Annotated in this window: 55 protein-coding genes and 3 pseudogenes (2 of these 58 only partly in view); 26 read left to right on the top strand and 32 right to left on the bottom strand. The window is 60.0% G+C overall.

All coding sequences use genetic code 11. The features are described from left to right. The 4 genes from ACM0M4_RS23680 to intI1 form a co-directional block, all read right to left on the bottom strand. Nucleotides 1-58: the beginning of a hypothetical protein gene (locus ACM0M4_RS23680; protein WP_026383932.1), read on the bottom strand. 431 nt of this gene lie to the left of the window's left edge; 58 of the gene's 489 nt are visible here — the first part of the coding sequence; it begins with the start codon at nt 56-58; its stop codon lies off the left edge, out of view. Further along, a complete protein-coding gene (locus ACM0M4_RS23685; RefSeq protein ID WP_033936268.1) occupies nt 55-1,818 on the bottom strand; it encodes a Card1-like endonuclease domain-containing protein in 1,764 nt (587 codons plus the stop codon). The genes ACM0M4_RS23680 and ACM0M4_RS23685 overlap by 4 nt, the downstream gene beginning before the upstream one ends. Next, nucleotides 1,815-4,010 (bottom strand): FtsK/SpoIIIE domain-containing protein, encoded by a 2,196-nt coding sequence (locus tag ACM0M4_RS23690; protein WP_223717143.1) that lies wholly within the window; start codon nt 4,008-4,010, stop codon nt 1,815-1,817. The genes ACM0M4_RS23685 and ACM0M4_RS23690 overlap by 4 nt, the downstream gene beginning before the upstream one ends. Before the next feature lie 258 nt (nt 4,011-4,268). After that, complete coding sequence (gene intI1 / locus ACM0M4_RS23695; RefSeq protein ID WP_000845048.1) at nt 4,269-5,282, bottom strand: class 1 integron integrase IntI1; 1,014 nt, start codon at nt 5,280-5,282, stop codon at nt 4,269-4,271. A 317-nt stretch (nt 5,283-5,599) separates the two neighbouring features. On the opposite strand from intI1, the gene ACM0M4_RS23700 reads away from it, so the two are divergent. The 9 genes and pseudogenes from ACM0M4_RS23700 to ACM0M4_RS23740 all read left to right on the top strand — a co-directional run. Then, nucleotides 5,600-6,400 carry an oxacillin-hydrolyzing class D beta-lactamase OXA-10 gene (locus ACM0M4_RS23700; protein WP_000846390.1) on the top strand — a complete coding sequence of 267 codons (801 nt, stop codon included), beginning with the start codon at nt 5,600-5,602 and terminating at the stop codon, nt 6,398-6,400. Between the two features lie 16 nt (nt 6,401-6,416). Continuing rightward, nucleotides 6,417-7,255 (top strand): annotated as a pseudogene (gene aadA1 / locus ACM0M4_RS23705) (ANT(3'')-Ia family aminoglycoside nucleotidyltransferase AadA1). A gap of 224 nt (nt 7,256-7,479) precedes the next feature. Beyond that, nucleotides 7,480-8,136 (top strand): quinolone resistance pentapeptide repeat protein QnrVC1, encoded by a 657-nt coding sequence (locus ACM0M4_RS23710; RefSeq protein WP_000415714.1) that lies wholly within the window; start codon nt 7,480-7,482, stop codon nt 8,134-8,136. 163 nt (nt 8,137-8,299) lie between these two features. Beyond that, nucleotides 8,300-8,854, top strand: coding sequence for an aminoglycoside N-acetyltransferase AAC(6')-Ib4 (locus ACM0M4_RS23715; RefSeq protein ID WP_003159191.1), 555 nt, complete (start codon nt 8,300-8,302; stop codon nt 8,852-8,854). A gap of 69 nt (nt 8,855-8,923) precedes the next feature. Continuing rightward, the gene (gene aadB / locus ACM0M4_RS23720) at nt 8,924-9,457 is read left to right on the top strand and encodes an aminoglycoside nucleotidyltransferase ANT(2'')-Ia (RefSeq protein ID WP_000381802.1); all 534 of its coding nucleotides are present in this window, start codon (nt 8,924-8,926) and stop codon (nt 9,455-9,457) included. 156 nt (nt 9,458-9,613) lie between these two features. Beyond that, nucleotides 9,614-9,961: a quaternary ammonium compound efflux SMR transporter QacE delta 1 gene (locus tag ACM0M4_RS23725; protein ID WP_000679427.1), complete on the top strand. Its 348-nt coding sequence runs from the start codon at nt 9,614-9,616 to the stop codon at nt 9,959-9,961. Beyond that, nucleotides 9,955-10,794 carry a sulfonamide-resistant dihydropteroate synthase Sul1 gene (sul1, locus tag ACM0M4_RS23730; protein WP_000259031.1) on the top strand — a complete coding sequence of 280 codons (840 nt, stop codon included), beginning with the start codon at nt 9,955-9,957 and terminating at the stop codon, nt 10,792-10,794. Before ACM0M4_RS23725 ends, sul1 begins: the two co-directional genes overlap by 7 nt. A 127-nt stretch (nt 10,795-10,921) precedes the next feature. After that, entirely contained in the window at nt 10,922-11,422 is a 501-nt protein-coding gene (locus ACM0M4_RS23735) for a GNAT family N-acetyltransferase (protein ID WP_026383934.1), read from the top strand. Nucleotides 11,423-11,928: 506 nt separating this feature from the next. Further along, nucleotides 11,929-12,021 (top strand): annotated as a pseudogene (locus ACM0M4_RS23740) (IS6 family transposase); the annotation flags it as partial. 33 nt (nt 12,022-12,054) lie between these two features. On the opposite strand, the gene ACM0M4_RS23745 reads toward ACM0M4_RS23740, so the two are convergent. The 8 genes from ACM0M4_RS23745 to ACM0M4_RS23780 all read right to left on the bottom strand — a co-directional run bounded on the left by ACM0M4_RS23745 (nt 12,055) and on the right by ACM0M4_RS23780 (nt 19,717). Further along, nucleotides 12,055-15,024, bottom strand: coding sequence for a Tn3 family transposase (locus ACM0M4_RS23745; protein WP_026383935.1), 2,970 nt, complete (start codon nt 15,022-15,024; stop codon nt 12,055-12,057). 2 nt (nt 15,025-15,026) lie between these two features. After that, nucleotides 15,027-15,587, bottom strand: a complete 561-nt coding sequence (locus ACM0M4_RS23750) for a recombinase family protein (protein ID WP_003055107.1) — start codon at nt 15,585-15,587, stop codon at nt 15,027-15,029. Nucleotides 15,588-15,716: 129 nt separating this feature from the next. Then, entirely contained in the window at nt 15,717-16,706 is a 990-nt protein-coding gene (locus ACM0M4_RS23755; protein ID WP_010792470.1) for a DUF3330 domain-containing protein, read from the bottom strand. Continuing rightward, a complete protein-coding gene (merE, locus tag ACM0M4_RS23760) occupies nt 16,703-16,939 on the bottom strand; it encodes a broad-spectrum mercury transporter MerE (protein WP_003090697.1) in 237 nt (78 codons plus the stop codon). Before merE ends, ACM0M4_RS23755 begins: the two co-directional genes overlap by 4 nt. Further along, nucleotides 16,936-17,301: a mercury resistance co-regulator MerD gene (gene merD / locus ACM0M4_RS23765; RefSeq protein WP_003090698.1), complete on the bottom strand. Its 366-nt coding sequence runs from the start codon at nt 17,299-17,301 to the stop codon at nt 16,936-16,938. The genes merE and merD overlap by 4 nt, the downstream gene beginning before the upstream one ends. A gap of 17 nt (nt 17,302-17,318) precedes the next feature. Then, on the bottom strand, nt 17,319-19,004 hold the full coding sequence (gene merA, locus ACM0M4_RS23770; protein ID WP_003090700.1) for a mercury(II) reductase: 1,686 nt from the start codon (nt 19,002-19,004) through the stop codon (nt 17,319-17,321). Between the two features lie 71 nt (nt 19,005-19,075). Further along, entirely contained in the window at nt 19,076-19,351 is a 276-nt protein-coding gene (gene merP / locus ACM0M4_RS23775) for a mercury resistance system periplasmic binding protein MerP (RefSeq protein ID WP_000732290.1), read from the bottom strand. A 15-nt stretch (nt 19,352-19,366) separates the two neighbouring features. Then, nucleotides 19,367-19,717: a mercuric transport protein MerT gene (locus ACM0M4_RS23780; RefSeq protein ID WP_001294666.1), complete on the bottom strand. Its 351-nt coding sequence runs from the start codon at nt 19,715-19,717 to the stop codon at nt 19,367-19,369. Between the two features lie 71 nt (nt 19,718-19,788). On the opposite strand from ACM0M4_RS23780, the gene ACM0M4_RS23785 reads away from it, so the two are divergent. Further along, entirely contained in the window at nt 19,789-20,223 is a 435-nt protein-coding gene (locus ACM0M4_RS23785; RefSeq protein WP_000414383.1) for a mercury resistance transcriptional regulator MerR, read from the top strand. 56 nt (nt 20,224-20,279) lie between these two features. After that, nucleotides 20,280-20,954: pseudogene (locus ACM0M4_RS23790) on the top strand (IS6-like element IS6100 family transposase); the annotation flags it as partial. Between the two features lie 164 nt (nt 20,955-21,118). Here the strand turns inward: ACM0M4_RS23790 and ACM0M4_RS23795 are convergent. The 12 genes from ACM0M4_RS23795 to ACM0M4_RS23850 form a co-directional block, all read right to left on the bottom strand. Beyond that, nucleotides 21,119-21,589, bottom strand: a complete 471-nt coding sequence (locus tag ACM0M4_RS23795; RefSeq protein WP_242409102.1) for a hypothetical protein — start codon at nt 21,587-21,589, stop codon at nt 21,119-21,121. After that, on the bottom strand, nt 21,586-21,816 hold the full coding sequence (locus tag ACM0M4_RS23800) for a hypothetical protein (RefSeq protein ID WP_033936272.1): 231 nt from the start codon (nt 21,814-21,816) through the stop codon (nt 21,586-21,588). The genes ACM0M4_RS23795 and ACM0M4_RS23800 overlap by 4 nt, the downstream gene beginning before the upstream one ends. Beyond that, nucleotides 21,809-22,153 carry a hypothetical protein gene (locus ACM0M4_RS23805; protein ID WP_026383939.1) on the bottom strand — a complete coding sequence of 115 codons (345 nt, stop codon included), beginning with the start codon at nt 22,151-22,153 and terminating at the stop codon, nt 21,809-21,811. The genes ACM0M4_RS23800 and ACM0M4_RS23805 overlap by 8 nt, the downstream gene beginning before the upstream one ends. Beyond that, complete coding sequence (locus ACM0M4_RS23810; protein ID WP_198580730.1) at nt 22,150-23,415, bottom strand: hypothetical protein; 1,266 nt, start codon at nt 23,413-23,415, stop codon at nt 22,150-22,152. Before ACM0M4_RS23810 ends, ACM0M4_RS23805 begins: the two co-directional genes overlap by 4 nt. Before the next feature lie 61 nt (nt 23,416-23,476). Beyond that, entirely contained in the window at nt 23,477-23,746 is a 270-nt protein-coding gene (locus tag ACM0M4_RS23815; protein ID WP_026383941.1) for a WXG100 family type VII secretion target, read from the bottom strand. After that, the gene (locus ACM0M4_RS23820; protein WP_026383942.1) at nt 23,746-24,480 is read right to left on the bottom strand and encodes a vWA domain-containing protein; all 735 of its coding nucleotides are present in this window, start codon (nt 24,478-24,480) and stop codon (nt 23,746-23,748) included. Before ACM0M4_RS23820 ends, ACM0M4_RS23815 begins: the two co-directional genes overlap by 1 nt. Nucleotides 24,481-24,691: 211 nt before the next feature. Then, on the bottom strand, nt 24,692-27,748 hold the full coding sequence (locus ACM0M4_RS23825) for a type I restriction endonuclease subunit R (RefSeq protein WP_026383943.1): 3,057 nt from the start codon (nt 27,746-27,748) through the stop codon (nt 24,692-24,694). After that, a complete protein-coding gene (locus ACM0M4_RS23830; RefSeq protein ID WP_051429146.1) occupies nt 27,745-28,818 on the bottom strand; it encodes a PDDEXK nuclease domain-containing protein in 1,074 nt (357 codons plus the stop codon). Before ACM0M4_RS23830 ends, ACM0M4_RS23825 begins: the two co-directional genes overlap by 4 nt. Beyond that, entirely contained in the window at nt 28,802-30,142 is a 1,341-nt protein-coding gene (locus ACM0M4_RS23835) for a restriction endonuclease subunit S (protein ID WP_223724521.1), read from the bottom strand. The genes ACM0M4_RS23830 and ACM0M4_RS23835 overlap by 17 nt, the downstream gene beginning before the upstream one ends. A gap of 77 nt (nt 30,143-30,219) precedes the next feature. Then, nucleotides 30,220-32,613, bottom strand: coding sequence for a type I restriction-modification system subunit M (locus ACM0M4_RS23840; protein WP_026383946.1), 2,394 nt, complete (start codon nt 32,611-32,613; stop codon nt 30,220-30,222). Next, nucleotides 32,613-34,370: a DUF262 domain-containing protein gene (locus ACM0M4_RS23845; protein WP_026383947.1), complete on the bottom strand. Its 1,758-nt coding sequence runs from the start codon at nt 34,368-34,370 to the stop codon at nt 32,613-32,615. Before ACM0M4_RS23845 ends, ACM0M4_RS23840 begins: the two co-directional genes overlap by 1 nt. Before the next feature lie 15 nt (nt 34,371-34,385). Next, on the bottom strand, nt 34,386-35,288 hold the full coding sequence (locus ACM0M4_RS23850; RefSeq protein ID WP_026383948.1) for a WYL domain-containing protein: 903 nt from the start codon (nt 35,286-35,288) through the stop codon (nt 34,386-34,388). 277 nt (nt 35,289-35,565) lie between these two features. On the opposite strand from ACM0M4_RS23850, the gene ACM0M4_RS23855 reads away from it, so the two are divergent. The 4 genes from ACM0M4_RS23855 (at nt 35,566) to ACM0M4_RS23870 (ending at nt 40,389) form a co-directional block, all read left to right on the top strand. Beyond that, a complete protein-coding gene (locus ACM0M4_RS23855) occupies nt 35,566-36,456 on the top strand; it encodes a LysR family transcriptional regulator (RefSeq protein WP_026383949.1) in 891 nt (296 codons plus the stop codon). A gap of 100 nt (nt 36,457-36,556) precedes the next feature. Then, on the top strand, nt 36,557-36,874 hold the full coding sequence (locus tag ACM0M4_RS23860) for a helix-turn-helix domain-containing protein (protein WP_026383950.1): 318 nt from the start codon (nt 36,557-36,559) through the stop codon (nt 36,872-36,874). Then, nucleotides 36,867-37,898: an AAA family ATPase gene (locus tag ACM0M4_RS23865; protein WP_026383951.1), complete on the top strand. Its 1,032-nt coding sequence runs from the start codon at nt 36,867-36,869 to the stop codon at nt 37,896-37,898. Before ACM0M4_RS23860 ends, ACM0M4_RS23865 begins: the two co-directional genes overlap by 8 nt. Further along, nucleotides 37,876-40,389 carry a S8 family peptidase gene (locus tag ACM0M4_RS23870; protein WP_026383952.1) on the top strand — a complete coding sequence of 838 codons (2,514 nt, stop codon included), beginning with the start codon at nt 37,876-37,878 and terminating at the stop codon, nt 40,387-40,389. Before ACM0M4_RS23865 ends, ACM0M4_RS23870 begins: the two co-directional genes overlap by 23 nt. Nucleotides 40,390-40,451: 62 nt before the next feature. On the opposite strand, the gene ACM0M4_RS23875 is transcribed toward ACM0M4_RS23870, so the two are convergent. Continuing rightward, nucleotides 40,452-40,757, bottom strand: coding sequence for a helix-turn-helix domain-containing protein (locus tag ACM0M4_RS23875; RefSeq protein WP_079384800.1), 306 nt, complete (start codon nt 40,755-40,757; stop codon nt 40,452-40,454). Nucleotides 40,758-40,878: 121 nt separating this feature from the next. Here ACM0M4_RS23875 and ACM0M4_RS23880 point away from each other — a divergent pair, with 121 nt between their 5' ends. Then, the gene (locus ACM0M4_RS23880) at nt 40,879-41,520 is read left to right on the top strand and encodes a substrate-binding domain-containing protein (RefSeq protein ID WP_026383953.1); all 642 of its coding nucleotides are present in this window, start codon (nt 40,879-40,881) and stop codon (nt 41,518-41,520) included. Nucleotides 41,521-41,821: 301 nt separating this feature from the next. Here the strand turns inward: ACM0M4_RS23880 and ACM0M4_RS23885 are convergent, their stop codons facing one another. Then, complete coding sequence (locus ACM0M4_RS23885) at nt 41,822-42,298, bottom strand: hypothetical protein (RefSeq protein WP_024100039.1); 477 nt, start codon at nt 42,296-42,298, stop codon at nt 41,822-41,824. Between the two features lie 231 nt (nt 42,299-42,529). Next, complete coding sequence (locus ACM0M4_RS23890; RefSeq protein ID WP_054375976.1) at nt 42,530-42,823, bottom strand: DUF2845 domain-containing protein; 294 nt, start codon at nt 42,821-42,823, stop codon at nt 42,530-42,532. Nucleotides 42,824-43,162: 339 nt separating this feature from the next. Between ACM0M4_RS23890 and ACM0M4_RS23895 the strand changes: the two genes are divergently transcribed. Continuing rightward, a complete protein-coding gene (locus ACM0M4_RS23895; protein WP_009875959.1) occupies nt 43,163-43,420 on the top strand; it encodes a YjhX family toxin in 258 nt (85 codons plus the stop codon). Between the two features lie 58 nt (nt 43,421-43,478). Continuing rightward, entirely contained in the window at nt 43,479-43,985 is a 507-nt protein-coding gene (locus ACM0M4_RS23900) for a GNAT family N-acetyltransferase (protein ID WP_054375973.1), read from the top strand. Between the two features lie 43 nt (nt 43,986-44,028). On the opposite strand, the gene gloA is transcribed toward ACM0M4_RS23900, so the two are convergent. Further along, nucleotides 44,029-44,424 (bottom strand): lactoylglutathione lyase, encoded by a 396-nt coding sequence (gene gloA / locus ACM0M4_RS23905; protein WP_015648144.1) that lies wholly within the window; start codon nt 44,422-44,424, stop codon nt 44,029-44,031. A 44-nt stretch (nt 44,425-44,468) separates the two neighbouring features. Beyond that, the gene (locus tag ACM0M4_RS23910; protein ID WP_003120798.1) at nt 44,469-44,765 is read right to left on the bottom strand and encodes a putative quinol monooxygenase; all 297 of its coding nucleotides are present in this window, start codon (nt 44,763-44,765) and stop codon (nt 44,469-44,471) included. Nucleotides 44,766-44,880: 115 nt separating this feature from the next. Here ACM0M4_RS23910 and ACM0M4_RS23915 point away from each other — a divergent pair, with 115 nt between their 5' ends. The 8 genes from ACM0M4_RS23915 to ACM0M4_RS23950 all read left to right on the top strand — a co-directional run bounded on the left by ACM0M4_RS23915 (nt 44,881) and on the right by ACM0M4_RS23950 (nt 53,234). Next, a complete protein-coding gene (locus tag ACM0M4_RS23915) occupies nt 44,881-45,735 on the top strand; it encodes a LysR family transcriptional regulator (protein WP_003455016.1) in 855 nt (284 codons plus the stop codon). Nucleotides 45,736-46,020: 285 nt separating this feature from the next. Continuing rightward, complete coding sequence (toxR, locus tag ACM0M4_RS23920; protein WP_054375972.1) at nt 46,021-46,800, top strand: toxA transcriptional regulator ToxR; 780 nt, start codon at nt 46,021-46,023, stop codon at nt 46,798-46,800. A 92-nt stretch (nt 46,801-46,892) separates the two neighbouring features. Beyond that, nucleotides 46,893-47,531, top strand: coding sequence for a type B chloramphenicol O-acetyltransferase (gene catB, locus ACM0M4_RS23925; protein WP_054375971.1), 639 nt, complete (start codon nt 46,893-46,895; stop codon nt 47,529-47,531). A gap of 254 nt (nt 47,532-47,785) precedes the next feature. Beyond that, nucleotides 47,786-48,688 (top strand): alpha-1,6-rhamnosyltransferase, encoded by a 903-nt coding sequence (gene migA, locus ACM0M4_RS23930; protein ID WP_023116090.1) that lies wholly within the window; start codon nt 47,786-47,788, stop codon nt 48,686-48,688. Nucleotides 48,689-48,721: 33 nt separating this feature from the next. Further along, nucleotides 48,722-49,342 (top strand): CatB-related O-acetyltransferase, encoded by a 621-nt coding sequence (locus ACM0M4_RS23935; RefSeq protein ID WP_003116522.1) that lies wholly within the window; start codon nt 48,722-48,724, stop codon nt 49,340-49,342. 126 nt (nt 49,343-49,468) lie between these two features. After that, nucleotides 49,469-50,863: an amidase gene (locus ACM0M4_RS23940; protein ID WP_003116523.1), complete on the top strand. Its 1,395-nt coding sequence runs from the start codon at nt 49,469-49,471 to the stop codon at nt 50,861-50,863. Nucleotides 50,864-50,933: 70 nt separating this feature from the next. Then, a complete protein-coding gene (locus ACM0M4_RS23945; protein ID WP_054379892.1) occupies nt 50,934-52,250 on the top strand; it encodes an MFS transporter in 1,317 nt (438 codons plus the stop codon). Between the two features lie 78 nt (nt 52,251-52,328). After that, nucleotides 52,329-53,234 (top strand): sterol desaturase family protein, encoded by a 906-nt coding sequence (locus tag ACM0M4_RS23950; RefSeq protein ID WP_003085391.1) that lies wholly within the window; start codon nt 52,329-52,331, stop codon nt 53,232-53,234. Here the strand turns inward: ACM0M4_RS23950 and ACM0M4_RS23955 are convergent. The 3 genes from ACM0M4_RS23955 to ACM0M4_RS23965 all read right to left on the bottom strand — a co-directional run. Further along, entirely contained in the window at nt 53,217-53,882 is a 666-nt protein-coding gene (locus ACM0M4_RS23955) for a helix-turn-helix transcriptional regulator (RefSeq protein WP_003116524.1), read from the bottom strand. The two genes, ACM0M4_RS23950 and ACM0M4_RS23955, sit on opposite strands and share 18 nt — an antisense overlap. 71 nt (nt 53,883-53,953) lie before the next feature. Then, nucleotides 53,954-54,940, bottom strand: coding sequence for a LysR family transcriptional regulator (locus ACM0M4_RS23960; RefSeq protein WP_221345440.1), 987 nt, complete (start codon nt 54,938-54,940; stop codon nt 53,954-53,956). A 9-nt stretch (nt 54,941-54,949) separates the two neighbouring features. Further along, nucleotides 54,950-55,094, bottom strand: partial view of a hypothetical protein gene (locus tag ACM0M4_RS23965; RefSeq protein WP_003110838.1) — the 3' end only. Its footprint extends 281 nt past the window's final position; only the last 145 of its 426 coding nucleotides appear in the window; its start codon lies off the right edge, out of view; the stop codon is at nt 54,950-54,952.

Here is a 55,094-nt window from a genome sequence, read left to right on the forward strand (position 1 = left end):
AGGGCTTGCCTCCTTCACTCATGCTGCCGGAGATGTCGCAAACCAAATGGAGCATCATGGCGTTGCCTCACTCGCTTCAGCCCGCTCAGTGATGCTGTTCATCATTGCCGTTATCTGCTCAGAAAGTGATGCACCACTCCAAAGCATCAGCCTGGCATCTTTTATTTTTTTCTTGACCGACTCAGTATTTGGGAGAACACAGCAGGCAACGATACCGCGACCTTCAATTCCTCCGTAGAAGCGCACAAGGTTCTGCAGCTTCATAATCTGCTCTTGCGTTACATTGCCCGCCTTGCATTCCACGATATAAAGCGAATAACCGTCGGTGAATGTGATGTCCAGCTCGTTGTATTCAACACCGAAGCTCGAATAGCCTTTTGACTCTTCTAAATTCAAGTTCAGCTTGACATTGATGCGCAAGTCTTGAATGACTCCAGCATCCTCGTAGGGTTTGCACTGCAAATAAATAAACTCCTCGAACCAGCCGCCAGATAGGTATTTGGCGAAATCAGGCCATTTCTCAAATCTCAGATCTAATCCGTAGCCCTGGACGGATACTGCCTCCATGTCATCCAGCTTGAAATTGAAGCCGTCACGACAAATCTCGAATGGCCTGAATGCATTGTTATAGTCGGTCAGTTCTCTATAAAATCTACGCACCTTGTCACGATGCAGCCAAAGGGTCTCGGTCAGAAGTTGGCGATTTGGCGATATATCCTTCATGAAGGAACTGCCTGCAATCTCCAAACCATCGCTATTCAGGTGCAAAAATGTCTCGATTGAATCAATCTGCCTGATTTTTTCGCGCCGAACACTGTCAATGAATGTGACGCGACGATTCTTGCTGTCAAAATAAAACGGAACAGCGCCCAGTTCACGTGCAGCAGAGAGCGCGCCAGCAAACATCAATTTTGTGCCGCCAGTTAAATTGATTCCAATTCGTGTTTTTTCTGGAAATTGCTTTGCCAGCTCGGTGATTTGTTCGTGAACAGCGCTATCATCCCAGGGGTCAACGGTAAGTTCATGCAGGTCCCGAGAGCCAATAAAGGTTCGCATACATGCAGCAGGGAAGTCTTTTGAGTTGACAAAAATGTGATGCGCCGACTCAAATTGCCGGATGCTCAACAAGGCAGGCATCCGTTGCTCACCAAAAAGATGGAATGTCACATCGAACCCGTTGGAGATGCCTCGGATCGCAGCCTGTTTTGAGCTGTGTCGCTCAAGCCACTCGGCAGGCAACGCTATGACTTCGGGTGCTTTGCCAATGATGGACGATGCTATGAGTCTTTTTTTGAGTTCAGGGTAGCTCAGCGCCGCGAGCGCCCAGACAAAGGCCATCACCGGAGTTCCTGGGCTGAGATAGAGCGTGACGAGCTTTTCACCTGGCTCCTGTTCAACCCCATCCAGCGCCCGCATTGCGCTAGCGTAAATACCTTCGGTGTCGTTGAGCTGGTAAAGTTTCTCGCTATTTAAACGGATCCTTGCGTTGCAGCCCAGGGCGGCGGCTTTCTTTTTCAGCCAGGCTTCAAAATGTTCATGTGCGACAGAGGTATTAGCGAACCTGGAGACAAACTGATTAGTAAGCTTCCAGTCTTTCTCTTGCCCCATGCTTCGTATTGACGCCAATTCAAGCGTGAACGTCTTCTGCGCCTCGATCAATTCGCAGGCATCATTATCCGTCCGGGTGTAACCCAGGATAATGATGTCCGAGTAGGACGCACCCGCAAGGGCGCTCGCAATAGGGCCGTCGGTATTCTCAAACCCCAGAGACGCGCGAAAATCGGTGATTCCATACCACGTGAGCAGAAACCTCTTCATTGAGTGCTTTCCTGAACATATGGCCGGAACCATGTGATGTCATTCGTCATTTTGTTTACGAATACAGCTCGGCTCGGTTTTTCAATACCTTTGAACTTACCAACACCGCCACTCACAAGCGATCCGGCATCGTCTTCGTTCATGCAGTACGCCACGCGCAATTCGAAAAAGGAGAAAAGGTCTTTGCTGGCACTGGCACAGCGCTGCCAACGGTCAACAAAAATAAATACAAACGTCCCCTTTCTTGGGCCGTCCTCGGCGAGACGCTTTAACAAGTCAGCCGGGGTAGGTGGTTCGCCAGGCTTGAGCGATCTAAACGCTGGGGCTGGCTGTAGTGCTTTCTCGGAATCCAGGCCATCGATAATCAATGCTACGCGGCGATTCCCAATATCGTCTGATATCGCTTGAAGTGGTAGCTCGGATATATCGTCGAATATCTTGAGGCGTGCACCGAGCATCTGCGCTGCGGCTGAGAATCCTCCTCCTGGGGGGACCCCGCGCGCGTTGAAGTACACGATTTCATCAAAGCCATCGACGAAAGTCAGACTAAAAAGCGTAGCGGACAGGAGTCCATCGTGAATGTGGTCGTTGTAGCCGCTGAATAGAACATTGAACGCGGATCGACGAGTAAGTGATACCGTCAACGGTTTTGAATCGAATGCGAGATTTTCGCCCAAAAGAAGAGCTTCTTCATGCGCACAAGCTGTCTGATATTCAAAGGGAGACGGCATCTGCGGAAGGAATGCTCCGCTGAAGATTTTGGTTTTTGCAGCCTCCCCAGAAAAAGATGTACGCACTATCAAATTCGTCAACAAATCACGGCGATGCTCGCTTTCTCCGGCGAATGGAATCATGAACTTCACATTGCCGGATTTGGCACCGTTAGCATTGTTGATGATGCCTTCAGGTGGGCTGCGCAGCTCTGCGGCTGCCCAGTTCCCGCCCCCGAGGATCATTGCGGAGTCTTCCTGCCCACAAGCCAGTGCGATACGGCATCCCAACTGGGTGATGATGCTTCCGATTGACTGCGCGTTGATGCCTTTCAAAGTCTGAGTAGCCAGGAGGATGTGAATACCGAACGAGCGCCCCTGTTTCAAGAGCTTCGACAGCAGCTGCTCAGCAGCTTCTGCCACCTGGCGACTTTCTGAGAACAGAATTTGGAACTCATCTATGACTAGCAGAACGCGGGGCAACCGTACCCCGCTTGATTTACGGTATTCGCTGAAATCGTTGACATTTTTTGACTTGAATATGCGTGCACGCGTTTCCAGTTCATCCACAAGATGCCTTAATACAGTGACGCCATATTCAGGGTCACTTTCCGTAGCGACAAGGCGGGCCTGTGGGACTGGGGGCGTTGCGTAAATATTGAACTCAGTCGATTCCTTGTAATCCAGTAGATAAAGATCAAGCTCCTCGGTCGGATATTTCTCGCATAACGTGTGAATCAAAACATGGAGCAGATTGGATTTTCCCGAGCCTGTCTTCCCCGCAAGCAGTACATGATGCTCGGAGTCCGTCGCGCCCAGTCTCAGGGTCGCGAAGTCGCCTGCGGTCGTCCAGCCAATGGGAATATCAAAGCCACCAAGAGTCGTCTCCCCCTTGCCGAAGCTCGTCCAGAGATCAGGCATCGTTTTCTTGAAGCGCGTCTTGGCAGCACAATCTTCAACGAGCTTTGCGAGAAAGCCATCCAGCACATCCTGTCGCGGCCATTGCTCCGGCTGGTATGTGAATGACAGCTCGCCAGCCCCAGCGCGTTGCAACAGATCATTCAGTTGCGTGGTTGAGTTTTTCAGCGTGGCGTTGAGCTTTTCATATCGCCGGTCTTCCATGCGCTGCTCATCAATTGCAATGATGGGCAGCACACCGCAGCGTGGACCGTTTTCGCAAATGCGTCCAAGGAACCAAAGAGATTTTTCCGATATTTGCTCTGGCACATCAAAGAGCAGTACTACCTTGTAAGGCAACGGGGCATCGGGTTGAACTGCGTTGTATTGTGACCAGTTGGATGCCTTGTCATTGAACCGCTGCTGGATCAACTCCTCGATTTCGTCCGTCAGCTTGCCGAGCGCGGCTTCGATTTCGTCCGAACGAGTAAGAACATGACCTTGCGGCACCAATTGCTCAACCTTCAGCAATGGCAGGAATGGCTCGACCGATTGCCCCTGCTGCAGGGGGTCAATCAGTGTCAACTCTATTTGACCTACTGGCAAAGCCTGCAGCAACCGTAACAAGAGACAATGCACGATGTCGTTTTCAGAAGACGGCTGCACTGAACGTCAGAAGCCGACTGCACTATAGCAGCGGAGGGGTTGGATCCATCAGGCAACGACGGGCTGCTGCCGGCCATCAGCGGACGCAGGGAGGACTTTCCGCAACCGGCCGTTCGATGCGGCACCGATGGCCTTCGCGCAGGGGTAGTGAATCCGCCAGGATTGACTTGCGCTGCCCTACCTCTCACTAGTGAGGGGCGGCAGCGCATCAAGCGGTGAGCGCACTCCGGCACCGCCAACTTTCAGCACATGCGTGTAAATCATCGTCGTAGAGACGTCGGAATGGCCGAGCAGATCCTGCACGGTTCGAATGTCGTAACCGCTGCGGAGCAAGGCCGTCGCGAACGAGTGGCGGAGGGTGTGCGGTGTGGCGGGCTTCGTGATGCCTGCTTGTTCTACGGCACGTTTGAAGGCGCGCTGAAAGGTCTGGTCATACATGTGATGGCGACGCACGACACCGCTCCGTGGATCGGTCGAATGCGTGTGCTGCGCAAAAACCCAGAACCACGGCCAGGAATGCCCGGCGCGCGGATACTTCCGCTCAAGGGCGTCGGGAAGCGCAACGCCGCTGCGGCCCTCGGCCTGGTCCTTCAGCCACCATGCCCGTGCACGCGACAGCTGCTCGCGCAGGCTGGGTGCCAAGCTCTCGGGTAACATCAAGGCCCGATCCTTGGAGCCCTTGCCCTCCCGCACGATGATCGTGCCGTGATCGAAATCCAGATCCTTGACCCGCAGTTGCAAACCCTCACTGATCCGCATGCCCGTTCCATACAGAAGCTGGGCGAACAAACGATGCTCGCCTTCCAGAAAACCGAGGATGCGAACCACTTCATCCGGGGTCAGCACCACCGGCAAGCGCCGCGACGGCCGAGGTCTTCCGATCTCCTGAAGCCAGGGCAGATCCGTGCACAGCACCTTGCCGTAGAAGAACAGCAAGGCCGCCAATGCCTGACGATGCGTGGAGACCGAAACCTTGCGCTCGTTCGCCAGCCAGGACAGAAATGCCTCGACTTCGCTGCTGCCCAAGGTTGCCGGGTGACGCACACCGTGGAAACGGATGAAGGCACGAACCCAGTGGACATAAGCCTGTTCGGTTCGTAAACTGTAATGCAAGTAGCGTATGCGCTCACGCAACTGGTCCAGAACCTTGACCGAACGCAGCGGTGGTAACGGCGCAGTGGCGGTTTTCATGGCTTGTTATGACTGTTTTTTTGTACAGTCTATGCCTCGGGCATCCAAGCAGCAAGCGCGTTACGCCGTGGGTCGATGTTTGATGTTATGGAGCAGCAACGATGTTACGCAGCAGGGCAGTCGCCCTAAAACAAAGTTAGGCCTCGCCGAAGCGAAAGATCGCTACTTGAAGTGTTGACGCCTTTGTTTTAAAGTTTCGCGTCTATCTTTCTGATTTTGTTAAAAAATCAGACTTTGATTAATCATGTTAGACGTCAGAGGTATTTTGACTTAAACGCCTCTGAGGTCGAATTAACGTTAGCCACCAAGAAGGTGCCATGAAAACATTTGCCGCATATGTAATTATCGCGTGTCTTTCGAGTACGGCATTAGCTGGTTCAATTACAGAAAATACGTCTTGGAACAAAGAGTTCTCTGCCGAAGCCGTCAATGGTGTCTTCGTGCTTTGTAAAAGTAGCAGTAAATCCTGCGCTACCAATGACTTAGCTCGTGCATCAAAGGAATATCTTCCAGCATCAACATTTAAGATCCCCAACGCAATTATCGGCCTAGAAACTGGTGTCATAAAGAATGAGCATCAGGTTTTCAAATGGGACGGAAAGCCAAGAGCCATGAAGCAATGGGAAAGAGACTTGACCTTAAGAGGGGCAATACAAGTTTCAGCTGTTCCCGTATTTCAACAAATCGCCAGAGAAGTTGGCGAAGTAAGAATGCAGAAATACCTTAAAAAATTTTCCTATGGCAACCAGAATATCAGTGGTGGCATTGACAAATTCTGGTTGGAAGGCCAGCTTAGAATTTCCGCAGTTAATCAAGTGGAGTTTCTAGAGTCTCTATATTTAAATAAATTGTCAGCATCTAAAGAAAACCAGCTAATAGTAAAAGAGGCTTTGGTAACGGAGGCGGCACCTGAATATCTAGTGCATTCAAAAACTGGTTTTTCTGGTGTGGGAACTGAGTCAAATCCTGGTGTCGCATGGTGGGTTGGGTGGGTTGAGAAGGAGACAGAGGTTTACTTTTTCGCCTTTAACATGGATATAGACAACGAAAGTAAGTTGCCGCTAAGAAAATCCATTCCCACCAAAATCATGGAAAGTGAGGGCATCATTGGTGGCTAAAACAAAGTTAAACATCATGAGGGAAGTGGTGATCGCCGAAGTATCGACTCAACTATCAGAGGTAGTTGGCGTCATCGAGCGCCATCTCGAACCGACGTTGCTGGCCGTACATTTGTACGGCTCCGCAGTGGATGGCGGCCTGAAGCCACACAGTGATATTGATTTGCTGGTTACGGTGACCGTAAGGCTTGATGAAACAACGCGGCGAGCTTTGATCAACGACCTTTTGGAAACTTCGGCTTCCCCTGGAGAGAGCGAGATTCTCCGCGCTGTAGAAGTCACCATTGTTGTGCACGACGACATCATTCCGTGGCGTTATCCAGCTAAGCGCGAACTGCAATTTGGAGAATGGCAGCGCAATGACATTCTTGCAGGTATCTTCGAGCCAGCCACGATCGACATTGATCTGGCTATCTTGCTGACAAAAGCAAGAGAACATAGCGTTGCCTTGGTAGGTCCAGCGGCGGAGGAACTCTTTGATCCGGTTCCTGAACAGGATCTATTTGAGGCGCTAAATGAAACCTTAACGCTATGGAACTCGCCGCCCGACTGGGCTGGCGATGAGCGAAATGTAGTGCTTACGTTGTCCCGCATTTGGTACAGCGCAGTAACCGGCAAAATCGCGCCGAAGGATGTCGCTGCCGACTGGGCAATGGAGCGCCTGCCGGCCCAGTATCAGCCCGTCATACTTGAAGCTAGACAGGCTTATCTTGGACAAGAAGAAGATCGCTTGGCCTCGCGCGCAGATCAGTTGGAAGAATTTGTTCACTACGTGAAAGGCGAGATCACCAAGGTAGTCGGCAAATAATGTCTAACAATTCGTTCAAGCCGACGCCGCTTCGCGGCGCGGCTTAACTCAAGCGTTATGTGCTTTCTCTAAAACAAGCCAGATTCACTGAAACTTTCTTCTGGCTGGCCGCATCGGTCGTTTCGAATTAGCCACCTTTAAAATGCCGTTTTGATGCCTTATTTTGGCTAAAACGGGGTGTTTTAAGTTTCTGTTTTTATTGGTTTTGTTTTTGTTGAGAACTTTCAGGTAAATGATAGTCTTCAAATCAAATGTTTTTTGGAGCCACAGCATGGAAAAATCAAAGCAATTATATAATCAAGTGAACTTCTCACATCAGGACTTGCAAGAACATATCTTTAGCAATTGTACTTTTATACATTGTAATTTTAAGCGCTCAAACCTCCGAGATACACAGTTCATTAACTGTACTTTCATAGAGCAGGGGGCATTGGAAGGGTGCGATTTTTCTTATGCTGATCTTCGAGATGCTTCATTTAAAAACTGTCAGCTTTCAATGTCCCATTTTAAGGGGGCAAATTGCTTTGGTATTGAACTGAGAGATTGTGATCTTAAAGGAGCGAATTTTAGTCAAGTTAGTTTTGTAAATCAGGTTTCGAATAAAATGTACTTTTGTTCTGCATACATAACAGGTTGTAACTTATCCTATGCCAATTTTGAGCAGCAGCTTATTGAAAAATGTGACCTGTTCGAAAATAGATGGATTGGTGCAAATCTTCGAGGCGCTTCATTTAAAGAATCAGATTTAAGCCGTGGTGTTTTTTCGGAAGACTGCTGGGAACAGTTTAGAGTACAAGGCTGTGATTTAAGCCATTCAGAGCTTTATGGTTTAGATCCTCGAAAGATTGATCTTACGGGTGTAAAAATATGCTCGTGGCAACAGGAACAGTTACTGGAGCAATTAGGGGTAATCATTGTTCCTGACTAAGCGCAAGATTCGGCTACGCACATAACAAACGCTTTAAGACGGATTCGCAACGTTTGGCGGTTTTAGTTTGAATTGGCTTTTGTATTTACGGTGTAATAATTGAGTGTTGTGGTAGCGTTGCTCACCACTTAAGCGGGCGTTAGGCATCACAAAGTACAGCATCGTGACCAACAGCAACGATTCCGTCACACTGCGCCTCATGACTGAGCATGACCTTGCGATGCTCTATGAGTGGCTAAATCGATCTCATATCGTCGAGTGGTGGGGCGGAGAAGAAGCACGCCCGACACTTGCTGACGTACAGGAACAGTACTTGCCAAGCGTTTTAGCGCAAGAGTCCGTCACTCCATACATTGCAATGCTGAATGGAGAGCCGATTGGGTATGCCCAGTCGTACGTTGCTCTTGGAAGCGGGGACGGATGGTGGGAAGAAGAAACCGATCCAGGAGTACGCGGAATAGACCAGTCACTGGCGAATGCATCACAACTGGGCAAAGGCTTGGGAACCAAGCTGGTTCGAGCTCTGGTTGAGTTGCTGTTCAATGATCCCGAGGTCACCAAGATCCAAACGGACCCGTCGCCGAGCAACTTGCGAGCGATCCGATGCTACGAGAAAGCGGGGTTTGAGAGGCAAGGTACCGTAACCACCCCAGATGGTCCAGCCGTGTACATGGTTCAAACACGCCAGGCATTCGAGCGAACACGCAGTGATGCCTAACCCTTCCATCGAGGGGGACGTCCAAGGGCTGGCGCCCTTGGCCGCCCCTCATGTCAAACGTTAGGCCGCATGGACACAACGCAGGTCACATTGATACACAAAATTCTAGCTGCGGCAGATGAGCGAAATCTGCCGCTCTGGATCGGTGGGGGCTGGGCGATCGATGCACGGCTAGGGCGTGTAACACGCAAGCACGATGATATTGATCTGACGTTTCCCGGCGAGAGGCGCGGCGAGCTCGAGGCAATAGTTGAAATGCTCGGCGGGCGCGTCATGGAGGAGTTGGACTATGGATTCTTAGCGGAGATCGGGGATGAGTTACTTGACTGCGAACCTGCTTGGTGGGCAGACGAAGCGTATGAAATCGCGGAGGCTCCGCAGGGCTCGTGCCCAGAGGCGGCTGAGGGCGTCATCGCCGGGCGGCCAGTCCGTTGTAACAGCTGGGAGGCGATCATCTGGGATTACTTTTACTATGCCGATGAAGTACCACCAGTGGACTGGCCTACAAAGCACATAGAGTCCTACAGGCTCGCATGCACCTCACTCGGGGCGGAAAAGGTTGAGGTCTTGCGTGCCGCTTTCAGGTCGCGATATGCGGCCTAACAATTCGTCCAAGCCGACGCCGCTTCGCGGCGCGGCTTAACTCAGGTGTTAGATGCACTAAGCACATAATTACTCACAGTCAAACTATCAGGTCAAGTCTGCTTTTATTATTTTTAAGCGTGCATAATAAGCCCTACACAAATTGGGAGATATATCATGAAAGGCTGGCTTTTTCTTGTTATCGCAATAGTTGGCGAAGTAATCGCAACATCCGCATTAAAATCTAGCGAGGGCTTTACTAAGCTTGCCCCTTCCGCCGTTGTCATAATCGGTTATGGCATCGCATTTTATTTTCTTTCTCTGGTTCTGAAATCCATCCCTGTCGGTGTTGCTTATGCAGTCTGGTCGGGACTCGGCGTCGTCATAATTACAGCCATTGCCTGGTTGCTTCATGGGCAAAAGCTTGATGCGTGGGGCTTTGTAGGTATGGGGCTCATAATTGCTGCCTTTTTGCTCGCCCGATCCCCATCGTGGAAGTCGCTGCGGAGGCCGACGCCATGGTGACGGTGTTCGGCATTCTGAATCTCACCGAGGACTCCTTCTTCGATGAGAGCCGGCGGCTAGACCCCGCCGGCGCTGTCACCGCGGCGATCGAAATGCTGCGAGTCGGATCAGACGTCGTGGATGTCGGACCGGCCGCCAGCCATCCGGACGCGAGGCCTGTATCGCCGGCCGATGAGATCAGACGTATTGCGCCGCTCTTAGACGCCCTGTCCGATCAGATGCACCGTGTTTCAATCGACAGCTTCCAACCGGAAACCCAGCGCTATGCGCTCAAGCGCGGCGTGGGCTACCTGAACGATATCCAAGGATTTCCTGACCCTGCGCTCTATCCCGATATTGCTGAGGCGGACTGCAGGCTGGTGGTTATGCACTCAGCGCAGCGGGATGGCATCGCCACCCGCACCGGTCACCTTCGACCCGAAGACGCGCTCGACGAGATTGTGCGGTTCTTCGAGGCGCGGGTTTCCGCCTTGCGACGGAGCGGGGTCGCTGCCGACCGGCTCATCCTCGATCCGGGGATGGGATTTTTCTTGAGCCCCGCACCGGAAACATCGCTGCACGTGCTGTCGAACCTTCAAAAGCTGAAGTCGGCGTTGGGGCTTCCGCTATTGGTCTCGGTGTCGCGGAAATCCTTCTTGGGCGCCACCGTTGGCCTTCCTGTAAAGGATCTGGGTCCAGCGAGCCTTGCGGCGGAACTTCACGCGATCGGCAATGGCGCTGACTACGTCCGCACCCACGCGCCTGGAGATCTGCGAAGCGCAATCACCTTCTCGGAAACCCTCGCGAAATTTCGCAGTCGCGACGCCAGAGACCGAGGGTTAGATCATGCCTAGCATTCACCTTCCGGCCGCCCGCTAGCGGACCCTGGTCAGGTTCCGCGAAGGTGGGCGCAGACATGCTGGGCTCGTCAGGATCAAACTGCACTATGAGGCGGCGGTTCATACCGCGCCAGGGGAGCGAATGGACAGCGAGGAGCCTCCGAACGTTCGGATCGCCTGCTCGGGTGATATCGACGAGGTTGTGCGGCTGATGCACGACGCTGCGGCGTGGATGTCCGCCAAGGGAACGCCCGCCTGGGACGTCGCGCGGATCGACCGGACATTCGCGGAGACCTTCGTCCTGAGATCCGAGCTCCTAGTCGCGAGTTGCAGCGACGGCATCGTCGGCTGTTGCACCTTGTCGGCCGAGGATCCCGAGTTCTGGCCCGACGCCCTCAAGGGGGAGGCCGCATATCTGCACAAGCTCGCGGTGCGACGGACACATGCGGGCCGGGGTGTCAGCTCCGCGCTGATCGAGGCTTGCCGCCATGCCGCGCGAACGCAGGGGTGCGCCAAGCTGCGGCTCGACTGCCACCCGAACCTGCGTGGCCTATACGAGCGGCTCGGATTCACCCACGTCGACACTTTCAATCCCGGCTGGGATCCAACCTTCATCGCAGAACGCCTAGAACTCGAAATCTAACGTCCGTTCGGGCATCGAGGTCCATGTCGGGGTGGGACGGGCCCGTGGCTTCAAGATCACTTGCAGTCCGACCGCGATGTCTTGGTTGCGCGAGAGGTTGTCGATATCCTCCACTTCCATCATCAACCCTGGATAATGCCGCCGCCGTCATCGCCGCCGACGCCCGTGCCGGGCTTTTCGGGCCTGTCAGGCTTGCTCGGCCTTCAGCCTGCCTGGGCGAGATCTCCGGCGGACGGATTAACGGCGGAGCTTCGCCGCCTTTCGTGCGTGTGAAGGCCGAAGATAGTTCTCTCAAAAACATCCGTTTATGAGAGATACCAAATGTCATTTTCAGAAGACGACTGCACCAGTTGATTGGGCGTAATGGCTGTTGTGCAGCCAGCTCCTGACAGTTCAATATCAGAAGTGATCTGCACCAATCTCGACTATGCTCAATACTCGTGTGGGCTCTGTTGCAAAAATCGTGAAGCTTGAGCATGCTTGGCGGAGATTGGACGGACGGAACGATGACGGATTTCAAGTGGCGCCATTTCCAGGGTGATGTGATCCTGTGGGCGGTGCGCTGGTATTGTCGCTATCCGATCAGCTATCGCGACCTTGGGGTCGCCTCAGAAAACGGAAAATAAAGCACGCTAAGCCGGTTGCAACGGTCGTAGCGGCCTGAACTTGCCCGCGCCGATCTTGGCGCTGCTGCGCCAGAGGTAATCGCCGGTCAGGTTGATGTGTTCCCAGCCGAGCGGCGACAGGTATTGCAATAGCGCGTCATCGACAGCATGCCCGTTGCCACGCAACGCATGTGCTGCGCGCTCCAGATAGACCGTGTTCCACAACACGACGGCCGCCGTCACCAGGTTGAGGCCGCTGGCCCGGTAGCGCTGCTGCTCGAAGCTGCGGTCGCGGATTTCGCCCAGACGGTTGAAGAATACGGCGCGGGCCAGCGCGTTGCGCGCTTCGCCCTTGTTCAGTCCAGCGTGGACGCGGCGGCGCAGCTCCACGCTTTGCAACCAGTCCAGGATGAACAGCGTGCGTTCGATGCGCCCCAGCTCGCGCAGGGCGATGGCTAAGCCGTTCTGGCGCGGATAGCTGCCGAGTTTCCGAAGCATCAGCGAGGCTGTCACCGTGCCCTGCTTGATCGAGGTCGCCAGCCGCAGAATTTCATCCCAGTGGGCACGAATAGCCTTGATGTTCAGCCTGTCGCTGCTAATCATCGGTTTGAGCGCGTCATAGGCGGTATCCCCCTTGGGGATGAACAGCTTGGTGTCGCCCAGGTCACGGATGCGCGGCGCAAAGCGGAAGCCCAGGAGATGCATCAGGGCAAAGACGTGATCGGTGAAGCCTGCCGTGTCGGTGTAGTGTTCCTCGATGCGCAGGTCGGACTCGTGGTACAGCAGGCCGTCAAGTACATAGGTCGAGTCGCGCACGCCGACATTGACCACCTTGGTGTGGAACGGCGCGTACTGGTCGGATATATGGGTGTAGAAGGTTCGCCCAGGGCTGCTGCCATATTTCGGGTTGATGTGACCGGTACTCTCGGCCTTGCTCCCGGTTCGGAAGTTCTGGCCGTCCGACGATGACGTGGTGCCGTCGCCCCAGTGTTCGGCGAAGGGATGCCGGAATTGGGCGTTCACCAACTCGGCCAGCGCTGTCGAATAGGTTTCGTCGCGGGTATGCCAGGCTTGTAGCCAGGCGAGCTTGGCGTAGGTCGTGCCGGGGCAGGACTCGGCCATCTTGGTCAGGCCCAGGTTGATCGCGTCGGCCAGGATGGTGGTCAACAGCAGATTTTTGTCCTTGGCCAGATCGCCCGATTTCAGGTGCGTGAAGTGGCGGGTGAAGCCCGTCCACTCATCGACTTCGAGCAGCAGTTCGGTGATCTTGACGTGTGGCAGGATCATGGCTGTCTGGTCGATCAGCGCCTGCGCGGTGTCGGGTACCGCCGCATCCAGCGGCGTGATCTTCAGGCCCGACTCGGTGATGATCGCATTCGGCAGGTCGTTGGCCGCTGCCATGCGGTTGACCGTGGCAAGCTGCGCTTCAAGCAGCGTCAGGCGGTCGTGCAGGTACTGGTCGCAGTCGGTGGCCACGGCCAGCGGCAATGCGCTGGACTGCTTGAGGCTGGCGAACTTCGCGGGCGGCACCAGGTAGTCCTCGAAGTCCTTGAACTGGCGCGATCCCTGCACCCAGATGTCGCCCGAGCGCAGCGAGTTCTTCAGCTCGGACAGCGCGCACAGCTCGTAGTAGCGCCGGTCGATACCCGCGTCAGTCATCACCAGCTTCTGCCAGCGCGGCTTGATGAAGTCGGTCGGGGCATCGGCAGGCACTTTGCGGGCGTTGTCGGTGTTCATGCCACGCAGTACCTCGATGGCATCGAGCACGTTCTTGGCGGCGGGTGCGGCCCGCAGCTTGAGCACGGCAAGGAATTCCGGCGCGTAGCGGCGCAAGGTGGCGTAACTTTCGCCGATGCGGTGCAGGAAATCGAAGTCATCGGGCTGAGCGAGCTTCTGCGCCTCGGTGACGCTTTCGGCGAAGGCATCCCAGGACATGACGGCCTCGATGGCGGCGAACGGATCGCGGCCAGCTTGCTTGGCCTCGATCAGCGCCTGGCCGATGCGCCCGAACAGCCGCACCTTGGCGTTGATCGCCTTGCCGGATGCCTGAAACTGCTGCTGATGCTTGTTTTTGGCGGCGTTGAACAGCTTGCCCAGGATGCGGTCGTGCAAGTCGATGATTTCGTCGGTGACCGTGGCCATGCCCTCGATGGCCAGCGCCACGAGGGTGGCGTAGCGCCGTTGCGGCTCGAACTTGGCTAAGTCGGCGGGCGTCATCTGGCCACCCTCACGGGCGATCTTGAGCAGGCGGTTCTGGTGCACCGACCGCTCGATACCGGAAGGCAGATCGAGCGCCTGCCACGCCTTGAGGCGTTCGATGTGTTCCAGCATGTGCCGCGAGTTCGGTTTAACCGGCGACTGGCGCAGCCAGGCCAGCCAGGTCGTCTTGCCGTTGTCCCGGCGCCTGAGCAGATCGTCGAGGCGGCGGCGATGCGTGTCCGACAGTGGTTCGGCCAAGGCGTCATAGATGCGCCGGTTGGCGCGAGTGATGGCCTCGGCGCTAGCGCGCTCGATGGCGTTGAGCGCGGGCAGGATGATCGACTGTCGCCGCAGATGCTCAACCAAGGTGCTAGCCAGCACGATGCCTTTGTCGGTTTGCATGGCCAGGTCGGTCAGCGTGTGCACGGCCTGCCGGTAGTGGCTCATGGTGAACGGCTGGAAGCCAAACACCGTTTGCAGCTCGACCAGGTGCTCGCGCCGGGTCTGCTCCCGCTGCCCGTAGTCGTCCCAGCTTTCGACGCCGACCTTGAGCTGGTCGGCGACCAGTTTCAGTAGGGGCAAAGACGGCGCCTGATCGACACCAAGGAAGATTCCGGGAAAGCGCAGGTAGCAGAGCTGCACGGCAAAGCCCAAGCGATTCGCAGGCCCGCGCCGCTGGCGGATGATGGAGAGATCGGTATCGCTGAACGTGTAATGTCGAATTAGGTCGTCCTTGGTGTCCGGCAACGCCAACAGGCTTTCCCGCTCGGCGGCGGACAGTATGGAACGACGAGGCATATTTATTGATCCAATTTCAAGTATTGATACAGGGTCTCCCGGCTGACACCAAATTCACGGGCCAGCTTCGCTTTTTGCTCGCCCGCCGTGACGCGCCGTTTCAGTTCAGCAATCTGTTCACCGCTCAGAGACTTCTTTCGGCCTCGGTAGGCTCCGCGTTGCTTAGCGAGCGCGATGCCTTCGCGCTGCCGCTCACGGATCAAGGCCCGCTCGAATTCGGCGAATGCCCCCATGACCGACAGCATCAGGTTCGCCATCGGTGAATCCTCGCCGGTGAAGGTCAGGCTTTCCTTGACGAACTCGATGCGCACGCCGCGCTTGGTCAGCTTTTGTACGAGGCGGCGCAAGTCATCGAGGTTGCGCGCCAAGCGATCCATGCTGTGAACCACCACGGTGTCGCCTTCGCGCACGAAGGCCAGCAGCGAATCAAGCTCGGGCCGCTGGGTGTCCTTGCCCGACGCCTTGTCGGTGAACACCCTGCCGACTTCGACATGCTCCAGTTGCCGCTCCGGGTTCTGGTCGAAGCTGCTGACCCGGACGTAGCCGATGCGTTGACCCTGCAAGATACCTCCAAATACGAAAGTGTCAGGAAGAAATCTATGACCTTTCGCCGCAGGTGTCAAGAAACACAAAAGTTAACTCTATTCTGACGTTGCTGGGTGGCTTCTCCTGACATCAGGATAGGGTATGCCTCAGTCTGACAGTGATGAGTCGCAGGCGTTCGGATCGGCATCGGTTTCGCTCCCGGTCTTGGCGCGCGCCTGGAAGCGCTGATAGCACTCCAGCCCGCAGAAGTGCTCGACGTATTCCGCGCCTTCCGGGGTGAAGGCGGCATCGAGCGGGATTTCCTTGCAGCACACGCAGCAACTGGTGGCAGTCGGATCATTTGCATTCATGGTGGCACCCCTCCATTGACTGACGAAGACGGCGAATGCCGCCGCCGGCATCGGCTTGGCGAACAGGAAGCCTTGTCCTGTGTCGCAGTCCGCTTGTCGCAACAAATCAAGACTCGCCGATGTTTCCACGCCTTCGGCCACTACTTCCATGCCAAGCCCATGCGCAAGCTGAATCACGGTGCGCACGATGGTCTGGTCGCGGTGGTCGTTGGCGAGTCCGGCGACAAACGATTGGTCGATCTTGAGCGTGCTGATGGGGCAGCATTTCAGGTGTTGCAGGCAGGAATAGCCGGTGCCGAAGTCGTCGGCGGCGAAGCGCACACCGATCTGTCGCAAAGCTTCCAGGGCGGGGAAGATCGCCGGATCACCGAACGCAACCGATTCGGTCAGCTCAATTTCAAGATACGCGGCGGGCAACCCGGCATCGGCCAGCACGCCCTTTACCCACTTGTCGAAATCTGGCCCCACTTGGCTCGCCGCAACATTGACGGCCAGCCGGAACGGTTGCCATGCCAGCACCCGCCAGTCGCGCATTTGACGGCAGGCTGCGCCCAGCACCCATGCGCCGATTTCCGGCATCAGGCCGGACGATTCGATCACGGGCAGGAACTGGCCCGGCGGCAACAGTCCGAGCGTCGGATGACGCCAGCGCAACAGGGCTTCCGCGCCGACAATCTGCTCACTGCGCAAATCGACAATCGGCTGGTAGTGCAGCTCAAGCTGCCCGCGCTCGACCGCCTGCGCCAGTTGCGCCACTGTCCATTCAATTGGCTGGGAAGCGCTCATGATCGACCTCTGAAGGCCCGCAGCAGCCGCGTCACAGACAGGACAAACAAGCCGGTCAGCGTGAGGGCTGCAATACCCCAGTGCTCGCCGATGAACGCGCCGGCCGTCGTGCCGGCCAGCACAATGGCGAGAATCGGCAAATGACAGGGACAGGTGAGCACCGCCAGCGCACCCCACAGGTAGCCGGTGAACGGCTTGTGTGTCTCGGTCGGCAAGCGCTCGGGGCTGTTCATGGCAGACTCTCCGCTTGCTGGGCCGGCGCGGTCGGCATCGCGGCCAACTGCACTTCCAGATCGGCCAACGCTTCGCGTCGGCGTTCGACGAACTGACTCAGCACGGCAAGCTGTGCGGCTGTTTCATCGCAGTCCGCCGCATCCAGCGCCCGGCACAACCGCGCCAATGCGTCCAGGCCGATGCCCGCCTCAAAAGCGGCCCGCACAAAGCACAGCCGCTGCAAGGCGGCGTCATCGAACAAGCCGTAGCCGCCCGTGGTGCAGGCGACTGGCCGCAGCAATCCGCGCAGCAGGTAGTCGCGCACGATATGCACGCTCACCCCGGCCTCAAGGGCCAGTCGGGACACTGTGTAGGCGTTCATCGAACACCTCCTTTTCCTTATCCGGCGCAGCAGGACAGTTGCTTCACGTCCTTGCTGAAGGTCTGCGCCGCGAGCTTCAAGCCCTCGACCATCGTTAGGTAGGGGAACAACTGGTCGGCTAGTTCCTGCACCGTCATGCGGTTGCGAATGGCGAGAACAGCCGTCTGGATCAGTTCGCCCGCTTCCGGGGCCACCACCTGTACGCCAATCAGCCGTCCGCTGCCTTCCTCGATGACCAGCTTGATGAAGCCGCGGGTATCGAAGTTGGCGAGCGCACGCGGCACGTTGTCGAGCGTCAGCGTGCGGCTGTCGGTTTCGATGCCATCGTGGTGCGCTTCCGCCTCGCTGTAGCCCACGGTCGCCACTTGCGGGTCGGTGAACACCACGGCCGGCATCGCGGTCAGATTGATGGCGGCGTCGCCGCCGGTCATGTTAATGGCCGCACGAGTGCCGGCCGCTGCCGCCACATAGACGAACTGCGGCTGGTCGGTGCAGTCGCCGGCCGCGTAGATGTTCGGGCTACTGGTGCGCATGCCCTTGTCGATGACGATGGCCCCCTGCGCATTGACGGCTACCCCCGCCGCTTCCAATGCCAGGCTGCGCGTGTTCGGTGTCCGGCCGGTGGCGACCAGCAGCTTGTCGGCGCGCACTTCGCCCTGTCCAGTGGTCAGCACGAATTCGCCGTCCACATGGGCGACTTGGCTGGCTTGCGTATGTTCCAGTACCTTGATTCCTTCGGCACGGAAGGCGGCTGTGACGGCCTCGCCGATGGCAGGGTCTTCGCGGAAGAACAGCGTGCTGCGCGCAAGGATCGTGACCTGGCTACCCAGCCGGGCGAAGGCTTGCGCCAGTTCCAGCGCCACCACCGACGAGCCGATGACGGCCAGGCGTTCGGGAATGGTGTCGCTGACCAAGGCCTCGGTCGAAGTCCAGTAGGGTGACTCTTTCAGGCCCGGAATCGGCGGCATGGCCGGACTGGCACCCGTGGCGACCAGGCAGCGGTCGAACATCACGACGCGCTCACCACCCTCGTTCAAACTAACGATAAGGCTCTGGTCGTCCTTGAAACGCGCTTCACCGTGCAGAACGGTGATGGCTGAATTGCCGTCCAGGATGCCTTCGTACTTGGCATGACGGAGTTCTTCGACACGGGCCTGCTGCTGGGCCAGCAGCCGCTCGCGCAAGATCGTCGGCGGTGTGGGTGGCATGCCGCCGTCGAATGGGCTTTCCCGGCGCAGATGGGCGATGTGGGCGGCGCGGATCATGATCTTGGACGGCACACAACCGACGTTGACGCAGGTGCCGCCGATGGTGCCGCGCTCAATCAGCGTGACCTGCGCGCCTTGCTCGACGGCCTTCAGTGCTGCCGCCATCGCGGCTCCACCGCTGCCGATCACGGCGACTTGCAACGGGCGCTCGCCGCCGCTGCCCTTGTCGGCGGCACCCATCCAGCCGCGCACCTTGTCGAACAGCCCAGTGCGGTTGTCGGTCGGCGGGGCATCGGCGAGCATCGCTTTGTAGCCCAGGCCAGCCACGGCGGCGGTCAGTGCGTCCGGCGCTGTGCCTGGATCAAGGGCGAGCTGGGCCGCGCCCTTGGCATAGGACACTATGGCAGATTGGACGCCGGGTACTTTTTCCAGCGCTTCCTTGACGTGCGCCGCGCACGAGTCGCAGGTCATGCCGGTGATTTTTAGATGGGTCATGCGACAGATCCTTTTTCGTTTGTGGTAGCAGACAAGGGCGTCAGATGTGCTGCGCTGCCGTTTTCAGTGCCTCACTTCTTGACGCTGGACGGATAGCCTGCGTCTTCGGTGGCCTTGGTCAGCTTCTGCACGCTGGTCTTGGCATCATCGAAGGTGACAACCGCTTCGCGTGTCTCGAAGGTCACGTTAACTTTGCTGACGCCTTCGACCTTGGAAATCGCCTTCTTGACGGTGATCGGACAAGCGGAGCAGGTCATGCCCGGTACGGACAGCGTGACGGTCTGGGTGGCGGCCCACACGGGGGCAACAACGGCAGCGATGGCGAGAGAGGCAAACAGTTTTTTCATGATGAACTCCTGTGATTAATAGAAAAATGGCATGACGTAGGGAAATCCGAGCGCGACCAGAACCAGCGCGGCCACGACCCAGAAAATGAGCTTGTAAGTAGCGCGCACTTGGGGAATCGCACACACATCCCCTGGTTTGCAGGCTTGCGCCGGTCGGTAGATGCGCCGCCAGGCGAAAAACAGCGCCACCAACGCCGCGCCGATGAAGATCGGGCGATAAGGTTCCAACACCGTCAAGTTGCCGATCCAAGCGCCGCTGAACCCCAGGGCGATCAGAACCAGCGGCCCCAGGCAGCAAGCCGAGGCGAGGATGGCGGCTAGCCCGCCAGTGAAGAGCGCCCCGCGCCCGTTTTGAGGTTCAGACATACGCTTGTCCTTTCAAATCTGGATTGGATAGCTTAAGCTTACTTCCGTACCAATGTACGGAGTCAAGCGATATGGAAAAAAATTTGGAGAATCTGACTATTGGCGTTTTCGCCAAGGCGGCCGGGGTCAACGTGGAAACAATCCGGTTCTATCAGCGCAAGGGCTTGTTGCCGGAGCCGGACAAGCCCTATGGCAGCATCCGCCGCTATGGCGAGGCGGATGTGACGCGGGTGCGCTTCGTGAAATCAGCCCAGCGGCTCGGATTCAGCCTCGACGAGATCGCAGAGCTGCTGAGGCTGGATGACGGCACCCACTGCGAGGAAGCCAGCAGCCTGGCCGAGCACAAGCTTCAGGACGTGCGCGAAAAAATGACCGACCTGGCGCGCATGGAAACCGTGCTATCCGAACTTGTGTTCGCCTGCCATGCGCGGCAAGGGAACGTTTCTTGCCCGCTGATTGCTTCGCTGCAAGGGGAGAAAGAGCCGCGTGGTGCCGACGCGGTGTAGCCGAGGGTAGTTACGCCTTAGCGTGCTTTATTTTCCGTTTTCTGAGACGACCCCACCTTGAGGAAATGCTGGCGGAACGCGGCATTTCGGTCGACCATACGACGATCTATCGCTGGGTCCAGTGCTACGCCCCGGAGATGGAGAAGCGGCTGCGCTGGTTCTGGCGGCGTGGCTTTGATCCGAGCTGGCGCCTGGATGAAACCTACGTCAAGGTGCGGGGCAAGTGGACCTACCTGTACCGGGCAGTCGACAAGCGGGGCGACACGATCGATTTCTACCTGTCGCCGACCCGCAGCGCCAAGGCAGCGAAGCGGTTCCTGGGCAAGGCCCTGCGAGGCCTGAAGCACTGGGAAAAGCCTGCCACGCTCAATACCGACAAAGCGCCGAGCTATGGTGCAGCGATCACCGAATTGAAGCGCGAAGGAAAGCTGGACCGGGAGACGGCCCACCGGCAGGTGAAGTATCTCAATAACGTGATCGAGGCCGATCACGGAAAGCTCAAGATACTGATCAAGCCGGTGCGCGGTTTCAAATCGATCCCCACGGCCTATGCCACGATCAAGGGATTCGAAGTCATGCGAGCCCTGCGCAAAGGACAGGCTCGCCCCTGGTGCCTGCAGCCCGGCATCAGGGGCGAGGTGCGCCTTGTGGAGAGAGCTTTTGGCATTGGGCCCTCGGCGCTGACGGAGGCCATGGGCATGCTCAACCACCATTTCGCAGCAGCCGCCTGATCGGCGCAGAGCGACAGCCTACCTCTGACTGCCGCCAATCTTTGCAACAGAGCCTCCGTCGCCATGCTCACCTCGCTTTGGTGCACACGAGTATTGAGCATAGTCGAGATTGGTGCAGATCACTTCTGATATTGAACTGTCAGGAGCTGGCTGCACAACAGCCATTACGCCCAATCAACTGGTGCAGTCGTCTTCTGAAAATGACACACGAGGTGTTTCTGCTCTGCATCGCCTTGTGGAAAAATAAGAGCGCTGGAGAAGGGAAATGAGATGACTTTTGAGGCATGACAAGAGAGCTTCTCAAAAGAGACTTGCTCCGAGCCAAGCACAAGACCTGCTGGAATTTCCGATGCCATCAATGGCTTGTCTACGACAAAATCCACGAAGGCAGGCTGATGTTGTCTAAGCTGCGAACTTGCGTTCGCTATAGCAGTTGCATTTCTTTCCCACTCTTTGGCAAAGCCTGCCTGCCAATTCGACTTCCTTATGCTCCGATTGCGCTCCTGATCTTCGTTTAATGCTTTTTTAGTGGTATCGAATTCGCGGTCGATGCGCGCACAACCTTCTTGATAGTCCGCAATTGCCTTGTGTAGCTTGGAAATTACGCTCTGAATATCCTTCGCGCTTCGACTCATTGATTCCACCCACTGTCTTTGAACTGCAGCTCGCGCGCATCATTCAAGGTTCGATCAATGGCGAACGCTTGCTGCTTGAAAGCAGCATTGAGAATGCGGAGTGAATCGACTTCCTTGAGAATCGGATCAAGTACATCGGCAACAATGGATGCGCCGAACGTATCACGCACTCCCTCGCGAAATTTTCCAGTACACATCGCAGTCATTCCAAAGGCCTCATCAAACATTAGCTTCCTCCTCTTCCATATCACCATCGATTGGAAGTTCGAGAACATAGTCGTCAGCTACCGAGAGCTTTGGAAATAGGGGGGCGCAAATAGTCCCAGGCAAAAGGTAGCTCGATTCGAACTCGGGGTTCTTGACCCTGATTTCGTTTAGAAATGCGCGCCACTCTTGCTCGGACAACTCAATCGATCTGCAATTAACTGTCAGCTCCAAGAGGCGTGTGGTGGACGCATCCACGCCATCCATATCTCCGACATTGACTGCACGCAGGAGGACGTCAACTTCAGCTCGAACTTGCGCGAGAAGGTCATGGCTAATAATTGCGAAACGTATTTTCATGGTTGCTCCTCCTCGTTTTGGCGGATGAAATCAAGACAGGACTGATCTATTTCATTTTTCCTTGGCAACATTCCCACCATCGGTGAGCCAGCTTCGCGCAGGGCATCGCGCAGTTCTTTCTGTTTTTCTTCTGGCAAATCGTGGATGTCTCGTGAGCAAAGAGTGCATTGCGCGTCTGCTTGCTTGTGCCCTTCGGCCTGAAAAATCATGTGATCTTTCTGCGAATAGAGGTATTCCGCCTTGCCGCATTTCACTTCGAATGCCATCGAGCCTCCCACAGGAGCCCCCATGCCCTCACCACGCCCCAGAATGACCGGAACCCGCAAGTCAGTGACTATCAAATCTGTTTTTGTGTAGCGTCCGTTATCGCCCACAAAGGTTCGCCCTTGCGTCTCGATCCGGCCGCCAAGTGGCGCAAGTGCGTGCCGAACTATCTGCTCCCCGAATTCACCGCTCAGGTGTATCCGTGCCTTACGTGCGACGATGTTTCGCTCTGCATCACCCTTGGCGGCTACCCATTGGTTCCGAAATTTATCGACCTGCTTGCGATACGCTGGATCACGGTCGTAAAGATATTCCTGAAGCAATCGTCTCTGCTCTGACGATAGGTTCATGCGGTCTCGCAACATATCCGGAGTCACAGGGCGGCCATCTTTGGCAGGGTCCCATTTCAACCATGCATGGAATTGCGCAGCGGACGGGTTTGTCGCGAGATAGGCATCCAGTGCCTGTTGCGCGGATATCAAGCGCGCAGTGCCAACTTCAATCGCCTGACCGACAGTTGCCAAGTGCGTATTGCATGCTTGTAGGGCCTGCTCCAGGGCATGTTCGGCCATCGCCTGGGCCTGCTTCGCAAGATCCATGCGCTGCTCCATGGAGATGCGATCTCCTGTCGCCACCTCAAGCTCTGCTCTTGCTTGTTCCAGCATGCTCTGAGCCTGCTCAACAGCGGTTTCTGCTTCGGTGACGGCAGAGTCCTCGCCGGAGCAGTCTGGGCAACGTCCATCGTCATCGTGCGGCTGAGCAAGGCAAGTAGATAGCGAAGACTGGGCGGAAGAAAGCGAGCTCTGACTGCTATCAAGCGCTTGTTCAGCGCCATCGACATTTTGCGTGGCGGCTTGCTCCTGCTCGATGGCGCTTTCCAACATGCTTGCGCTGCTCTGCGCTTCTTCACGAGCCTCTGCACATTTCTGCTCCGCAACAGCAATTTGTTCGCGACATGCGGCCTCTAGCGCCTCGCGCACTGACTGCAGCTCGCGCACGAGGTCTTCCAGATTCTCCACTTGCCCAATTGAAACTTGTGCCACTGCGACCTCGCTGCCCTTAGCTTTGCAAATAATCTCGCAGGCGCGACGCGAGCGCTGCCAGATATGGAACCTGCTCGGACGCGTTGTCGTTGAAGTGCTGCAACTGCTGAACGAGCGCGTTGTAATCCTCCTCAAATCGCGCCCGCTTTTCGTCTTGCCAGGTGTCTCCGAGTGAAGCAAAGGCACCGTTAAGGTTGCCTACTGCATCGTTGAGCGAATCGACAAACTGTTGTAACGAATAGGCGAAGCGCTCTAGCTCTTCTGGATCGCCAATTGCTTGCGCCATTACCAATACCCTCCATCTTCTGTCGAAGAACTTTGTGTCGCAGAGTTCTGTTTATCCTGACGTGCTTCGATTGTGGCGGGCTGGATGTCAATGGCGCTCGCTTCAGGCACATTGTTTGGCGTCTGTGACTTCGTGCGGATGGTCACCGACATGGTGACAAACTTGAAGAAGTCACGTAGCTGCTTGGCATTCTCTGCGTAGAAGAGGCGATTAGAGGTGCCTTCGATAAATTTCCCAAGTACTGCCTCGTCAGCATCAGCGCCTATCGCCATTGCCAAACGGTCACATTTTGCAGAGCGACCATCGCTAATGAATGCGTTCAGAGGCTTTTCCCACGCATCATTCGGCCCGCCATCAGAAACCAATACGACCGTCGGACGATACGCACGCGAAGGGACGACATCTTTGTCCTCGATCATCGCTTTGGCCATTTGCAATGCCGTGCCAAGCGGGGTCATGCCGCCAGCAGAAAGATCCTGCCAATGAATATCGCTGGCGCTGGCAAGCGGCTGATGCAGCACTACCTGAGAGCCGAAAGTGATGATCGCCACATGGATTTCAGTTTCACCGTTCTCGGTGTCGCTGAACGTATCCAACATATCGCGAACAGCATCATTCACATTGCGGATTTTTTCTCCACTCATGCTGCCGCTGACATCGAGCAGGAGAATTACCGGCAGTGGTTTGGCTTTCGGCGCGGTAAATTTCGACGGATCGAATGGGGTGTTGCTCATAGACAGGACTCCTTGAAATTAGAGAAATGATTTCCTAGACCCGCGTGACGAGGCGCTCGCATAGAACCACCCCGATTTGCGCGATATTCTTGGCAATTTGATGCTTGCACTTGCGGCGACCTGTCGGGCGTGGAACTTCTCGCCCGGCCGAGCCTTTAGGTAATCGACAACCACCTTCACCAAATTCAGCTTCATCGCTTTTTCCCCTCCGTCACAGGCGCGCCCCAGCCTGCGGTGGTACCTTCAGTGGCACCGCAGCCGGGTGATACGTCGAGTCAAAGACCATATCGGTCAGCCAGCGCTTGAAGCTGGGGTTATCGCTGAACTGTTTGAACAGCTCCGTGTGGTCGGAGATCAGCTCCAGCACCACGCGATTCAGCGCCTTGTCGTGCTCCAGCTTCGCGTTCTGCTTGTCGGAGTTGGCCTGTGCGTTCTGGTAGGCCTTGTCCTGCGCCACGCGCGCCGGAATTTCCTCGGTGATGACCTTTCGAATCTTGTCGCCGTCCTTCCACTCGATGTTGCCGAACATATCGTTGAAGGCCTTGATGATGTTCGATAGCTTGTCGATATCGGGCGTGCCGCCACCTCCGCCACCACCGGGCGGGGGCGGTTCGATGAAGGCGTCGGCATTGTCCATCGACATCTTCAGCGATGCCTGTGCCTCCACGCGGTAGCTGTCCATGTCGATGGCTTCCAGCACTCCCTTGGAGAGGTCTTCCTCCTTCGGCGCGGGGAGCTTCGGAATCAGGAAGTTCAGGAAGATCGCCAGCTTTTCCCAGGCCGGGTGACCGTAAGTCAGGATCGCCGCGAGGAAGCCATAGCTGCGCACGAAGGACTTGGCCTTGCCCTTGAACTCGACTTGGCCGTCTTCGTCCAATTTGTCGATGTACTCGGCCACGCAGGCATCGAGGATGGGGTCTAGCTTGTCGCGGTCTGCGCCTGTGACGTAGAGCGCCACCAAATCCTCAACCTGCTGCCAGCTGTACACCTGCTTCGCATCGAGGTCGTTTTTCAGGTCGTGCAGCTTGTTGGCGTCGGTTTCGCCGGTCTGGATCGTGGCGCGGTAGTAGTCCTGGAAGGCCACCTTCACCGGCTCGGCGTTGTCGGCAAAGTCGAGCACGAAGGTGTCGCGCTTCTGCGGGTGTGCCCGATTCAGCCTTGAGAGCGTCTGCACCGCCAGCACGCCCGCCAGCGGCTTGTCCACGTACATCGTGTGCAGCAGCGGCTCGTCGAAACCCGTGACGAACTTGTTGGCGACGATCAGGAAGCGATACGGGTCTTGTTTGAGCTTGGACGGAATGTCCTTGCTCGGGAAGTCGTTGAGGTCGGCCTCGGTCTTCTTCACCCCGCCAATCTCGAAGTCGCCCGAATACGCCACGATGGCCTTGAATGGACTCTTGATCGTGGCGAGGTAATCCGACACCTCGCGCCAGTAGTCGATGGCCCGCGCGATGCCGTTGCAGACAATCATGGCCCGTGCCTTGCCGCCGATCTTGTGCTTGCCCGCCACCTGCGCGTTGAAGTGATCGACCATGATCTCGGCCTTCTTGCGGATTGCCTTGTCGTGGGATTCGACGTAGTGGCGAATCTTCTTCAGCGCCTTCACCTTGTCGAAATCCGGGTCGTCCTCCACCGTCTTGGCGACGTGATAGAAGCTGTCCACCGAGGTGTAGTTCGCAATCACGTCGAGGATGAAACCCTCCTGGATCGCCTGCTTGGTGGTGTAGGTCAACTCCTCCGGCGAACGGTAGCGCGCTTCGCTGCCCTCCACGTAGCGCTCGCCGAACAACTCCAGCGTCCGGTTTTTCGGCGTGGCCGTGAAAGCGAAGTAGCTGGCGTTCGCCAGCATCTTGCGCGACTCGATCAGCTTGTTGACAGCGTCCTCAACGGATTCGTCGTCATCCTCATCGTCGCCAGCAGCGCCAGACAGGGCCATGTGCATCTTGGCCGTGGTCTTGCCGCCCTGGCTGGAATGCGCCTCGTCGATCAGCAGAGCGAATTTCTTGTCCCCGAGGTCGCCCAGCTCATCGAGGATGAACGGGAACTTCTGCACCGTCGTCACGATGATCTTCTTGCCCTTGCGCAGGAAGGTGCGCAACTCGGCAGCGTCCTCGGAATGGCCGAAGATCGACGCCACGTGGTCGTAGCTCTTGATGGTGCGGGCGATCTGGGTATCCAGCGCGCGCCGGTCGGTGATGACAATGACCGAATCGAACTGGGCCAGCATCGCATCGGCAGCGGTCTTGAGCTCCACCAACTGATGGGCCAGCCACGCAATGGTGTTGCTCTTGCCGCTGCCCGCCGAGTGCTGAATCAGATAGCGCTTGCCGACCCCGTCCTCGCGGGAGCGGTGCAGTAAGGCGCGGACGGTACGTAGTTGGTGAAAACGCGGGAACACCTGCTTGCGCCGCTTCTTGCCCTTTTCGTCTTCCTCGTCCACCACCTGCGTGAAGTTCTCGATGATGTTGGCCAGCGAGTCCTTCTGCAGCACCTGCTTCCACAGGTAATCGGTTTTCAGGCCGTGCGGGTTCGGCGGATTGCCCGCACCGCTGTTCCAGCCCTGGTTGAACGGCAAGAACCACGAGGTCTTGCCGGTGAGATGCGGGCAAAACCGCACCTCGGCATCGTCCACCGCCATGTGCGCCACGCAGCGCCCCAACTGGAACAGCAACTCGGCTGGATTGCGGTCGGTCTGGTACTGGGTGATGGCGTCGGCCACGGTTTGCTTGGTCAGCGAGTTCTTCAACTCGAAGGTCAGCACCGGCAGGCCGTTAATGAAGATGGCCATGTCCAGCGAACGCTGCGATTCGTCATTGCTGTAGCGCAACTGGCGGGTGACGCTGAAAATGTTCTTGCCAAAGTTCTCGGCGGCACTGACGTTGCCCGGCGTCGGCAGCAGCTTGTACAGATCGACGTGAACCGGGCCGTGGCCCACGCCCTTGCGCAGCACATCCACCACGCCGCGCTTGGCGATCTCGCCCTGGATGCGGTGCAGGAACTGCGTGCGCTTGATGCCCTCGCTGGCCAGCTCCAGTGTTTCGACCGCCTTGGGCTGGGTGGCCTGCAGAAACGCCAGCAACTGCACCACATCCACCGCCACGTCGCGGTTGTAGTCCGCCGCCCGGCCAAGCACGTAGCCGCCGGGTGCGTACACGGCCTGTGCATCTGCCGCCGTGTTGGTCGCGACTGACGGGTGCTCGCTGATACCCGCCAAATGGCGCACGATCAACTGCTCCAGCGCTCTTTCGCTGGTGTCGGTGGGTTTCATTCGGTGGCTCCCTTTGTCTCGTTCGGCAACAGGCCTCGCACTGCGCGTTCGCGCGCCAGCTCCACCGCGCGATGCAACTGGGCCTGCAATACCTGCATATCCGGGATGTGCGCCAGGTATTCCGCCACGCGGATATTGGACGCTTCCATGTCCAGCAATTTCACCTGCTCGGCGTCCTTGCTGGCGCACAAAATCAGGCCGATGGGCGGCTCCTCGCCCGCCGCGCGGTCGTACTGGTCGAGCCAGCGCAGGTACAGCTCCATCTGCCCCTTGTGCGCGGGCTGAAACTTCTCCAGCTTCAACTCCACCGCGACCAGGCGTTTGAGATGACGGTGATAGAACAGCAGGTCAAGGTAGAAGTCGTCCGCGCCGACGCTGATGCGCTTTTGCCGCGCCACGAAGGTGAAGCCCACGCCCAGCTCCAGCAGGAAGCGCTCCATCTCACGCAGGATGGCGTCTTCCAGATCGCGCTCGCTGAAGTCGTGCGGCAGGCCCAGGAAGTCCAGCATGTAGGGGTCGCGGAACACCAGCTCGGGCGTCATCTGGCCGCCGTCGCGAAGGTGGCTGATTTCCGCCTTCACCACGGCTTCGGGCTGCTTGGCGATGGCCGTGCGCAGGTACAACTGGCTGCCGATGCGCTCGCGTAGAGTGCGCACGCTCCAGCGCTCCACGCGGCATAGCTCGGCGTAGTATTCGCGCTCCAACGGCTGCTTGAGCGGCAAAATTTCGATGAAGTGGCTCCAGCTCAATTGTTGCGACAGCGTCGCAACAATTGCCTCGTCCGGGAACGCCTCTGAGAACTTGATCATGCGCGCCAGATTGCGTGCACTGAAGCCGCGCCCGTAATCACGCACCAATTTTGCCGACAGTGTCGGCAAAATCTCCTCGCCGTACTCGGCGCGACCGTTGCGCAGCACCTCGTGGCGGATACGCTGGCCTACATGCCAGTGCAGCACCGTCAGCGTGGCATTGGCGGTCTGCGCGACGTGCTGGCGGGCGGACTCGATCAGGCCGCGCAGTTCGGTGAGCAGGCTGCCTCCAGCCAAGGCGGGCTCAGTGTTCTTCGCCATCCTCGTCCTCCCCGTCGGTATCCATGTCTTCGTCGCCACCCAGTGCGGCCAAGTCTTCCTCGGCCACCCCATCATCCGGGCCCGGCACCCAGCCGCGCACGTCCACTTGGCCGGTGACGACATCGGCAATCTGCCGGTCGCGGTATTCGCGGATCAGTTTGATTTCTTCCTCTGCACGAGCGATGGCCTCGTCGAGTGGCTGGCACTCGTCGTCGATCCGCTTGCAGATGACCTTTTGTTCTTCGACAGGTGGCAGCGCAATGACAGCGTTCTTTACATCGTGCTTGCCGAGTGCGAAGCGCGTGACGCCTGTAGCGAGAACGTGAAATTGCTGCGCAATCCGCGCCGAGCCAATGGCGCGAAACAGGAACTCGCCTAGGACACGATCCGGTTCCGGTCGTAGCAAGCCGAGGTGATAGGCACACACCACGCCGGGCAAGCTTTTCGGCACCCACGCTGGTACGGCAATGTCGTTCGGTGTCTCAGAGTCCTTAGTGATGATGACGTCGCCAGCTTTCAGCGTGAGGCGGGCAATTTCCGCCGAAGTCGCTGTAGCGCGCATCAGATCCATATCGCCAGTAATGCGGTCGTTCTTGTAGACATCGGTGTAGTTGCACAGGCGAATCGGCGTTTCGTCATCGTGAGAATGTTTGTCCACGCCGCTAAAACGCACGTCTGCGATGTGCTTGAGAAATGCGACTTCCCAATGCTTTGGCACATCCCCCAGCCACTCGATGCCGGACGGCTTCAACGCGACCGAGGCATCGAGGCCGCGCGTGACGGCGTGGTCGATGATGCGCAGCTTCTGTTCGGTGAGCAGGCGGATGAGATCGCGCTTGGCCTTGATGAGCCGGGCGATGTGGCCGTCCTGCACGCGCAGGTAGGCGACGATCTGGTCTTGCTCGGGGCGGGGTGGAACCAAGGACGGCATTTGCTTGAACTCGTCCCAATAGAGCCGGTTGCGATCAGCCACGATGCCGCGTGAGAACTTGTTCACTTCGCGCATGTAAGCATCGGTGCGGAACAAGTAGCTGTAGTAGGCGCTGTTGGCCTCCTCGAAGGGTTTGACCACCACGTAGGCGGGGCTGACCAACCCGTCAACCGGGGCGGGACCGAGTGCGCCTTGCCACATCCGCATCATGTTGTAGGCGATGTCACCCTTGGCGGCGCGCTTGTACTTCTCCTTCTGGCTCATCACCTGTTTGCGCTTGAGGTTTTCCATGTCACGCACACGCACGCCCGTACGCAGGGACACCTCCAGAATCGGCAGCTCGGGGAAGCCGGTCTGCACCCGGTGCGCGAACAAACGACCGTTGCGCAGCACACTCCAGCCCTGTGGCACCTTGGGAGCCCAAGGCAATCCCGACTCTTGGTACGCGGGATACCTTGCCTGCACTCCCATCACGCCGCCCCCACGATCTTGTGCAGCAGACCGTCGGTCTGCTCTTCCAGCTTCAGAATGTCGGCACGAATCTGCTCCAGCGTGCGCAGCGGGGTCGGCTTGTAGAAGTAGCGGGCGAACGAGATCTCGTAGCCGATCTTGGTGGCGTCCATCGCGATCCACGCATCCGGCGCGTGGGGCAGCACCTCGCGCACAAAGAAGGCCTCGATGCCGCCGGCTTCCTTGAGCGGCACCTGTTCGGTGTCGCGCAGGTCGGTGTCGGCCTCGTACTCGACCATGAAGCGATCCTTGCCCACGGTCTGCAGGTACGCCCCGTCGTAGCCGGGTTCGAAATGGTCGCCCGCCTTGAGCTTGCTGCGCTTGGCAATGACCGGCGGTGCCGACTCGTCGCGCCAGCTCACCGCCTTGTAAATGGCCTTCTTTTCGGGCGCGCCCAGCTTCTTGCCGTGCGCCTTCATCGTGGCGTCAAAGCGCGTGCGGAATTCGTTGTGGTCGTCAAACACGCCTTCGCCCAGTTCCTGCTGCGCCAGCTTGGCCGTTTCCAGCAGGGACTTGTCGCGCAGCCAGGTCGCGGGGTCGAGCAGCTTCTTACGCCGCTTCTCCGGCACGGCCTTCTTGGTGATCTTGGCGTCTTCGTCATCCGACTCATCATCGGCATCGTCGTCGCCATCGTCACCTTTCAGCCACGCTTCGATTTCGGGCTTGAGCTTGGCGAATTCGGTGTACAGCTTGTCGCCGTGCTTGGCGTACATCTCGCTGCGCAGCGCCTCGTCACCGGTGGCAAAGCGCAGGCTTTCGATGGCGTTGCGTTTGAGTTGGCTCTTGAGGCGCAGCGGGCGATCAACTGTGATCTTCCAGTAGCCGAAGTCGGCGTTGTCGAACCACTTGCACTCAGGTGTTGCCTTCGCGGCCTCGGCATCGGTGGGCGGCTCGTCGAGGTAGTGCTTGAGGATGCGGTCAATATCCGCATCCGCCAGTTCGCAGTTCTTCTTGCCGAGGTTGCGCCGCATCGGCTGGAACCACTGCGAGGCGTCGATCAGTTGCACCTTGCCCCTGCGATGCGCGGCCTTCTTGTTGGCCAGCACCCAGATGTAGGTGGCGATGCCAGTGTTGTAGAAGATGTTGAGCGGCAGGGCGATGATGGCTTCGAGCCAGTCGTTCTCCAGCACCCAGCGGCGGATGTTGCTCTCGCCCTGGCCCGCGTCGCCGGTAAACAGCGCCGAGCCGTTATGCACCAGCGCGATGCGACTGCCCAGCGGCGTGTTGTGCTTCATCTTCTGCAGCTTGTTCACCAGGAACATCAACTGCCCGTCGCTGGAACGGGTGATGAGCTTGAATTCGGCATAGCCGCCGTGGTTGACGATGAAGCGCGGGTCGCTGAATTCCTTCTTGCCGCCCATCCGGTCGAGATCGGTCTTCCAGCTCTTGCCGTAGGGCGGGTTGGAGATCATGAAGTCGAACTCGCGTGAGCGGAACTGATCGGCCGACAGCGTGGACTTGTCCGCGCCGCCGACGATGTTCTCGGCCTCGTCGCCTTCGCCCTTGAGCAGCAAGTCGGCCTTGCAGATGGCGTAGGTTTCGGGGTTGATTTCCTGCCCGAACAGGTGAATCGAGACTTCCTTGTCGTGGCTCGCGGCCAGTTCCTGAAGCGCCTCGTCCGCCACGGTGAGCATGCCGCCAGTGCCGCAACTGCCGTCATACAGCAGGTAGGTGCCGGACTGGATCTGGTCGGCCACCGGCAGGAACAGCAGCTTGGCCATGAGGTTGACCACGTCGCGCGGGGTGAAGTGTTCGCCAGCCTCTTCGTTGTTCTCTTCGTTGAAGCGGCGGATCAACTCCTCGAACACGGTGCCCATGCCGTGGTTGTCAAGTGCGGGCAGCTTGATGCGGCCATCGGCATCCTTGACTGGCAAGGGCGAGATGTTGACCTCGGGGTCGAGGAAGTCGTTGATTAGATGGCCGAGGATGTCAGCCTCAACCATCGTCTGGATTTGGTCACGAAACTTGAATTTCGCCAGGATGTCCTGAACGTTGGGCGAGAAGCCGTTCAGGTAATCAACGAAGTTGTCGCGCAAACGCTGCCCCTGCCCACTGGCGGTGAGCGTCGCGAGGGTGAACTCTGACGTGTTGTAGAAGGCCTGCCCCGCCGCCATCCGCAGCGCTCCGTCCTGTTCGGCCACCTTGTGCGTGTCGAGAAACCTCTTGCGCTCCAGCACCGCCTGCTTGGTGGATTCCAGCACGGCGTCGAGCCGCCGCAGCACGGTAAAGGGGAGGATCACGTCACGGTACTTGCCGCGCACGTACACGTCGCGCAGGCGGTCGTCAGCAATGTTCCAGATGAAGTCGGCGACCCACTTCAGGTTGCTTTGGTCTTGTTGTTTTACGGGTTTCATCAAACCTGCCCTTGCATCGCTGTTGTGGTGTCAGCCGTTTTGCTGACTGAATCGGTTGGTGGCACGGCAAGGTTCCAGTGCTTTTCGAGCACACCGACGAGGCGCTTCTGCCGATCAATCAGCAGTGCCGGTGTCCACGTGTTTTCTGACCGAACTTCCTGCGTCAGCACGAAGGGTGATGCGGTGCCCTTGCCTCTGAAGTAGGCGTCCTTCTTCTTGGCAAAGTCGTAGTTGCTGGCGGACGAGTTCTTGTTCCTGTCCAGCGGAACCAGGTTGGCGAGGCGGTGCATCCAGCCATCGCGCTCGTCCTTGTCGGGGAACCACTGGAGCCAGTCCGAACCGTCGGACGGTGTTTGTGGCAGGACGTGTTCCAACGACACGGCATTCTGGAACTGCACGCCGGGGGCGCGCACCAAGGATTCAAGGCGCAAGACCAGCGCCATGCGTGCCTTGGGCAGATCGTCATAGATGTCCCCATCGAGTGCCGCGATGAACTTGCGCTTTTGCGCGTCAGTCAGAGCCAGCGTGGTGAGATCGGCCAAATCTCCCTTGAAAGTCTCCGGTTCGACTTCCTTGGTGAGCGCGGCGTAGGTTTCGATGCGCTCGTTGATGCCTACCTTGGTGACCAGCAGGAAATAGGTGAGGCGTTCCAGTGACGCGAAGAATTCCGCGAGCAGCGCGGGCTTTTGCCGGAAGCGCTTGAAATACACCAGCGCCGGGGGCACCCAGTCCTTGAAGTCCACGCGGCTGAGCCAGGACAGGTGCTGGTTGATCGTCTCGGCGTGCTCGGTGGCTTCGAAGTCTGCATCGCGCACGAAGTCCCACACTTCGGCGTAGGGCTTGATGACCTTGTCGACCAAGTCGATGGGAGCCTTGTACTCGGTGACGTGCTCCTGGAATTCCTTGACCAGCGTGGCCCGCTGCTTCTGCTTGGCGTAAATGGTGCGGATGTGGCCGAACAGGTCGCCAAAGGCGTCGCGGCCCAGGGCAGTCTCGATGCGGCTCCACTCTTTGGCGTAGGCACGGCTCTTGACGTCGCCTGCCGTAGTGCGGATCAGGCCCAGCACCTGCGCCTTGATGATGTCGATGGGCGCGAGATCGAGCCCCCGGTTGTTGAGCACCGAAAAGATGCGGTACGCGGCTTCGAGGTCGGGCGTGGAGATGACGACCAGCGAGCAGTCGTTGGCGAGAAACTGCCACAGCGCGATCAAATCGGCGGGCGGCAGCGCCTTGGCCTTGCCGAGCAGCAGCGTGGCGTTTTCGCGGTAGCGCAGGCGGCTGTCCTCCAGCTTGGAGGTGCTGTCGACCAGCTGCGCGATGCCACCCGGCTCTTGAACGTTGACGCGGAAGAAGGCGGCATCTTCTTCACGGGCGGTCAGGCGGTATTCGTTCTTCTCGCCGAGGCTGACCTTGCCCTTCTTGTAGAGGAAGTCGGTGATGTCGTCGGCTGCGTGCGGCATGGCCTCACGCAGCACGGCGAACAGCATCGTCAACGTGGACAGACGCTGCTGGCCATCGACCACCGACGACTTCGGCTCCCGGTCGTTCTTGATCAGAACGATGCTGCCGAGGAAATATTGACTGGTCGCGCCGGAGATACGGGCGTCCTGCATGGCCGAGATCAGATCGTCGAACAACTCGCCCGCCTGCTCGGTTGTCCAGGCGTAAGGGCGCTGGTAGTCCGGGATCTCGAACTGGTAGCTGCCTTCGAAAATTTCGCGGATCAGCTTGTCGTGCGCTTCAAGTGTTTTGGCCATTGCGCTTGTTCTTTCCTATCGTTTCTTGGGGCTGCTCGGCGCTTGGTAGCCGGGAGCCAGCTTGGCGTTCTCTACGCCGTACAGCGCCAACGGGTCGCTGAGCCATAGCCGGTACTCGGGGCCGCGCAGGCTATGGTCGGGGGAGCAGTCCACACTCCATTTGCGCAGGATGTAGCCAGCCGTAGCGGCACGCAGCTTCATGTGCAACACGCCGCCTTGCATGCAGTAGTCCATTTCGGTGATTTCTGGCCGGGGCTGATCCGGGTGAGGAACCAGCTCCAGCTCGACGATCCGGGTCCACTGAATGTCCTGATCGCTCATCTCGTGGGGCGCCACGGGCTGCCCCTTGCGCACCACCGGGCGCTTGATGCGGGTGATGACGAAATCCCGGAACTCCTGCGATTTGCGGTCGAAGGCGCGGACGTGCCAGCGCAGGCCGTTGTCGATCAGCGCGAACGGGACGATCTCCCGCACGGTGCGGCCGCTGGAGATGGAGTGGTACTCGATGCCGAGCGGGCATTCGTAGTGGATGGCACGGGTCACGCTCGCCAGGATGTTCAGGTCAGGGTGGGTGAGCCGGGACGGGCTTTCGCTGGCCACCCAGGCTTTGATGTGCATCGGTTCACCGTCGCCAAAACCCTGCGTCAGCCACGACAACACCCGCTCGGGCGGGAAATCGAAGATTGGCTGGAAGCTCGGGCCGAGGACGTAGAACTTGCCTTTGCCGTCGTAGTCGATGTTGCCCGGAGCCAAGTCCTTGTACAGCGCCAGGTCCCTGGACGCAGCAGCGGACTGGATACCAAACCGCGCGACCAAATCCTGGCGGCGCATCTCCCCAATGAAGCGCACGCGCAACTCCACGAACGCGAGCCGGTCGCGCTGTGGCTGGGTTAGATCGGCAAGCTGTTCGTGGGGCATCCTGGTTGGCTCGTTCGGGTTAGCGAATGCTTATGCAGATTTCCGCCGAAAGTATATGGTCTGTGTAGAAAGACGTCTATAAATCTAAGTTGATTTGTTAGTGCGCTGCATTATGATAACCATTTTTGAGGCGCAAATGAGTGATCTCGCATGGACGAGTAGGTGATGAGTCCAGCGGAGCGCACCAGGAACGCCGTGGAATAGCGTGCATCCAGCAGGCTTCTGCGGACGAAAGCTGGTGCGAATAGAGCCTTGATAGGGAACAGGAGCACGGCCCATGGAACTGCGACACCTTCGCTGCTTTGTGGCTCTCGCAGAGGAGCTGCACTTCACTCGGGCCGCCGAGCGCCTTCATATCGAACAGCCACCATTGTCCCGCGCCATCAAGGAGCTTGAGGACGACCTGGGCGCGGTGCTCTTCGTGCGCAACCGCCGAGGTACGGTGCTTACCGAGGCTGGCGCGACTTTCCTGCAAGACGTGCGCAGGGTGTTCGCCGCGCTGAAACAGGCTCAGGAGAATGTCCGGGCGGTCGCGGCGGGGCTGAGCGGAAGCCTTCGCATCGCCGTGTCCGACGGCGCCATCGATCCCCGGCTGTCAGCCCTCCTGGCCCGTTGCCGTGAGGAAGAGCCGGAGATCGAGATTCGCCTGTCCGAAGTGCCGCTGGCCGAGCAGTTGCGCGGGTTGCGCTCGGGCGATTTCTCGATCGGGTTCGCGCACACGGCGGAGGTCGGCGATGACATCCTGACCGAGCCGCTCTGGCACGACTCGCTGGCGGTCGCGGTGCCCGCCAGACACCCATTGCTTTCACACAAGGCCGTTCCGCTGCATCAGCTTGCGAGCTACCCACTGGTCTTATGCGATCCGCAGATATGCGAAGGCTGCTACCGCGAACTGGTGCGGCTCCTGCGGCCGCTAGAGCGTGAGCCCGACGTTGTCGAGCATGTGTCTTCGCTGGACATGATGCTTACCCTGGTCGGTGCGGGCTACGGGGTAGGCTTCATCACGGCAACCAGGGTCGCGGCGAGCCCGCGCCCCGATGTGGTGATCCGTCCCCTGGCTATGGATTCCGCGATCATCACGACCTACTTGCTGCGACCTACCAGCGAGAGCATGCCGGTGTCGGTGGAGCGGTTCATCGCGCGCCTGCGCGAGCACTCGGGCGATTGATCGGGCAGTTCTTCGCAGGGAAAGTCTCGCCAATGATGTTCACTGGTGGTAAAATTTCGAGATACTTATGCTCGTCGCAACCCGTGAGAAGGCAAGCGTCATGAATGTTGGACAAGCCATTCGACTGTGCCGAACGCAACGGGGGGACTCTCAAAGCACCATTGCGAACCGAGCCAATTGTTCCGTGTCGTACTTGTCGATGCTTGAGAACAATAAGCGCGACCCGACACTTTCGACGGTCACCAGGATCGCCGAGGCATTGCATGTGCCTGTCGGCCTGCTGTTCGTTCTGGCTGCCGACTCGAATGAGCTGGGTGCGATCGACGAGCACGTCGCCGATCAATTGATGCAGTCTGCGCTGGCATCACTGGAAACATCGGCCAACATGACAGCGCAGGTGGGAGGTCACTATGGCTAATGCCGAACAACTCAAGGCGTTGGTGAAATCCCATATCGAGCGGGATGATCAGCACTTCTATTCTGTCGCCATGCAGGTCGCGGCCCGTGAAGCGAAGGTCGGTCACGGCAAGCTTGCCGAAGAACTGCGCGACATGATCGACGCGGCGAAAGCCCGTGTCTCACCGAATGGCACCGAGGGTAAGCTGGTGCCGTTGGCCCGTCCGCGCGGTGAGCTAGCGAACTTGCTGACGGTTTCCTATCCGAAGAATCGTCTGTCGGACATGGTGCTCGATGCGGAGATGGTCGAACAGCTTGGCCGCATCATGAAAGAGCAGAAGCACCATTTGCGCATCCGCGAGCATGGCCTGTCGCCGAGACGCAAGCTGCTGCTGGTCGGCCCGCCGGGTACCGGCAAGACGATGACGGCCTCCGTACTGGCTGGTGAGCTTGGTATCCCGTTGTTTGCCGTTCGACTGGATGCCTTGATCACCAAGTTCATGGGCGAGACCGCCGCCAAGTTGCGCCAAATATTCGATGCCATCAATGATGTGAGAGGCGTTTACTTCTTTGACGAGTTCGACGCCATCGGCTCACAAAGAGGACTGGCCAACGATGTGGGAGAGATTCGGCGAGTACTGAACAGCTTTCTGCAAATGATTGAGAGCGACCAATCCCATAGTTTGATCGTCGCGGCGACGAACCATGCGGAGATCCTTGACTACGCACTGTTTCGCCGGTTTGATGACGTGATCGAGTATCGGCTTCCAAGCGCGCCGCAGGCTGCCAAGCTGATCCAGTCGCGACTCGGGAAGTTCGCGCCCAAGCCCTTTCCACTCAAGGCCATCACAGCCAAGGCGGACGGGTTGAGTTACGCGGAGATCAGACGCGCTGTGGATGAATCCATCAAAGAGGCAGTGATGCACGACGAGGAGCGCGTGAAGGCAGATGTGCTGAAACGCGCTTTCGATGAGCGCCGCAAATTCAGCCTCAGTATGAACAATAAGAAGGTCGCGCCGAACCATGCCGGATCAACCGCAAGCTAAACGCCCGCATTTCATTCTTCGAGATACATCCCAAGCCGTCGAATTCAAAGCGCACTCTGCTGGAGGTGGATCGACACGCAACGTGCCGACCTTGCCCCGGCAGCAGCACGGGGCATCCCTTCGCGGCCAGGTTGAAAACTTGAAGCCCGTAGCAGCAGAAGCGGCTCAAGGTCAGCGAGACCTGCAACTGGAAAGCGGATTGGGCTTACAAATCCAGTTTTCCAGCCAGCCTGATGTCGAGTTGGCGTTCGAGAGCTTGGCGAACGAAACCAAGAAGATTGAACTTCTCAGTGTTCGCCGCGAGGGCAATCAAACCTTCGCTAATGTCTTCGTCCCTGATGGAAAGCTGGCGCATTTTGAAAAATACATCTCCGACTATCTGGAGGAGAAGAAGGATAGTCGCGGTCAAGCACGCGATCACAGGAAGCTGTTGGATGCAATCGAATCCATTCGAGCAGCAGAAATCAGGGCTCTGTGGACTGACGTCCCCGAACTACTGCCTGACGATCTCGCTACCGCCTTCTGGTGGGAGGTATGGCTTCCGGTTCGAGGGGCGGGACAGCGGCAAGTCGTTGTAGGGGACTTCAAGAAGCTCGCCCGCTTGGCAGAATGTGTCGTCAGCGACAAACAGGTCAACTTCCCCGAGCGCACTGTGCTGCTGATGTACGGATCGCAGCAGCAGCTTTCTCGGTCAGTAATGACGCTGAATTGTGTTGCCGAACTTCGCTATGCCAAGGAAACCGCCGAATTCTTCGATGGCATGGATGTGGGTGAGCAACGTGAATGGGCGGACGATTTGCTGCGTCGCGCCCAGTTGCCGCCGTCGGATGATGCAGCCCCCCGCGTATGTTTATTGGACTCCGGCGTGACGCGCACGCATCCGCTGCTGGAGCCTCTGATGGATGCGGGAGACCTGCATACGGTGGAGCCGGCATGGGGCGTGGAAGACGAGGCGAATCACGGCACAGGGCTGGCTGGCCTGGCGGCCTATGGCGATCTCACAGATATCCTTTCATCTGCTGACTCGATCAGCGTTCCGCATCGGTTGGAGTCGGTCAAGCTGGTGCCTACGGAAGGCGCCAACGAAGGCGATGCGCGTCACCATGCTTATCTTTTTACCGAAGGTGTCGCACGCCCTGAAATTTCAGCCCCGAATCGGACGCGCGTGTTTGCATCAGCAGTGACGGCTTCGGACTACCGTGATCGTGGCCGTCCTTCGTCATGGTCTGCTGCCGTCGATGGTCTTGCAGCAGATACCGATGGGGCGGGTGACAGTCCACGTCTGTTCGTGCTGTCCGCAGGCAACACGCGCGATCCCAATGCATGGGCCGGGTATCCCGATAGCCTCGCCACCAATCTTGTCCATGACCCCGGCCAGGCATGGAATGCCATCACGGTAGGGGCGTGCACTGACAAGATCGACACGGAAGGCCATCCTTCCTTGAATCACGTCGCAGAAGCCGGTGGCCTTAGCCCCTTTACCACAACGACCCGGACATGGGACCGAGCGTGGCCCTTGAAACCCGAAGTGGTGCTAGAAGGAGGCAATGCAGCCAAGGATGAGCTGGGTGCGGTAGGCATGGCCAGTCTGAACTTGCTGACGCCCCATAACCAGCCGCTGGATCGCTTGTTCACCACCAGCAACGCCACCAGTGCCGCATCTGCATTGTGTGCGGGAATGGCAGCTCAGATCATGGCAGCCTATCCGAACCTCCGGCCGGAAACCGTGCGTGCGTTGCTGGTGCATTCGGCACAATGGAGCGAGAGCATGCGCGGGATGTTCTTGCCCGCAGTGCCGAACAAGGACGATTATGTTCACCTGATTCGTCATTGCGGCTGGGGAGTCCCGGACTTGAACCGGGCGCTCTGGAGCGCGGGAGACTCGCTGACCCTACTGGTTGAAGACGTGGTACATCCTTATGCAAAGGTTCAGGGCAAGGGCATCGTAACGCGCGACATGAATCTGCACTCCTTGCCTTGGCCGAAGGATGAGTTGGAGGCACTGCAGGACACGCCCGTCGAGATGCGCATCACGCTCTCCTACTTCATCGAACCCAACCCTTCGGCGCGCGGTATCGCCTCGAAGTATCACTACCCTTCGCATCGTCTGCGATTCGATGTGCAGCGTCCGCTTGATGCATCCACCGAGAATTTTGTCGCACGGGTAAATGCGGCGGCCCAGCGCGAGGATGAGGGTGACCCTGTGAACCCATCCGACCCCAACTGGCTGTTGGGCGAACGGCAGCGGCATCGTGGTTCGCTGCACCAGGATGTCTGGAAGGGCACAGCGGCTGAATTGGCCAGCCGCGGATTCATTGCTGTCTATCCTTCGGCTGGATGGTGGCGGACACGACCTGCGCTGGAGCGCTATGGCCTGCCGGCGCGATATAGCTTGGTGGTATCCATTCAGACCCAGCAGATGGACGTTGATCTTTACGCTGCTGTTGCCCAGAAAATCCCTGCGGTTAACGTCGTTGCCGTGAATACGTAAGGAGCACACCGGCGTTCCGCCGCCGGGTTCACGGGCTGCGCCCTTTGCCTCGTGCCGAGTCGCTATGCCGAGCCTTGCGGCTCACTACCAGCGCTGAGGTTCCTTTCAGTCGCTGCCATCAACTCGCTGGCGCTTATCCCGAGTGCGGCAGCAATTTTCAGTATCAGGGGAAGCGTCGGCACATGCTCCCCGCGTTCGATTTTGCCCATGTGCGAACGCGATATTCCAGCCTGAAATGCAAAGTCGTCTTGAGCGACGCCTTGCGCGACGCGAGCGGCACGCACGGCCCGCCCGAAAGCTAATGCTGGTTCGGATTCATAGGTGGGTGTGCCAGGTGGACGACCTGGCTGAATAGTACGCTTCTGCATCGACAGAAGCGTCGAACAATCCTCTTAAATTAACCACGTTAAACATATAGACGTTAAAGTTCTCTCTTTACTATGATGCTGGTTTGCCCTTGACCTGCTTCGTCGCTTCTGTGGGTTCTCCATGGACAACATCACCAGCCAACCTGCCCACCTCAGGCTTGCGATAGCGCCAGGCGTATCGTCATCTCAGCTTTCGGCGCTGCTCGCGCTGCAACGTGCGCAAGAGCCAGAGGTCAGCATCGCGTTCCTTGAGGTTGCAGGCGACGAGTTGCTTGATGGACTCCGTGAAGGCCGCTATGACGTAGGGGTGTCGCTTCAAGGGTCGAGCGATCCGGCCATCCAAACCCAGCCTTTGTGGGTTGAGAGCATGGCCGTTGCGATACCGCTGCGGTTTCCCTTGCTGGATCAGGCATCGCTCACCGTCGCCGATCTACAGGACTACCCGATCTTTCGCTGGAGGGCTGAGGCTTGTTCTTCGCTGGATCATCGGCTGCTCTCGCTCTTGCCTGCTGACCAGCAGAATCTTCAGTACGTCACGTCTTTCGAGCTGATGGCGCTATGGGTTTCTGCCGGCTACGGCGTCGGGGTATCCGCGCAATCGCGCATCAAGCGCGCCCATGGATGGGGAATCAGCACGCGCCCCCTGGACGACGGCCCCTACGAAATCGTGACGCACCTGCATAGGCTCCAAGGGCAAGCGAACTCTGTTTCCGAGCGATTCGAGCGAAGGGCACTACAGATCGTAAAATCGGTCGCTTCCTGATCGCAGTGGCTGTCGGTGGCCGCCAGCGGAAGGCGGTGGATGTACGTCTTTCGCCAAGAGGGTCGGGGTGGTACACTTAGAGGCCATTTCTGGCTTGGGTAACCAGAAAAAATCGTTATTAATCAATGGGTTGGTTGCCTTGGGTGATTCCCATCGCCCGCTCCAGATCCCAATGCAAAAGCCCCTGACACCAACCAGTGCCAGGGGCTTTTTGTTTTCAGGCTTTACCGCGTAAAGCCCGGGAAAGATCGGAAGCGCCCCATGGATTTCGGCGGAGACGCAGCCGGAAGGTTCCTCTCCCTTACATCATCAGCGAGTAGGCCCGCTCCAACTGGTCCAGATCGATATCCAGAGGCAGCGGCAGGGGCGCTTCGCCGATGTGCTGCTCGCTGGCGAACTTTCCCTCGGCCAACACACGTGCCGGGTCGTTGAGGGCGAGGAAGTCACCACCGTCGTATTCCCAGAAGTTCAGCGGGGAGCGGCCGGAGTAGGTTTCGTTCCAGCAGGCGACGTACGAACGTTCGCCCAGGACTTTCGGACGGCAGGAAACGTAGGGTTCCAGATAGACCTCATGGGTGAGGTACAGGAAGGTGAGGTCATCCACGCGATAGGCCGGCGCTTCGCTGACCTCCTGAGGCTCCTCGTCCAGTTGCGCTTCGGGGTTCGCTCCCGGATCGACCGCTGCGACAGCGGAAAACCCATCCGCCCCGCCGGGCTCTCCCATGGCCATGCCTCCGCCGATGAAAAGGGAAGCAACCACGACCAATAACTTCAACACGACGCGTCCTCGCCTGAAAATCGCGGAGATTACGCCGCCAACTTTTCAGGTATGCGATCAGGGTGGCCCGCAACCTTCCGCCCCGCCGCCCGATATCGGGCAATTCCTACACGACGGAAGACGCATCCACCTGGGCCCGCACCCGGCTCGTCTTCTCGCTCAGCGCTCTTTCACGGTGTTCCGCAGCGAATTAGTAATTATCTGTAGGAATAACTCCTCAACAGCCTCGTATCACTTCCGCTCGAGCCGAATCTCGACCAGCTTGCCATCGATGAAGCGCAAGTGTCGGTAGACGCCTCCACTGGGGCCATACACCAAGAATTCGGTGCGTGCGGCATTCAACTTGGGCACGCCGTTGTTGCGCAGGGCAGGCTCGTTGACGATCCTGCTCAGCGGTTGCCCGCACCTTTCCAGGACTTGCTCGACGCTGTCGCCCTCGTCCATCAGATGCGTGCCGCATCTCATCGAGGCGACGGCAGGAATTGCCAACGAAGACATGAACAGCGTCAGCGCCGTGCGAAACATGGATACCTCCCGCTTCCCCCGATAATGAAAGCGCGGACCGCCGCGGGGCGAGGCGAACTCCCTCACAAAGGCGCAAGCGTCGCACGGCGGCATAGCGACGCAGGCAGTTCCTTGCCGTCGCTTCGCCAGCTTCGTTAGACTGCCGCATCGCAGCACGCTTTCGTGGCTGCGCCCTCCCCGATCCGAGGCTTGTATGTTGGAGATAGTAATCATCGGATAACCGCCACTTCGTCATCCCGCACGAGGTGTCGCCGGTTATCTACCTTCGCCATGGCTCGCACACGCCTTTTCGCGCAGTGCGGCCGCGTTGTCACACCGATGATTACAGGTTCTACCGACATGAACGTTTCCAAGCCGGAACAACGGACGCTTCACGCCTTGGCCCAGGGCGGCCATATCGCCTTCCTTCGCGACGCTTCGGGCAAGATCACCCGCGTCGAGTGCTACAACCGCGACGGCCACCTGCTGCTCGACTGCACCCTGGCGGTGTTCTCCAGGCTGAAGAACAAGGGCCTGATCCACTCCCGCCAGGGCAGGCCCTACCGGATATCCATGGCCGGGCTGAAAGCCGTGCGCCCGCAGGCGGACAATCGCTGACCCCCTTCCTTTTCCATTGCCCCCGCCGGGACAAGGCGGGGGTCCGAGGAGTGCTTGCATGAATATTTCCATCCGTGCGGAAACGCCCGGCGACATCGAGGCCATCGCCCGCCTGACCGAAGCCGCGTTCCGCAACGAAACGCATAGCAGCCATACCGAGCAGTACATCGTCGATGCCCTGCGCCGTGCTGGCGCGCTGACGCTTTCGCTGGTGGCCGAAGCGAATGGCCAGGTGATCGGCCATATCGCAGCCTCGCCAGTGACCATCGATGGCGAGGCGGGCGACTGGTACGGCCTCGCGCCGCTATCGGTGGCGCCCGGGCGACAGCGCCAGGGTCTCGGTTCGCAGTTGGTCCGGCGCCTGCTCACCGAGCTGCGACTGCTGCCCGCGGGTGGCTGCGTGGTACTGGGCGAACCGACCTACTACTCGCGCTTCGGCTTTCGGGTGGAAAGCGGCCTGGCGTTGCCCGGCGTTCCCGCCGAATACTTCCAGGCACAGTCCTTCAGCGGGCGCATGGCGCGAGGAATAGTGGCCTTCCACGCCGCATTCGACGCCAGCGACTGAGCCGGAACGACAGCAGCCGCTATGTCGCCCCCTGGTCGCGGGCTCAATCGAACTGGGTACCCTTCTGGATAAGTTCCACCTTGTAGCCGTCCGGGTCTTCGAGGAAGGCGATCACGCTGCGTCCGTGCTGCATCGGCCCGGCCTCGCGGGTGACCCGATAGCCCAGCGCCCTGGCCCGGGCGCAGGTGACGGCGGCATCCTCGACCTCGATGGCCAGGTGGCCGTAGCCGTCGCCCTGGGTGTAGCCGTCCCGGTCCCAGTTGTGGGTCAACTCCAGGGCAGCGGCCGCGCGCTCGTCCTGGTAGCCGACGAAGGCCAGGGTGAAGCGGCCTTCGGGATAGTCCCGGCGCCGCAGCAGGCGCATGCCCAGGGCGCGGGTGTAGAACTCCAGCGCGGCCTCGAGATCGGCCACGCGGAGCATGCTGTGCAGGATTCGCATGGAAATTCTCCGTGGAATCCGGCGGCGAGCCGCCGGAGCGGGGATCAACCCTCGATGCGGTAGCCCTTGAACAGGAAAAGCGGACCGAAGGCGTAGCTGTCGATCAGCTCGTAGAAGCGCGCGATGGTTTCGTTGCGGCAATGCTGGAGGAACGCCGCCTCGTCTTCGTACACCTCGTCGAGGTAGAAGCGGTTGCGGTTGTTCTCGTCGCGGATCACCTCGAAGCGCAGGGTGCCCGGTTCGTTCTGCAACGAGCCATTGGCATCGAACAGGCCTGCCGCGGCGAACGCTTCGCGCTTGTCGGAGGGAACGTCGAACTGAACCAGTACATGGTAGGTCATGGAATCTTTCCTCGTGAAATGGGGTTGGAAGCGATCGCGAGGTCCATGCTAGGGTGGCCTTTCACTCATTAAAAGTAATCAATAATCAGCAAATCGCTCACTTAAAGAGAATGATGTGAAACTCTCTCAACTCGGATTCTTCTGCGCGGTGGTCGAACGCGGCACCATCGCAGCCGCGGCCGAACAGTTGCATTGCGTGCCGTCGAACATCACTACCCGCTTGCGCGAACTCGAAGGACAACTCGGCGTAGCCCTGTTCAATCGCGAAAGGAATCGCCTGCTGGTCACCCCCGAGGGCCGCCTGTTGTACCGCCATGCCCGGCGCCTGCTGGCGCTGGCCGACGAGACCGCCGCGCTGTTCGCCGGCGACCAGGCGCACGGCGCGCTACGGGTCGGCGCACTGGACGTGGCCCTGGCCAATCATCTGCCCCAGCGCCTGGCCCGCTACCGCCGCGAGTCGCCGGGCGTTGAACTGCACATCCGCCCGGAGCATTCGCTGCTGCTCGAGCGCCTGCTGATGGAGGGAGAGCTGGACCTGATCGTCACCGACGGCCCCATCGAACACCCGTTGCTGGCCAGCCGCCTGGCCTTCCGCGAGCGCCTGTTGCGGGTCACTCCCGCCGACCTGCCGGCACCCACTCCCGAGGACCTCGCCAGCCTCGAACTCTATGTGTTCGGCCACACTTGCCACTACCGCCGCCAGGTCGACCGCTGGCTGGCGGAAAGCGGTATCCAGCCGCGTGCAACCCTGGAAATCGAGTCCTACCCGAGCCTCTTCGCCTGCATCGAGGCCGGTCTCGGCTTCGCCTGCGTGCCGGAGAGCTTCGTTGCACGCATGCCCTCCGCGCGACGGGGTTTCCATGCCGAACCGGTAGCCGGCCTGGACTCCAGCGATATCCATTTCGTCTGGCGCAAACAGCAAGCCTCGCCGCTGATCCAGGGCTTCATCGACAGCATCGGCGCCGACTGACGCCAATGATCGATGCCGCAACACAAACGCACTCGGAAAAATCGGTAACAGCGGAACCACTGCACAGACCAGAGAAAAAGCCGCCACCAACCAGGCCTGGCGGCGACACCGGAAGTACCCTCGGCGGCCGATTGCCGAGCCGATCCCCTACCTGCCCCCTGGGTTTTCCGACGAAAGACCTTGATTCGTGGGAGGTAGGGTCGTCTCCGCTAGATACCCCTCAACCCTGCGTGCGGGTTCCATGCCCGAGCGCCTTGGCGAGATTTGCCCATAGAGCCATCACTTATGACTGCGACAGACAGAACGCCCCCGCCATTGAAATGGCTCTGCCTCGGCAACCGTGATGCGAACGACGGATTCGAGCTCTTCGCCCATGGCATCTATGCGAGGAACGGCGCGTTGGTCGGCAGCAAGCTCTCCCTGCGCGAACGGCGCCAGCGCGTCGACCTGTCGGCCTTCCTTTCCGGCGCACCGCCGCTGCTTGCCGAGGCGGCGGTCAAGCACCTGCTGGCACGCCTCCTGTGCGTGCACCGGCACAACACCGACCTCGAACTGCTCGGCAAGAACTTCATTCCCCTGCATGCCAGCAGCCTGGGCAACGCCGGGGTCTGCGAGCGGATCCTGGCCTCGGCCAGGCAATTGCAGCAGCACCAGGTCGAACTCTGCCTGCTGCTGGTCATCGACGAGCAGGAACCCGCCTCTGCGGAGTACCTGGCGTCCCTCGCCCGGCTACGCGACAGCGGCGTGCGCATCGCGCTGCACCCGCAACGCATCGATACCGACGCTCGCCAGTGCTTCGCCGAGGTCGACGCCGGCCTCTGCGATTACCTGGGCCTGGACGCGCGCCTGCTTGCCCCCGGCCCGCTGACGCGTAACCTGCGCCAGCGCAAGAGCATCGAGTACCTGAACCGGCTGTTGGTGGCACAGGACATCCAGATGCTTTGCCTCAACGTCGACAATGAGGAACTGCACCAACAAGCCAACGCACTCCCCTTCGCCTTCCGTCACGGCAGGCACTATTCGGAGCCTTTCCAGGCCTGGCCGTTCAGCAGTCCGGCCTGCTGAACGCCGACGCGGCTGCCAGCCGTCACGCCAGGCTGGCCCGCTATCCCACCAGGCGCTACCCTTGGCGGTTTCGACGGACAGGGACGACGGTCATGGGCAACTATTTCGAGAGCCCCTTCAGGGGCAAGCTGCTCTCGGAACAGGTCAGCAACCCGAACATACGGGTGGGGCGCTACAGCTACTACTCCGGCTACTATCACGGGCATTCCTTCGACGACTGCGCCCGCTACCTGATGCCGGACCGCGACGACGTGGACAAGCTGGTCATCGGCAGTTTCTGCTCGATCGGCAGTGGCGCCGCCTTCATCATGGCCGGCAACCAGGGACACCGCGCCGAATGGGCGTCGACCTTCCCCTTCCACTTCATGCACGAAGAGCCTGCCTTCGCCGGCGCCGTGAACGGCTATCAGCCAGCGGGCGACACGCTGATCGGCCATGACGCCTGGATCGGTACCGAGGCGATGTTCATGCCCGGCGTACGGGTCGGCCACGGAGCCATCATCGGCAGCCGCGCGCTGGTGACCGGCGATGTCGAGCCCTATGCCATCGTCGGCGGTAACCCGGCCCGGACCATTCGTAAGCGCTTTTCCGATGGCGATATCCAGAACCTGCTGGAAATGGCCTGGTGGGACTGGCCACTGGCCGATATCGAGGCAGCCATGCCACTGCTGTGTACTGGGGATATCCCCGCCTTGTACCGGCACTGGAAACAGTGCCAGGCCTCGGCCTGACGGTTGGACGAAGGAGGTCGAGGATTTTTCTCGGGCCCGATGGCCTACCCTCTATGCTTCCAACGGTGTACTGTCGCGATGCCTGGCCATCCAGGCATGCGTGCCAGAGCCACTCCAGCGACCGTACCGGCGGAACGAAACGCTGTGTTTCCGCCAGCCCGTGCCGAGCAACGATCGCCGGAACGATCGCAGGACTTCATGACCGGCGGCCTCCTGGAACGGCTACCGGGCAAGACGAGTGACAAGAACGACACATGATTGAAGAAGCCACTTCCAGCAAGCACTCAGACACGACGGACGCCCCGCTGGTATCCGTCGTAGCGCCCTGCTTCAACGCGGAAAAGTACCTGGAAGAAGCCCTGCGCAGCATCTACGAGCAGGACTACCCGAATTTCGAAGTGATCATCGTCGACGACGGTTCCACCGACAACAGCTACGCCATGCTGGAGCAGTTGCAGAAAGTCCACGGTTTCCAGCTCTACCGCCAGCAGAACCAGGGCGTCAGCGCAGCGCTGAACTTCGGCCTGCGACACGCCCGCGGCGACTACGTAGCCACGCCGGACCTGGACGACATCATGCTGCCGCACTCGTTGAGCGTGCGCGCCGCGTACCTCGACCAGCACCCGGAAGTCGGCTGCGTCGGCGCCCTGGTGATCTACATCGACAGCGAAGGCCAGGAAACCAAGCGGCAGAACGGCAATCGCATCCGCCAGCTGGACTTCGACTACCTGCTCGGCAACGCCTACGTCTGCGGCGCCCCGGTGTCCCTGTACCGCATGGAGGCCCTGCGCGCCGCCGGCTTCTACGATCCCGAGATCAAGGTGCAGGACTTCCAGATGACCCTGCGCATCGCCAGCCAGGGCTACCAGATCCACAAGCTGCCGGTGCTGGTCACCCGCTACCGGCGCCACCCCGACAACCTGTCGCGGCGCTACAAGGTGCTGCTCGATGCAGACCTGCGCACCATCGCCCCCTACCAGTCGCATCCCGCCTACGAGCGCGGCCGCACGGAGCTGGTCAACAAGGCCCTGAAATACGCCGTGGTCGCGGACAAGCGGCATGCCTGGCAACTGCTCCGCTCGCTGCCGCTGCGGCAGTGGAACCGCACCACCTTCCGCCGGTTGAAGCGCTTCCTTCTCCATCACGAGACCACCTGAGCCCCGCGGACTCCAAGGTGGCAAGGTAATTCGATGAAATTCCTGGAAAAACTGAAAAAACGCAAAGAGCGGAAGTACTTCCGTGGCTGGGAAAAGATCTTCAAGGCCCCGGAGAAGATCCGTCTTGCCTACCCACATTACGAGGTCGGCGTGGGCACCTACGGGATCCCGGAGGTCACCGAGTTCGGCGACAAGGCCACCCTAAGGATCGGCGCCTACACCTCGATCGCTGCCGGCGTGAAGATCCTCCTGGGCGGCGAGCACCATACCGACTGGCTCACCACCTACCCCTTCCCGAAGATGATCGATGAGGTCGCCGACATCCCTGACAGCACCACGACCCGCGGCGACGTAGTCATCGGTAGCGACTGTTGGATCTGCACGAACGCGCTGATCCTCTCCGGGGTCACCATCGGGCATGGTGCGGTAGTCGCCGCCGGCGCGGTGGTGACCCGCGACGTGCCGCCATTCGCCATCGTCGGCGGCAACCCGGCCCGGCAGATCCGCTGGCGCTTCGAGGAAGACATCCGCGAAGCCCTGCTGGCTTCGGCCTGGTGGGACTGGCCGGTGGACGAAGTGAAGCAGGTCGCCCGGACCCTGTGCAGTACCGACATGACAGCCTTCCTGCGCTACATCGAGCAACGCAAGGGCTGATTCCCCGGCGGGAACGATCGCCGGTCATGGGCTATACCTCCCCGATACACCTTGGTTTCGAATTGCCGCCCGACAACGGGTAGGCCGGCCGCTTGACGCCCGCGGCCGTTCTTCGAGGGAGCTTGAATGACCGCGCTGCACGACCTCCCGGGAACCCGCCTGCTGGCACTGTTCGCCCGCCGGGAACTCTCGCCTGGCGAGTACTACGAGCATCTGCTGGCCCACATCCAGCGCTGGGAACCGCATCTCAACGCGCTGTATCGCTTCGACCCGCAACGGGTTCGCGAACAGGCCGCGGCGGCCACCGAGCGCTGGCGCAAGGGACAGCCCAAAGGCCCGCTGGACGGGCTGCCGGTAACCATCAAGGAGCTGATCGCCACCGCTGGCGAACCTATCCCATTGGGCAGCGCCGCCACCGCCCTGCAACCCGCGCCCTGCGACGCGCCGCCGGCCGCTCGGCTGCGCGAAGCCGGCGCGATCGTCCTGGCCAAGACTACGGTTCCAGACTTCGGCATGCTTTCATCCGGCCTCTCCAGCTTCCACGGAGTCACCCGCAATCCCTGGAACCTGGCCAACAATACCGGCGGCTCCAGTTCGGGCGCGGCAGCGGCGGCCGCCGCCGGCTACGGACCGCTGCACCTGGGCACCGACATCGGCGGCTCGGTGCGACTGCCGGCGGGCTGGTGCGGCCTGGTGGGCTTCAAGCCAAGCCTCGGGCGGATCCCCATCGACCCTTACTACACCGGTCGCTGCGCCGGTCCGATGACCCGCTGCATGGACGACTGCCTGCTGCTGATGCGCTACCTCGCGCAGCCCGACGCCCGCGACGCCACCAGCCTGCCGCCGGAAGTGCTGGACTGGAGCGCCGAGCCGCTGTCGGTGCGCGGCCTGAGGGTCGGCCTGCAACTCGACCCCGGCTGCGGCCTGCAGCCCGACGCGGAAATCCGCGCCGCGATCGAGGCCGCGGCGCGGCTGTTCGAGGAGCACGGCGCCCAGCTCAGGATCGTCGAACCGCTGATGGACCGGAGCCTGCTCGACGGCCTGAACGACTTCTGGCGCGCCCGCCTGTGGAGCGAACTGCTGCTCCTCGACGAGACGCGGCGGGCCAGGGTGCTGCCCTATGTCCACGCCTGGGCCGAGGGCGGCGCACGGGTCAGCGGGGTCGATGCGGTGCGCGGTTTCAACCAGACCTTCGAGATGCGCCGGCGCGCCGCCCGGCTGTTCGGCGAGATCGACCTGCTGCTGACGCCGACCAACCAGGTCGAGGCCTTCCCCGCCGACTGGGCCTCGCCGCTGAACGATCCGCAGCGGCCGTTCGAGCACATCGTCTTCACCGTGCCGTGGAATATGGGCGAACAGCCCGCGCTCTCGATAAACTGCGGCTTCACGGCCGCCGGCATGCCGATCGGCCTGCAACTGGTCGCGCCGCGCTTCGCCGATACCTGGCTGTTGCGCATCGGCAAGACCTACGAAGGCTGGCGCGGTCCGATCCACGGCTGGCCCCGGCCGCCGGCTGACTGAAGCCGGCGGCCGCTCGTCGCTCGGCTCCAGGCCTGAGTGTTTCAGTCGTCACTCCGAGAGGGCCTTCGCCATGCGCTCCCCCACCCGTCCCCCGGCGGCCGCCGATCCGGCCAGCCGCCGCAGCGTCTTTGCCGTGGTCCTCGGCAACGCCGTGGAATTCTTCGACTTCGGGGTCTATGCCACCTTCGCGGTGATGATCGGACGGACTTTCTTCCCCTCCGACAGCGCCTTCGTCAGCCTGCTCCTGTCGGTCACCGCGTTCGGCGTCGGCTTCGTCATCCGCCCCCTCGGCGCGATCCTTATCGGCGCCTACGCCGACCGCGCCGGGCGCAAGCCGGCGATGCTCCTTACCCTGTTCCTGATGGCGCTGGGCACCGGCGGCATCGCGGTGCTCCCCGGCTACGACAGCATCGGCCCGGCCGCGCCGCTGCTGCTGGTGCTGACCCGCCTGCTGCAAGGCCTGGCCTGGGGCGGCGAGGCCGGACCGGCGACCACCTACATCCTCGAGGCGGCACCGCCGCACAAGCGCGGCACCTACGCCTGCTGGCAGGTCGTGGCGCAAGGCATCGCGGCGGTCGCCGCCGGGCTGATGGGCTACCTGCTCACCCTCTGGCTCGACGAGCGCCAACTGCAGGAATGGGGCTGGCGGATTCCCTTCGTGGCCGGCCTGCTGGTCCTGCCGATCGGCCTGTACATCCGCCTCAACCTGGCCGAGACCTTTTCCGGACGCGGCCGCCAGGCCAGCACCCGGAACCTGCTCGGCGAGTTGTTCGGCAATCATCGGCGGGCCCTGCTGCTCGGCCTGCTGATCCTCTCCGGAAGCACCATCACCCAGTACTTCCTCAACTACATGACCACCTTCGCCCTTACCGAGCTACACCTGCCGGCGGGCATCGCGATGCTCTCGACGCTGGTCGCCGGCGCCGCACTGGCGCTCTCGGCGTTGCTCGGCGGCGTGCTCTGCGACCGCTACGGGCGCCGCGCCGTGCTGATCCTGCCGCGCCTGGCGCTGCTCGCGGTGCTGTTCCCGGCACTGCAGGCAATGACCCGTCACCCCGAGCCGGCAGTCTTCCTCGCCGTCCTCGCCCTGCTCTCGGCCCTGCATGGCATGAGCGGCGCGGCGCTGATCGTGCTGCTGGTAGAAAGCTTCCCGCGGGCGCTGCGCTCCACCGGTTTTTCCCTGGTCTATGCGACCGGCGTCGCCGCGTTCGGCGGCACCGCGCAGATCGTGGTGACCTGGCTGATCGGCGTCACCGGCAATCCGCTGTCGCCGCTGGGCTACCTGCTGCTGGCCAACCTGGTCTGCCTGGGTGGGGCCTGGCTGGCCCGCGAGACCTGGCCGGGTCGCGGGGACATGGAAGGCGCGCCGCTGGTGCTGCGCGACTGAGAACTTGCGCGGTTCGTTCAAGCGCCGCCGGCCTGTCGCGGGCGACGCTGGGGACCTCATTCATCCGGAGGTCCCACCATGCAGTTCTTCCTGCGCTACGCCTACGCGCCCCTCTTCTGGTCCGGCTTCATCGGCCTGGCGACCTGGCAGGTCGGCTATCGCCAGGCTTCCCACGCCTGGCTGGTCGCCCTGTTCCTCGGGGCGCTCGGCCTGTCCTTTCTCGCCGAACGACGACTGCCCTACCAGCCACGCTGGAACCGGCCGCACGCCGACCGCCTGCGCGATGTCCTGCACGCGTCGGTCAACGAAAGCCTGAACGCACTTGGCATCCTCGCCCTGCCACTGCTGGCCGGAGTCCTGGGCTTCTGGCCGGTATGGCCGCAGGCCTGGCCGCTGTGGCTGCAACTGCTGCTGGCGATCGTCCTGGCCGATCTCGGCATCACCCTGGTGCACTACGCCAGCCACCGTTCGGCGCTGCTTTGGCGGCTGCACGCGGTGCACCATAGCGTGCAGCGCCTGTACGGTTTCAACGGGCTGATGAAGCATCCCCTGCACCTGGGCCTGGAAGCGCTCGGCGGCACCCTGCCGCTGTTGCTGCTCGGCGTGCCGCAGACGGTCGCCGCGCTGCTCGCCTTCGCCATCGGCATCCAGTTGCTGCTGCAACACAGCAACGTCGACATGCGCATCGGCGGGTTACGCCATGTGTTCGCCTGGGCACCGCTGCATCGCCTGCACCACATCCGCTACGGGCGCGCCGGCGACGTCAACTTCGCGCTGTTCTTCAGCGTCTGGGACCGCCTGCTCGGCACCGCCCTCCATCGTCCCGACTACCGCCTGGACAGCACCGACATGGGCATCGGCGACCAGCCTGACTATCCCCGCGACTATGCCGGCCAGTTGCTCGCGCCATTCCGCGACCTGCCACGCAGCAGGCACGTCCCACAGCCGCCGGAAGGATTGGGGCGTTCAGCCGGCCAGGCGTAGGTGCGGCAGCGACAGGCCGGCGCGGATACCGAGCAGGCTGCGTACGCTGCGCGACAGGTGCGCGGCGTCGGCGAAGCCGGCGTGATGGGCCGCCTCGGTCAGGCTGCGCCCCTGCAAGGCCAGGGCGAAGGCCAGGTACAGGCGGCGCCAGAGCACCAGGCGGCGCACCGACAGGCCGACCTGGACGGCGAACAGCCGCTCCAGTTGGCTCAGCGAAAGACTGGCGCTGCGCGCCAGTCTTTCCGCCTCGACCCGCGCCGCGAGTTGCTCGTCGAGCGCCGCCAGGGCCTTTTCGACGCGGCGGTCGAGCCGTCGACGAGGCAGCCGCGCAAGCCGCCCCAGCAACGCCTCGGGCTCGCCGGGAGCGTCCTCGAGAAGCTGACGCAGGTCGTCGCTGTCGAACGCCAGCGGCTCGGCGTACAGCGCCAGCAACGGCTGCGACGCTTCGACGCAATGGGCTTGCAGCGAGGGCACCAGCAAGCGCCGGGCCTCCAGTACCTGGCCAGCGACGCGCACCCGCAGCGGCGTCTCCGCCAGCAGCAACTGGTGGGCATAGTGCGCGTGCTCGCGAGTATCGCCGTTGACCCCGGCGAACAGCGCGTGGTCCCGCGCCAGCCAGACCTCGCCCTGCCAATGCCGCTCCGTCATCGCGTACCTTCCGTCAGCCGTTCCGTGGCGAAACGGTGTCGGCTATGGCGGCCGCCGTCAAGCCCGCAAGGTCAGCGTCCGAACCAGTCGCGCCGATCGTCGAAGGCGTGCTCGATCAGATCGAGCAAGGCACGCACCTCCACGCGGTTCTCCGCTTCCGGCTGCACGCTCATCCAGACTTCCCGCCGCATCGGCTCGTCGAAGACCTGCGGCAACGCCGCCAGGTTGCGCTCCAGGCGTCCGGCGTAATGCGGCAGCAGGCCGATGCAGGCGCCCCAGAGGATCGCCTGTAGCAGCAGGTCGTGGCTCTGTACCTCGATCACTCCCGACTGGCGAGCCGCCACCCGCCGGTTCCAGGGCGCCAGGGCGGCGCTGGTGGCCTGGCCGTGGAGCTGCGCCAGCAGGTAGTCGTCCAGCTCGTCCTCGCTGGCCGGCCGCGTGCGCTCGCGCGAATAGCGCTTGCCGATGTGCGGCTGGTACTCCAGCTCGGCGATGCGCGCCGGTGCGGCGAAGTGGCCTTCCATCGGCGGATGCGGCTGCCCCGGATCGGCGATCCAGATGGCGATCTCCGCCGGCCCTGCGCTTTCCGGCCAACCCTCGCGCAACTCGGCGAGGGCTACGCGCAGGTTGGCGTTCTTGCGCAGGTAGCCCCACAGCTCGCGACTGAGCACATCGTGCAGGACGCTTTCGGCCACCGCCAGGCGCACCAGCGGCTGTTGCCGGTGAAGATCGGCGTGGCTCTGGTTGTCCTCGACCAGGCGCTGCCCGGCGGCCTGGACGATGCGGCCCTCGCGGGTCAGCGAGAGGGCGTTGCCCTCATGCACGAACAGATGCAGGCCGAGGCGCTCCTCGAGCCGGGCCAGGGTCTTGCGCAGCAGCGTCGGCTTGACGTCCAGGCTGCGCGCAGCCTGCATGAAACAGCCGCAGCGGGCGGTAACCAGGAAGAAATGCACCACCTCCAGAGAACCGAACAGCTCGTGCCAATAGGCACGGTCGTCGCGTCCCTGCGCGGGCCTGAGCAGTGCCGGGCGCTGCCCGGCGGACTCCGATAGGGCCATGCTTCCTCGCTAGCGTCCAGGCATGAGGCGAATCCGCAGTTCGATCGGCTGCGGCATGTGTTCCGGCGGCGGCAGGCGCAACGAACGGTCCATCAGCGCGCGCCGCAGTTCATTCTCGATCGGCTCGGCGTCGCTGCGCAGGCAGGCGAGACGG

Origin of the sequence: Pseudomonas sp. 18-147 (assembly GCF_051048045.1) — a bacterium.
GTDB classification, from domain to species: domain Bacteria; phylum Pseudomonadota; class Gammaproteobacteria; order Pseudomonadales; family Pseudomonadaceae; genus Pseudomonas; species Pseudomonas aeruginosa.

Bases quoted from the DNA above. Each gene is read 5' to 3' on its own strand.
- ACM0M4_RS23685 (WP_033936268.1), bottom strand. From the start codon at position 1,818: ATGAAGAGGTTTCTGCTCACGTGGTATGGAATCACCGATTTTCGCGCG.
- intI1 (WP_000845048.1), bottom strand. From the start codon at position 5,282: ATGAAAACCGCCACTGCGCCGTTACCACCGCTGCGTTCGGTCAAGGTT.
- ACM0M4_RS23700 (WP_000846390.1), top strand. From the start codon at position 5,600: ATGAAAACATTTGCCGCATATGTAATTATCGCGTGTCTTTCGAGTACG.
- ACM0M4_RS23710 (WP_000415714.1), top strand. From the start codon at position 7,480: ATGGAAAAATCAAAGCAATTATATAATCAAGTGAACTTCTCACATCAG.
- aadB (WP_000381802.1), top strand. From the start codon at position 8,924: ATGGACACAACGCAGGTCACATTGATACACAAAATTCTAGCTGCGGCA.
- ACM0M4_RS23725 (WP_000679427.1), top strand. From the start codon at position 9,614: ATGAAAGGCTGGCTTTTTCTTGTTATCGCAATAGTTGGCGAAGTAATC.
- sul1 (WP_000259031.1), top strand. From the start codon at position 9,955: ATGGTGACGGTGTTCGGCATTCTGAATCTCACCGAGGACTCCTTCTTC.
- ACM0M4_RS23735 (WP_026383934.1), top strand. From the start codon at position 10,922: ATGGACAGCGAGGAGCCTCCGAACGTTCGGATCGCCTGCTCGGGTGAT.
- ACM0M4_RS23745 (WP_026383935.1), bottom strand. From the start codon at position 15,024: ATGCCTCGTCGTTCCATACTGTCCGCCGCCGAGCGGGAAAGCCTGTTG.
- ACM0M4_RS23755 (WP_010792470.1), bottom strand. From the start codon at position 16,706: ATGAGCGCTTCCCAGCCAATTGAATGGACAGTGGCGCAACTGGCGCAG.
- merE (WP_003090697.1), bottom strand. From the start codon at position 16,939: ATGAACAGCCCCGAGCGCTTGCCGACCGAGACACACAAGCCGTTCACC.
- merD (WP_003090698.1), bottom strand. From the start codon at position 17,301: ATGAACGCCTACACAGTGTCCCGACTGGCCCTTGAGGCCGGGGTGAGC.
- merA (WP_003090700.1), bottom strand. From the start codon at position 19,004: ATGACCCATCTAAAAATCACCGGCATGACCTGCGACTCGTGCGCGGCG.
- merP (WP_000732290.1), bottom strand. From the start codon at position 19,351: ATGAAAAAACTGTTTGCCTCTCTCGCCATCGCTGCCGTTGTTGCCCCC.
- ACM0M4_RS23780 (WP_001294666.1), bottom strand. From the start codon at position 19,717: ATGTCTGAACCTCAAAACGGGCGCGGGGCGCTCTTCACTGGCGGGCTA.
- ACM0M4_RS23785 (WP_000414383.1), top strand. From the start codon at position 19,789: ATGGAAAAAAATTTGGAGAATCTGACTATTGGCGTTTTCGCCAAGGCG.
- ACM0M4_RS23795 (WP_242409102.1), bottom strand. From the start codon at position 21,589: ATGAGTCGAAGCGCGAAGGATATTCAGAGCGTAATTTCCAAGCTACAC.
- ACM0M4_RS23800 (WP_033936272.1), bottom strand. From the start codon at position 21,816: ATGTTTGATGAGGCCTTTGGAATGACTGCGATGTGTACTGGAAAATTT.
- ACM0M4_RS23805 (WP_026383939.1), bottom strand. From the start codon at position 22,153: ATGAAAATACGTTTCGCAATTATTAGCCATGACCTTCTCGCGCAAGTT.
- ACM0M4_RS23815 (WP_026383941.1), bottom strand. From the start codon at position 23,746: ATGGCGCAAGCAATTGGCGATCCAGAAGAGCTAGAGCGCTTCGCCTAT.
- ACM0M4_RS23820 (WP_026383942.1), bottom strand. From the start codon at position 24,480: ATGAGCAACACCCCATTCGATCCGTCGAAATTTACCGCGCCGAAAGCC.
- ACM0M4_RS23825 (WP_026383943.1), bottom strand. From the start codon at position 27,748: ATGAAACCCACCGACACCAGCGAAAGAGCGCTGGAGCAGTTGATCGTG.
- ACM0M4_RS23830 (WP_051429146.1), bottom strand. From the start codon at position 28,818: ATGGCGAAGAACACTGAGCCCGCCTTGGCTGGAGGCAGCCTGCTCACC.
- ACM0M4_RS23840 (WP_026383946.1), bottom strand. From the start codon at position 32,613: ATGAAACCCGTAAAACAACAAGACCAAAGCAACCTGAAGTGGGTCGCC.
- ACM0M4_RS23845 (WP_026383947.1), bottom strand. From the start codon at position 34,370: ATGGCCAAAACACTTGAAGCGCACGACAAGCTGATCCGCGAAATTTTC.
- ACM0M4_RS23850 (WP_026383948.1), bottom strand. From the start codon at position 35,288: ATGCCCCACGAACAGCTTGCCGATCTAACCCAGCCACAGCGCGACCGG.
- ACM0M4_RS23855 (WP_026383949.1), top strand. From the start codon at position 35,566: ATGGAACTGCGACACCTTCGCTGCTTTGTGGCTCTCGCAGAGGAGCTG.
- ACM0M4_RS23860 (WP_026383950.1), top strand. From the start codon at position 36,557: ATGAATGTTGGACAAGCCATTCGACTGTGCCGAACGCAACGGGGGGAC.
- ACM0M4_RS23865 (WP_026383951.1), top strand. From the start codon at position 36,867: ATGGCTAATGCCGAACAACTCAAGGCGTTGGTGAAATCCCATATCGAG.
- ACM0M4_RS23870 (WP_026383952.1), top strand. From the start codon at position 37,876: ATGCCGGATCAACCGCAAGCTAAACGCCCGCATTTCATTCTTCGAGAT.
- ACM0M4_RS23875 (WP_079384800.1), bottom strand. From the start codon at position 40,757: ATGCAGAAGCGTACTATTCAGCCAGGTCGTCCACCTGGCACACCCACC.
- ACM0M4_RS23880 (WP_026383953.1), top strand. From the start codon at position 40,879: ATGGACAACATCACCAGCCAACCTGCCCACCTCAGGCTTGCGATAGCG.
- ACM0M4_RS23890 (WP_054375976.1), bottom strand. From the start codon at position 42,823: ATGTTTCGCACGGCGCTGACGCTGTTCATGTCTTCGTTGGCAATTCCT.
- ACM0M4_RS23895 (WP_009875959.1), top strand. From the start codon at position 43,163: ATGAACGTTTCCAAGCCGGAACAACGGACGCTTCACGCCTTGGCCCAG.
- ACM0M4_RS23900 (WP_054375973.1), top strand. From the start codon at position 43,479: ATGAATATTTCCATCCGTGCGGAAACGCCCGGCGACATCGAGGCCATC.
- gloA (WP_015648144.1), bottom strand. From the start codon at position 44,424: ATGCGAATCCTGCACAGCATGCTCCGCGTGGCCGATCTCGAGGCCGCG.
- ACM0M4_RS23910 (WP_003120798.1), bottom strand. From the start codon at position 44,765: ATGACCTACCATGTACTGGTTCAGTTCGACGTTCCCTCCGACAAGCGC.
- toxR (WP_054375972.1), top strand. From the start codon at position 46,021: ATGACTGCGACAGACAGAACGCCCCCGCCATTGAAATGGCTCTGCCTC.
- catB (WP_054375971.1), top strand. From the start codon at position 46,893: ATGGGCAACTATTTCGAGAGCCCCTTCAGGGGCAAGCTGCTCTCGGAA.
- migA (WP_023116090.1), top strand. From the start codon at position 47,786: ATGATTGAAGAAGCCACTTCCAGCAAGCACTCAGACACGACGGACGCC.
- ACM0M4_RS23935 (WP_003116522.1), top strand. From the start codon at position 48,722: ATGAAATTCCTGGAAAAACTGAAAAAACGCAAAGAGCGGAAGTACTTC.
- ACM0M4_RS23940 (WP_003116523.1), top strand. From the start codon at position 49,469: ATGACCGCGCTGCACGACCTCCCGGGAACCCGCCTGCTGGCACTGTTC.
- ACM0M4_RS23945 (WP_054379892.1), top strand. From the start codon at position 50,934: ATGCGCTCCCCCACCCGTCCCCCGGCGGCCGCCGATCCGGCCAGCCGC.
- ACM0M4_RS23950 (WP_003085391.1), top strand. From the start codon at position 52,329: ATGCAGTTCTTCCTGCGCTACGCCTACGCGCCCCTCTTCTGGTCCGGC.
- ACM0M4_RS23955 (WP_003116524.1), bottom strand. From the start codon at position 53,882: ATGACGGAGCGGCATTGGCAGGGCGAGGTCTGGCTGGCGCGGGACCAC.
- ACM0M4_RS23960 (WP_221345440.1), bottom strand. From the start codon at position 54,940: ATGGCCCTATCGGAGTCCGCCGGGCAGCGCCCGGCACTGCTCAGGCCC.